The organism is Ruminococcus sp. RTP21358st1_G6_RTP21358_211008 (genome assembly GCF_040908885.1).
Lineage (GTDB): Bacteria > Bacillota > Clostridia > Lachnospirales > Lachnospiraceae > Blautia_A > Blautia_A faecis.
Genome location: NZ_JBDGDM010000005.1, coordinates 1 through 57,671, shown reverse-complemented (window position 1 = coordinate 57,671; position 57,671 = coordinate 1). Strand labels below are relative to the sequence as shown.

Here is a 57,671-nt window from a genome sequence, read left to right as displayed (position 1 = left end):
GGCTGCAAGGGAAAATGAACTCCGTGCATTCCAGGGAGCTATGGAAAATAACTATGCGCAGGGAATCATGACAGGCTTCAACCGTCTTGGAACTGTATATTCAGGAGCTTCCGAAGCTTCACAGGTGCAGGTTGCACGTAACGAGTGGGGCTTTGAAGGCTGGATCGTAACAGATATGATCAACGGTGCTGATTACATGAACTGGAGAGATATTGTATTTGGCGGCGGTGGCGGATGTCTTACAACTTCCGCATATGAAAGCGCTAATATTGGTTCCATGACTTCAACCGAGAACCTGAAGCTGATTGCAAAGGACTCTGCTTTCCAGAAAAAGATGAAAGAAACAATTAAATATTTCGTATATAATACAGTTGCAAGTAATGATATGAATACAATTACAACCTCCACTAAATATATTCACGTTCTTACATGGTGGCAGATTGCCTTTATGGCAGCAGAGGTGGTATTTGGACTTCTGACACTTTTGTTTGCAGTTATGTACCTTCGAAATTCACTTCGCAAAAAGACAGTTTACGTGAAGGAGGACAAGTAATATGGGATATCTGAAAAATAAAACATTTGGTTTTTACTTAAGCTTTGTGGCTGCAATCCTTGCGCTGATCGGCTTTGTAATGTACCGCCAGTCAGGACATACAGAATCTTATATTGAGGTTCTGCTGCTTGTAACAGTGGTTCTGCAGATTCTTGCGATGATCGTTTTGAAGGTGGCACCTGATTTTAAGTGGACAAGCCTTCTGCTTACTGCAAATGCAATTCTGACTGCAGCAGCACTTGTTAACAGTTTTTATACACAAGTTGATTTTATTGGATATGTGGTATCAGGACTTTATGAGTTTGCAACCATAAAAAAATTCATAATTTCAGCCGTACTTATGGCACTTTCCATGATTGCATATATTGTTTCCTCTTATTCTGGATTTCAGAAATGCACTTGTAAGGATGAGACAAAAGCTTGATTTATCTGCTGTAAAATATGGCACAAATTAATATTTACATGGTATAATGAAAAAGCCGGAATGCCCAAAAGGACTCCGGCTTTTTCATTATACCATGGAGGATAACTATGATTACCATTGCTATTGTGGAAGATGATAAGAAAAGTGCAAAAATTCTTCAAGACTATATATTACGCTATTCAGAAGAAAAACAGGAACCGTTAGCTGTAGAATGCTTTGAAAACGGATTAAATTTTATCAGCGATTATAAAGCCAGCTGCGACATTGCTCTTATGGATATTGAAATGCCTCATATGAATGGTCTTGACACCGCCAGAAAACTGCGGGAATTTGATAGCCAGATTCCTCTTATTTTTATTACCAATATGGCGCAATATGCCATTAACGGATATGAAGTGCAGGCTCTTGATTTTATGGTAAAGCCTATTGAATATTTCAACTTTTCGCTGAAACTGGACAAAGCGATCCGAATCTGTAAAAAGCTTCATGGTTATCAGATATATGTTCCTTCTGAACAGGGAACTGTTAAAATTGATATTGCAGATCTGATTTATATTGAAAGTGCAAAGCATTATCTTTATCTTCATACTTCGAAAGAGACCTTTCGCCTGCGAAGCACAATGGGAGATTTTATAGCACAGCTTCCGACAGGTCGCTTCTCCTGTTGCAGCAAATCCTTTTGTGTAAATCTGGAATGGATTTCCCGCTATCAGGGAAACAGCGTGTTTGTAAATGGAAAGGAATTATCGATTTCCCGTTCTTATAAAAAAACTTTTATAGATCAAATGACAATGTACATTAACCGGGGAGGAAACTGACGTGGCAATTTATGAAATATTAGCTTCATCTACAAGTGAAATACAGGGAATTACCTGTTTTATCATCCAACTTTTTATAGCGGAAGCTATGTTCTTTTTCCATCTAAAAAAAAGGAAACGCTTCTGGTTACGCCTGCTTGTAGGGGGAACTGCCTGTCTGCTTTTGGGAGTTACCCTTCCAATTATAATTGGTCAATATATAAGCGGAATTCGAACCTTTATTGTGCTTGTTTTTATGCAGCTTTACATGTGGTTTTGCTTCAGGCGTTCTTTTTTGGATATTTTATTTTGTATAATTGGAGCTTTTACTGTACAGAATCTTGGAAGCAATATTCAGGTGCTGATTTGTATCGTGACCAAAACTTCTTTCAAGATGCTTTCCACGGAAATGGTCATTGGATTTACCATTGTATATATTATTTGCTATCTCACTTGTGCAGCAAAAATAAAAAATTTTCCGAATATCAGCCAGAACAGAGTCCGTGTACTTTGGGTAGCCATTATTTCCTTATGTGTCTGCTGGCTCCTTCAAAGCTGGCTGATCAGTGAAAAGTTGGATATGGTTATGGCGTGCCGTGTTCCATTTGTATTCTGCTGTATTTTATCTCTTTTTATGCAGTTTGGGCTTCTGGAGCAGTCCCGGCTCAATGAAGAAAATCTGGCTCTTGAGCAGTTAATAAAGGAAAATGCAAAACAGTATGAGTTGTCAAAGAAAACAGTTGAAATCATTAACATGAAATGTCATGATCTTAAGCACCGGATTCTGGAATTGGAACAAGCCGGAAATGCAGATCATGGCTAGCTGGAAGAAATACGTAAAGCAGTAGATATTTATGACGGGCTTGCGAAAACAGGCTGCCAGCCATTGGATATTATTCTTTCAGAAAAGAATCTTCTTTGTGAAAAATATCAAATTAAGTTTTCATATATGATTGATGGAGAGAAGCTTACTGGTATTAAATCGGGAGATATCGCTGCCATATTTGGAAATGCTTTAGATAACGCTATTGAATGTGCAGCGGAGCTGCCAGTTGAAAAGAGAATTATCAGCCTCATCGGATATGCGAGACAGGATGTGATGGGGATTCATATTGAGAATTATTGCGAGGATGAACTGGAATTTCGTAATGGGCTTCCGGTGAGTACCAAAGGAGATGATAATTATCATGGCTTTGGCATGAAAAGTATTCAATATGTGGTGGAAAAATATGGCGGAAATCTTGTGGCGAATTTGGAAGAAAAGATTTTTAGTGTAGATATTATTTTTCCAGTTCTAGATTAGAGCCTTTTTCAAACTGGGGAGGTGCCTTTTTTTGAACGCAGATATGCATTCCCCCGCTTCAAGTGCGCGGAGCACTAAGCGGCAGGTGAGGGGGAATGCTTCTGTCAGTGGGAGCCTTCAGCTCCCACTGACAGATCGCGAAGCGACTGCGTTCATGAGCAAGTAGCGAAGCGGACCTGAAATGTCCGCTTTAATAATATACGACAGCAATAAGTTAACTGGTAGTATTCCGGCGAATCAGCACCGGAGTGATCTGTTTGTGAATTGGCTTTTCCAGTGGCTTAGGCGCTCGCTTTTTTTGCTCTTCCATCTGCTGCACCAGAAGCTCCATGGCAGTCTGTGCAATAACATCAATTTGCTGACCGACAGTTGTGATCGGAAGGATTGATTCACTGGCAATTGGAGAATTATCAAAACCTATAATTTCGTAAGTAGGTGGTAATTTACCATATTTCTGGAAAATTAAATTGAGAAACATATTGGCATAGGTATCATTCGCAAGAAAGATACCTTTTTTTTGATTCGGATACTTTTCTTCAATTCTTGTAAAGATACGTCTTATCACATTTAAAATCTCTTGATAAGAATTGCCGCTTACGCTTAGATCAATGTCATAAGGAACCTGATATTCTTTACATGTTTCCTCAAATGCACGTATACGATCATAAGCCGGGACTGTTTTTTCAACATTGACATTGATATGAATCAATATATCACATTTATCACGAATTAACAGGGAGGTAGCCTGAAGGGAACCCATATAATTGTCAGTGGTAATGCTGCTGATATATTCTGCCTCTCGCTCAATGGCAATGACAGGAATCTGATAGGAAGCCAGTTTTTGGGATGACAGTGTATGGCTTAAAACAATAAGCCCCTCAATCTGATAGGAAAGAAGCTCTTCAATATACTGTTGTTCCTCTTCGGCACCGTGTTCACTGGAAAAAACAAGAAATTTGTAATGGTAGTTACTATAGCTTGAAAGAAGCTGTGTCAGCATTTCAGAGTAGTAATGCAAGTAGAGATTTGGAACAATAATTCCGATAAACTCACTTTTACCATTTGCCAGAACTTTTGCAAGTTTATTTTTTTTATAGCCAAGGGTATCAAGGGCCTGTGAAATCTTTTCCTGATTTTCAAGCGTAAGAGAATCGGGATGATTGAAATACCGTGATATTGTAGTTTTTGAAAAATGAGTATATTCTGCAATATCTGCAAATGTCACCTGTTTTTTTGCCATAAAAATTTAATCTCCTTATAAATAAATGAGAATAATATTGGGGAATCTTTTAATTACTGGGATTATATTATTTTTTTAGTATAGCAATTATTTAAAAAAAAGGCAATGCTAAAATAACCGATTACGTAACCGGTTATTTTAGCTTGAAAAAGTGTTGACATATGAACTTGGATGTAGTAACATCGAGCTATAAAGTAACCGGTTACTTAACCGGTTCCGAGAACGAAAAGAGAAAGGAATGGAGGAGAAGTGCATGAAAAGAATGCAGAACCAAACAATGCCCGTGAAAAAGCAAACGTGGAGAGATAAGGCTACATATGTGAAGAAAAACTGGCAGTTATATCTTTTTTTCTTAATGCCAGGACTTTTACTGACAATCATTTTTAAGTATCTTCCTATGGGGGGACTTCTGATTGCATTTGAGGATTACAACGTAATCAAGGGAGTGCTTGGAAGTCCATGGGTCGGACTTGAATATTTCAGGCGGTTTTTATCTTCACCGGATTTTATGAACTACCTGTTGAATACGTTAAAACTGAGTATTTATGGACTGTTGTGGGGCTTTCCGGTTCCGATCATTCTGGCATTGCTTTTAAATCGTATCCGCAGAACCGGAGTTAAGAAGAAAGTACAGCTTTTGGTCTATATGCCGAACTTTATATCTGTAATTGTACTTTGCGGTATGGTACGAATGCTGCTTTCTCCAGTCGGACCTCTGAATAAACTGTTAGGAATCAGTACAAACTGGATGACAATGCCATCTGCTTTCCGCACCATTTACATAGCAAGTGGAATCTGGCAGACAGCAGGCTGGGCCTCTATTATGTACACGGCTGCTTTATCCAATGCAAGCAAAGAACTGGAAGAAGCAGCTATTATGGATGGCGCAAATCTTCTGCAGCAGATCTGGTATGTGGAGCTTCCTGCAATCAAGAATATTATTGTAATTCAGTTTATTCTGCAGGCTGGAAATATTATGAGTATTGGATTCGAGAAAGCCTATGCATTACAGACAGATATGAACCTGCCGGCATCAGAAATTTTATCAACATATGTATACCGTATTGGTCTTTTGAACGGCGATTATGGTTATTCGACGGCTGTTGGTCTGTTTAATTCAGTAGTAAATGTAATTCTGTTAGTTTTTGTAAACTGGGTGGTAAAGAAGCTGAACGACGGAGAAGGATTATAGGAGGAAGCGAAGATGGAGAAAATAAAGAAAAAATATTCGAAGACAGACTGTCTTATCCTTGGAATTGGATTCCTGATTCTTGGACTGTTTGTACTTTCTATTGCAATTCCAATCGTGTATGTAGTGCTTGCCTCTTTTATGGATCCTACAGTTTTGAATAATCAGGGACTGAGTTTTCATATTAAGGACTGGACTTTGGATGCATATCGCAGAGTACTGGAAAATGAGATGATCTGGCGTGGATTCCTGAATTCTTTTCTGTATTCACTTGCATTTACAGCTATTTCTGTTTTTATAACATTGCTGGCAGCGTATCCATTGTCCAAGAAGGAATTTGTGGGAAGAAAACTTTTTAATCTTATTTTTCTGATCACAATGTTCTTTGGCGGTGGAATGATCCCGACTTTTATTTTAATCAATCAGCTGCATATGGTAAATACAGTCTGGGCAGTTTTAATTCCTGGAGCATTTAATGTCTGGAATATGATCCTTGCAAGAACATACTACCAGTCGATCCCGGCAGAATTAAGAGAAGCCTCTGCAATTGATGGAGCCAATGAGATCCAGCATTTCTTCAAAATCATGATGCCGGTATGTAAGCCGATCATTGCAGTACTTGCACTGTGGTCATTTGTAGGAATGTGGAACAGCTATTTTGATGCAATGATTTATCTGAATGATGCAAATCTTCAGCCTCTGCAGTTAGTACTTCGTTCCATTCTGGTACAGAATACTCCGCAGCCAGGTATGATTGCAGATATTCAGAGTACTGCTGAAATGGCAAAGGTAGCGGAACAGCTGAAATATGCAACCATTGTGGTATCAAGCTTACCGCTTTTAGTAATGTACCCATTCTTCCAGAAGTATTTTGATCAGGGAATTATGGTCGGATCAGTAAAAGGCTGATAAGAAAGGAACGATACAGATATGAAGAAAAACAGAGTAAAAGGTTTACTTGCACTTGGACTTTCTTTGACGATGATGATAAGTACGGCAGGGTGTGGAAAAGAGCAGCAGCTTAATGCGGAGATCAACCCGGACACACCAGTATCTGAGGTACAGTTTCCATTAAAGGAAACAGAGGAGCTTTCTTTTATTACAAGTGCACCGGCTACTTCCACACAGGATCCCAATGAAAGAGTGATTTTCCAGCGACTGGAAGAACAGACAAATGTTCATATTGACTGGACCTGTTTTGTATCCGATCAGTTTTCAGATAAAAAGAATCTGGCTCTGGCTCAGTTTGGAAATCTGCCGGATGGATTGTTTAATGCAGGAATGAGTGATTATGATCTGCTGCGATATGCGAAGCAGGGAATTATCATTCCACTGGAAAATCTGATTGACAAATATATGCCGAATCTTCAGGCTGTGTTTGAAAAATACCCAGAGTACAGGACTATGTGCACAGCACCGGATGGCATATCTATTCTTTCCCGTGGATTGAACAGCTTGGTGCAGGAAAAGAAGCAATTCAGGCGATTGGAGATATTCCATATATTAATAAAAAATGGCTTGACTACCTTGGACTTGAGATTCCTACAACAACAGACGAACTGGAACAGGTACTGATTCAGTTCCGCGATCATGCAGAAGAACTGGAGAAAGAATTTTCCATTGAAGGTGATGTAATTCCAATGTCCTTTATTATCAATAACGGAGATCAGGATCCGGCGATTTTAATAAATGGATTTGGTGAGGGTTACGGAGACACAGGAGATCATTTCGCGGTAACAGATGAAGGAAAAGTAATTTATACAACTGTTCAGGAAGGCTACAAGGAAGGAATTGAATGGCTTCATAAACTGGTGACAGAAGATCTTGTAGATCCGGAAGCCTTTACACAGGAGTGGTCTACTTATGTTGCAAAAGGAAAGAATCACCGTTACGGACTCTGCTTCACATGGGATATTGCGAATATAGATAACAATACAGATTATGTGATGCTTCCGGCACTGACCGGGCCGGATGGCATGAGAAATATTACCAGACAGAACAACAGTGAAACCAGTGGATTTGACCGTGGAAGATGTGTTCTTACATCCAGCTGTCGTAATACAGCACTTGCTGCTGCATGGATTGATCAGATGTATGCACCCCTCCAGTCTCCGCAGAATAACTGGGGTACTTATGGCGAAGAGGATTCCTTTAACATTTTTGAACTGTCTACAAACAAAGACGGCGGCGAAATGTTAAAACATATGGATCTGGGAGAGCAGTCTCCAGTGGAAGTGCGTGAGGCGCAATCTGTAAATGGCCCTCTGGCCGTGCTGAATGAATATTATGATGTATATGTGACACAGCCGGAAGATGCAAAATGGCGTCTGGATAATATGCATGAGACCTATGTACAGGATATGAATAGCAAATATGTTTATCCAAATGTATTTATGAGTATTGATGATACAAACAAAGTATCACAGTATGATACCGATATTAAAAAATATGCAGAACAGAAGAAAGCTGACTGGATCCTGAATGGAGGAATAGAGGAAGAATGGGATTCCTACCTGGAAAAAATGGAGAAATACGGACTTTCAGATTATCTTTCAATCAAACAGAAATATTTTGATCAGTATCAGGAATCCTTAAGCGCGGAAAAGTAACAAAAGATGTAAGAACTGAACAACGACTTTGACAGGAGATTTTTCATGAGCGAAATGTTAGAAAAGGCAAGAAAATATGAATTTACACAGGGACAGCAGATTAAAGCGGAAGACAGACCGGCTTTTCATATAACTCCTTATGTTGGATGGATGAATGATCCCAATGGATTTTCCTGCTATAAGGGAGAATACCATTTGTTTTATCAGTACAATCCATATAACACACATTGGGACAGCATGCACTGGGGGCATGTGGTAAGTAAGGATCTGCTGCATTGGGACTATCTCCCGGCAGCATTGGCACCAGACCAGGATTACGATAAAGTGGGCTGCTTTTCCGGAAGTGCCATAGAGCTGGAGGACGGCAGACAGCTGCTTATGTATACAGCTGTGGACCGGGAAATACTGGAGGACGGAACCGCAAGGGATGTTCAGACACAGGCGGTGGCTGTGGGAGATGGAAAAGATTACGTGAAGTATGACAAAAATCCGGTCCTGACCTTTAAAAATCTGCCGGAAGGTGCAAGCAGAGTAGATTTCCGTGACCCAAAAATCTGGAAAGAAAAAGATGGAAACTTTTATTGTGTCATAGGCAGCCGTCCGGCAGATGGAAGTGGACAGATTCTTCTTTACAGAAGTAAAAATGGTTTTGAATGGGAATTTGTAAGTACTTTGGCAGAGAATAAAAACCGCTATGGAAAGATGTGGGAATGTCCGGATTTCTTTGAACTGGACGGCAAATATGTGCTTCTGACAAGCCCACAGGACATGATTCCGGAAGGAATGGAATATCATAATGGAAATGGAACATTATGTATCATAGGAGATCTGGATTCTGAGACACATACTTTGAAGGAACAGTCTTATCAGAGTGTGGATTATGGAATTGACTGTTATGCAATGCAGACATTGCTTGCTCCAGATGGAAGAAGAATTATGATTGCCTGGATGCAGAACTGGGATACTCTTGCTTATCGCAGAAATGAATCTAAATGGTTTGCACAAATGAGCCTTCCGAGAGAAGTGTCTGTGAAAAACGGAAGATTGTATCAGGTTCCGGTCAGAGAACTGGATTCCATGCGTGCAAATAAAGTCGAGTACAGGGATGTTGTGATTAAAGACACCAGAATTACACTTGACCAGATTGAAGGACGTACCGTAGATCTGGAGCTTGTAATACAACCGGTAGATAAAGATAAGCTTTATAAAAAATTCGAACTCTGTTTTGCAGAGAATGAAAAATATCATTCCACTTTACGATTCCGTCCAGATGAATCAGTTTTGAAAATCGACAGAAGCTTCTCCGGAAGCGAACGTGCAGTGGTTCATCAGAGAGAATGTCTGGTAAATGGTGACTGTAATGAATTGAAATTACGAGTAATTCTGGACAGATTCAGCGCGGAAATATTTATCAATGACGGAGAACAGGTTATGTCTGCTGTGATTCTTACAGAACAGAATGCAAAGGGAATTTCTTTCTTTGTTGACGGTGCGGCTAAGATCGATGTAGTGAAATATGATTTGGTATGAAAGTTCCAGAAGCTTGTCATGAATGAGTAAGGTAAAAATACAAGAATTGGGAGCAACGTATGAAGAAATATGATGTAACGGCACTGGGAGAATTATTGATTGATTTTACTGAAAACGGAAAAAGCAATCAGGGAAATCCACTTTTTGAAGCAAATCCCGGAGGAGCACCTTGTAATGTGCTTGCAATGTTAGCAAAGTTAGGGCATAACACGGCATTTATCGGAAAGGTAGGAAATGATTTCTTCGGAGAACAGTTGAGGGCTGCAATAAAAGAAGTTGGAATTGATGACACTGGATTATGTACAGACGAAAAGATACATACAACCCTTGCTATGGTACATACATATCCCGATGGAGACAGGGATTTCTCTTTTTACCGTAATCCGGGTGCAGACATGATGCTGAATAAAGCTGAAATTTGTGAAGATATTCTCAAAAATACGAAAATTTTTCATTTTGGTACATTGTCTATGACACATGAAGGGGTGCGGGAGGCAACGAAAGAAGCAATTCATATTGCAGAAGAAGCTGGCGCTATTATTTCATTTGATCCCAACTTACGTCCACCGCTCTGGGAGTCTATGGAAGAGGCGAGAAAGCAGGTATTATATGGTCTTGGTCATTGTCAGATACTGAAAATTTCAGATAATGAAATTCAGTGGCTGACAGGAGAAGAAGATTATAGTGATGGCGTAAACTGGATTAGAGAACGTTATCAGATTCCGCTGATTCTTGTGTCTATGGGAAGAGAAGGAAGTCGTGCTTATTATAATGAAATGATGGTGGAAGTAAAGCCGTTTTTACAGGATAATACCATCGAGACAACCGGAGCAGGAGATACATTCTGCGGCTGTGTATTGCACTATGTCTGTGAACATGGAATTAATGGACTAAAAGAGGAAAATCTGGCTGAAATGTTAACGTTTGCCAATGCAGCTGCCTCAATTATCACAACAAGAAAAGGCGCACTGAGAGTAATGCCGGAAGAAAAAGAAATAAAGCTATTAATATAAAATATTCAAAAGAATAGGAATACAACAAAGGGACTTCTTCGGAGGTCCCTTTTAAAATGGGAAAATGTTAATAAAACTTTTTCTTGCTAAATTGTAAAAGTTTGCTAGAATAGTTGTAACAAACACAGTCAGAAAGAACGTTCACAAACGAGGTGACCGCTATGATTACACTGAATGATTATTTATATTCCGGAGATACGGTTTTAAAAATTTTACAGAAATATACAGAGGATCTGCGTAAGGAAGCGAAGAAGAACCATAACGAAGTCGATTTGGTGCACAGCAACTTTCTGCTCCAGATCACGGAACTTCTGGAGCATAATGATTTCCTTACGGCCCAGTCCCAGAAGATCCGGGAATTTTACAAATATATGGCCCATGAATATCCATTTCTTGCTTTTACATTTAAAGGCAGGATTAAGTCATTGATCCGGGCAGAAGAGAAATTTAATGGATATGTAGTGGAATATATTTACGATTATTACCGGGAAAATGGTACCTATCCGTCGGTTGCAGAGCTGAAAAATAAGCTGAGCTGCTTTCGTGATTTTATTGCTTACCGGATTGTGGTCTGTATGCCAAGATGTCACCTGAAGCCTGGAGAAGACCAGGAACAGGCATCTATCCGTTACCTTTATGAGATTGCAAATGTGCTGCCCGGATTTCTGGAAGAGAGAGGCTTTACAGCAGAATCGGCTCAGGGAGTGAAATTGAGTACTTCTGATCAACTAAATGATGATGTAAAGCCTTATTACAGAGATTATATTTGTGGTACCAGTGAATATGGGTATCAGTCTTTACATATTACATTTTATGATAACAGCTCCAGATCCTACATGGAGGTACAGCTCCGTACCCAGAAAATGGATGACATTGCAGAAATCGGTCCGGCCAATCACCTGGGCTATGAGAAACGCCAGCAGGACGAGCGAGCCAGAAGAGATGTGATCCCGGAAGGGGAATGTGTTTACTTTGATGAGGCTTATGAGCGGGGGATGAAGCTGCTTTCCCTGGAATTAGCAGATCTTGACGTGAATATGTTTTCTGCGGTAAATAACAGTCTGATCAACGATGGCTGTGGATTGTTCCGAGGCAGATTGATTCTGCCTTATGAGCATTTGTCCAGATTTCAGAATGATGTGATTGATTGAGAAAAAAGTAAGTGGAGCAATAAAGATGTTAAAGAAAAAGATGTTAATTGCTTTAGGGGTGGCAGCAGTATTGAGTGTGAGCTGTGTAAGTGTGACTGTCTGGGCTGAGGAAAACGCAGAAGAGCAGACAGAGGAAGCAGAGGACAGTTCTAATTCTGAAGGAGAGGAAGATGCTGATTTAGAAGAGTCTGACAATCCGGAGATTGAAGAGGGATACACTACAGAACTAGAAGGCTGCACAAAGGTGGTTTCCTGGTGCAAAAATGGAGACAATAATATTTACGGACAGTTCTATTATCCGGAAGATTTTGACGAAACAAAGACTTATCCAGTAATCATTATGAGCCACGGAATCGGTTCTACTTCCCAGATGGTAGAGCGTGCAAAATGGCCGGAAAAGGCGGCTCAGGATGGATATGTGGTTTATACATTTGACTTCTGCGGCGGTTCCCTTAACGGAAACAGTGACGTAGATTTCATGGATATGACAGTGATGACTGAGAAAGAAGATTTAAGTGCTGTTATGGACTTTGTGAAAACAAAGGATTATGTGGATCAGGATCATCTTTTCCTTCTGGGACAGAGCCAGGGAGGACTTGTAAGTGCTCTGACTGCTGCAGACAGAAAAGATGATGTGGCTGCTATGATCCTGATTTATCCGGCGTTTTGTATTGCGGATAATGCCCGGGAAATGTATGATTCCGCATATGATATTCCGGAAGACAGAGCTGAGATGCCGGTAGGAACTGTGGGTTCTGAGTATGTGAAAACAGTTTATGATCTGGATGTTTATGGCACTATCAGCGCATATGATGGAGACGTGATGATCATTCACGGAATCAATGACAGCCTGGTGCCATACAGCTATTCTGAAAAGGCAATTGAGGAAGCGTATACAGGGGAAGGTTCTGTTCTGATTCCCATTTATGGAAAAAAATCTACCCATGGTTTCGAGATGAACTTTGAAGAGGGAAGAGACTATGCGGAGACAGTTGGATTGGAATTTTTGGATGTGCATTTGAAAGAGGAAGAATAAAGGTTTAGGAAACCAAAAAGTGAAAAAAACATGTAGGGCGTATTTATAGATCGTTATGAATTAAAGGCATTGCAAGGATATTATACCGCGTACTAAAAGTTAGATTTTAATGTCTGACTTTTGGGCGGTATGTTCTACAATGCCTTTTTTTATTTAAGTATATATTTTATAAAAATAATATTGTATAAAATAAATACAAATGGTATAATATTAACGAGGAATGATTCTTAAAAAAATATAAACTCCTTGCAGTACATTATATTTTATGTTACGCTGAATTCACATCTCAGGAACTCTATGTACTATTCGTAGGCGGTTCAGCTCATGAACAGCAGTCTATTCATTGCCATTCGGTGAAGTATTCCTGTGAAATAAGCGTAATAAAGAAGGTGGTGAAACTTGGGTGTAAAAGACCAGGGACTACAGGAGTATCTGAAAGATAACGAACGCTTTGCAGATTTTGTGAATGGTACCTTATTTGCAGGAAAGCAGATTGTGGATCCATGTTATCTTAAGGAAGTACAAAGGAAGAAGAGAGTATCATATAAACAGTCGATTATGGCAAAAAATATACAAAAGAAAAACAGTTCTGAAAAATACGGCGAAGAGGAAATTGCCAGGGAAAAAGGTGTTTTTGAAGAGGGAGAATTCGGGGATGACAGCGCGAAGCTCATGTATCTGGAAAGAGAGCGCGATTTCCTTCGTCTCCACGATAAGCCAGGCTGTAGATTTTTGTTGGCATGTGAAGTTGAATCTGGGGCAAATTATGAGATGCCTGTGAGATGTTTTACATATGACAGCATAGAATATACAGATCAGCTAAAAGAGTGGAAAAGAAAATCCCAGCAAATGTTTTGGGGAAGAGGAAAACGTGGGAAAAAACGGCGCCGAATCCGTCGTCCATTGCTTCCGGTATTTCATCAGGTATTATACCTGGGAGAGAAAAGGTGGAAGAGTAAGTTAAAATTACAGGAAATGATGGACATCCCGGAAAATGTGATGAGTTTTTCAGACAGGCTTCCTGATTATGATATTTGTATGATAGATATTCATGAACAGAATCCTGAGTTGTTTCACACGGAATGGAAAGATATTTTCCAGCTTATGAAGCACAGCCGTAAAAAAGACGAATTGAGAAAATACGTAGAAGAGAGTACCGAAGAAATACGAAAGCTAAGTCAAGAAACCAGATGGCTTCTGGCGATATTACTGGAGCAATATGAATTTGTTGATGAAGAGGTTGTGGAGGTGAAGGATATGTGTAAGGCATGGGATGGCGCAATGCAAATGTATGCAGATGAAGCGAGAGCAGCAACGCGGAAAGAAATGAAGAAAGAGATGAAAAAAGAAATGAGAAGACAGGCCAGAGAAAAAGATCGCAGGACCGTTTTTAACATGTTTTCTCGGGGGTATTCACAGAAAGAAATTGCGGCAATTTCCGAGCTGCCGCTTAAAAAAGTACAGAAAATGTGTGAAGGGTTTATCGAGAATACAACAATGGCAGTACATACTTCTTGATTTGGATTAGAAATTACAGAATAGTAGCTGAGAAAGTTTAACGAGAAAAGGCATTGCAAGGAATTATATGGCGTCTGTAAACGATTTGATTTTGGAGTCAAACGTTAGGGAGAGGCTATATCCTGCAATGCCTTTTAAAATCCTTCAAATTTATATGAAAACTGCTAACAGGTACGCTTATGCATCTTGTTTCTCCGGAAACATTTTCCTGAAGAGAAAACGGATCAGCGGTCCACAGTACATAAGCTGCCAGAAGAAGGCTACCGGGAAGTTCATGAAAGTGGTCTGGAGCCATACGGCAACGAACTGGGAACCCGCATTTTTAAACAAGATTGTGGCAATTAAGCTCATGATCGGGCACATAATGCAGATGATCATAACAGAAATTGCAACTGTGATAGCGAAAGGTCTGTCTTTAGGTGTGACAATACGAAAAGCAAGCTTATGGGCAAGGTTATCAACAATAAAGAACTCCAGTACAAATGCAACCGGCCACATAATCTTCATTTCGCCGAAAGCCATGAGAAATACCTGGTTGCTCATTCCACCGATGTTCAGGGAAATGTTGTAGCAGATCATGGCGTAGACCATAAGGAAAGCCATCATCAGAGTGAAAATAACATTTTGAAACTTAGTTTTTGGCATAAAATTGTTCTCCTTTTTCTAAAAATGGGTACAAAAAAGACACATGTGTTGTTCGTTATCAAGTGTACACTTGTGTCGTTTCCAATTTTATACCAGAGCTAATTTGTTATTGAATTGTTTACCGAATGATTATTATACCAGATAAATGGGAAAATGCAATAAAAAAATCGATATATAAGATGGACTAAGAAATGATAATGGGGATTTTTTATAAGTCAGAATGCAGTTTTACTTAAGTTCCTTGGTTATATTAAACTAGTGGTTTATTGCAGAATATATAGTTCTTCTGGTAATATAAAACATGTAAGAAATCATATCGGTCATTATCCCGCTAAGGAGGCGGAGCGGACTGTAAATCCGCTGTTATCATAACACGAGTGGGTTCGATTCCCTCATGACCGAGTATACTCCTGTAGCTCAGCTGGATAGAGCACGCGTCTACGAAGCGCGGTGTCGAGAGTTCGAATCTCTCCAGGAGTGCTTCCAATGGCAGATGCCTTGGAGTAAAGTGAATCAGGTAAGGAAATGGTGTAAAGGAAGAAAGCTGTCTGTGACTGGACAGTTTTTTTATTGAGCTTCAACCTCTGGACTTTAAAGATGTGCTATTTGCGATAAATTTGTTACAATTTACGTTAAAAACAGGTACAGAAATTGCAGGGTGTTATAATAAATCCATGATATGAAACATGTAAAATAATCAATGGAGGATAAATGGTATGAAAACAAAGCAGGCTGTAAATCCGTACCTGCCAAGCTGGGAATACGTGCCGGATGCGGAGCCGCATATTGTGGATGGACGTGTATACATATATGGTTCTCATGATCTTTTTAACGGCTTGAATTTCTGTCTGGGAGATTATGTATGCTGGTCAGCGCCGGTAGACGATCTGGGCAACTGGCGTTATGAGGGTGTTATTTTCAAAAGAGAGCAGGATCCGGCAGCACCGAAGATCCGTCTTACAAATGGTCTGGCAGCACCGGATATGATCCAGGGACCGGACGGAAGATTTTATCTTTATTATTTCATGGGCGGCACCAAGATGATTTCTGTGGCTGTCTGTGATAAGCCGGCAGGCAAATATGAATTCTATGGTTATGTAAAATATGCAGATGGTACTCCTATTGGAAAGAAAGAGGAGCCGCTGCAGTTTGACCCGGGTATTTTTATGGACGATGATGGAAGACTGTATCTTTACACAGGCTTTGCCCTTCAGGGAAATCCCCTTCTGCTTGATGGCTCCAAGCCTACTGAGCACGGTGCGATGTGCTTCGAGCTGGACCCGGCAGACATGCTTACTGTAAAAATGGGACCGAAATACATCGGAATTGCCAGTGAGAAAGAAGCACCAGGAAGCTCTTATGAGGGACATCCCTTCCTGGAGGCAAGCTCCATGCGTAAATTCAATGGAACCTATTACTTCATCTACAGTTCCCTGAACAGTCATGAGCTCTGCTATGCAACCAGCAATAATCCTACTGGTGGATTTGAATTTGGCGGTGTTCTGGTCAGCAACGGAGATATTGGCCTTCCAGGAATCACAGATGTGAAAAACGCAAGAAACTGTACTGGAAACACTCACGGAAGCCTGATCGAGATTAATGGAAGCTATTATGTTTTTTATCACAGACACAGTAACCGTAAGCAGTCTTCCCGTCAGGCCTGTGCAGAGCGCATCCGCTTCGAGAATGGTAAATTCTATCAGGCAGAGATGACCTCCTGTGGTCTGAATGACGGACCGCTTAAGGGAAAAGGAAACTATCCTTCCTACATTGCCTGCAACGTATATGGCAAAAAAGGAACCCGTTTCTTAAGTATGATCAAACATCCAAAGTCCGGTCATCCATATCTGACTCAGGAAGGAAAGGATCGTGAGCAGGGGTCAGATCAGTATATTGCCAATATGTGTGACGGAGCAGTTGCAGGCTTCAAATATTTTGACCTGCGTGAGACCTCTAAGGTTCGTATTAATATTAAGGGAAAAGCAACTGGAATTGTTTATGTATCCACAGAGGAAGGCGGCAAGCCAGTGGCAAAGATTCAGGTAAAACCTTGCAAGGAACAGCACGGTTTTGCAGCTGATGTAAACGGACTCGGTGAGAAAGAGGCACTGTACTTCAGTTACAAGGGAACTGGCGCATTTAATTTTATGTCTTTTGATCTGAAGTAAGATTCCATTAAATGTGCAGGAAATATTCTGCCTGTAAATGGAAGACAGAGCTTAAATAAAGGGAAAAAGAGTTTATCTTAAGAGTCAAATAAACCCAGGAGGCGAAATATTTGAACATTACTAATTTTGCAAAAAAACTTGCAGAAAAGCCGGTTTTTAAAACAAGAATCAAATCCGATCAGGTGAAGCTTCCGGAGATAGCCATTGGATATTTTCTGGCACCTTTTTGCGCCATGTTTGCCAATGCCATTTTCGGTGCTTATCTGAATCGTTATTATGTGGATGTACTTGGCTGGACGAAATTCGGAGCATTTGCCACACTTCTGCCAATCGTATCTGTGATTTTCGTAGTTCTCGGAAATCTGATGATCGGGCAGTGGATCGACAACACCAGAAGTACACAGGGAAAAGCAAGACCTTACCTGATCATTGCAGCACCAATGCTGATCATAGCCATTATTCTTATGTTTATGACACCAACTAAGGGCAATAATGCAGTGCAGATGATCTGGATCGCAGTGTCCTATAACCTGTACTATGCACTTGCATATCCATGTTTTTACTGTGCACATAGCTCCATGGTTTCTCTTTCTACCAGAAATTCTGAGAGCCGCGGGCTTCTTGCAACACTGTCAAATGCAGCAATGGTTGCCTCCGCAGGAGTGGGAGCCAGCATCGTAGTGCCAATTCTTCTGCAGAGCTTTCTGTTTGTGACAAAGGACGGCGGAATTGATGTGGATGCAAGCTATTCACACTGGAGGATTATTTCCATAGTTCTTTGCCTTGTAAGTGCATTTGGCTGTATGCTGGAATATTATTTTACCAGAGAGCGTATTACAGAGGAAACCATCAATCTGAATGTGAAGGAAGAGAAGCTTCCTCTGAAAAAACAGCTGGAAGGCTGTATCCACAACAAATACTGGTGGATCATCATTCTCTATTTCCTGATTTTCCAGTTTGGCCAGCTGATCAAAAACAGTTCCATGAGCTTCTATGTAAGATGGATGTTTGACAGTGTAATTAATTCTGCAAATCCGGAGCAGACTTCCGGTGCATTAATGTCAACACTTGGTTTGGTTGGTGGAATTCCTACTGCCGTTGGTATGGTAGTGGCATGGCCAATTGCCCGTAAGCTGGGCAAAAAGAGAGCTGTTGTTACAGGACTTTGCTTCTCCGTTGTAGGCGGCCTTGTCTGTTTCCTGAATGTACACAGCTTCGGAATGGTTGCTGCAAGTATGGTACTGAAAGGAATCGGAAGTATTCCGGCAATGTATGTGACGATGGCGCTTCTTTCTGATGTGCTGGATCACCTGGAAGCGAAGAATGGTTTCCGAAGCGATGGATTTACAATGTCTGTTTATAGCTCCATTATGGTAGGTCTTAGCGGACTCTGTATCGGTGTGCTGAACAGTCTTCTTACCTTTGCTGGTTACAGCAATACCGGTATTGCATGTAATCCGCAGACCTTGGAAATTGTTGAAAATGTGGCAAATTATACAGGTCAGGTGGTATATCGCCAAATGGGCGGCGTGGAGCAGGTGCTTTCATTCGCATTCCTGGCGGCAGATGTGATCACATATGCAGTTGTTATCATTCTTATGAGCCGTCTGGATGTAGAAAAACACATTGAAGAGGACCAGAAAAAGATCAAAGAAAATCAGAAGAAAGCAGCTAATATCTAATTGTTTCAGAACCTGTTTCCTGTTATACTATTCTTAGTTAACACAAGTGATTCCGGCTCCCTGGTGCAGTGTCACTGTGCCAGGGAGCCGTTTTAGCCGAATAAGCTGCGAAGAAGCTATTCGATTATGAGAAGGCAGCAAAGCGGATTGGGGTATCCGTTTGATTGAATAGGATAGGTGAGAAATAATTATGATAAGAATTGCAATTGTAGAGGATGACAGGCATGACCGGGAGGCGTTGAAGAAATGCCTGAATCGTTATGAAAAAGAGAACCAGATGAAATTTTCCGTAACAGAATTTCAGGACGGAGAGGATATTGTGACCGATTACACTGCTAGCTATGACCTTATTATTCTGGATATTGAGATGGCGTTTCTCAATGGAATGAAAGCAGCAGAAAAAATCCGCGAGCTTGATACAAATGTAATTATTATTTTTATTACAAACATGCCTCAGTATGCCATTCAGGGATATAAGGTAAATGCGCTGGATTATATTTTGAAGCCAATTTCCTATTTTTCATTTTCAGAGAGTATGGTAAGGGCTCTGGCAAAGGTGAAGACACCGGAGAAGGAGTACATTACCATTGTTCTGAAGGGAGGTAAAAAGAAGCTGGATGTGGCGCGGATTTGTTACGTGGAGGTTCAGGACCATGTGCTGATCTACCACACTCTGGATGGGGATTTTGAGACAAAGGGCACTATGAGGGATACAGATAATCAGTTTGATCCGAAGAAATATTTTCGGTGTAACCGCTGTTATCTGGTAAATCTGGAATTTGTAGAGACTTATCAGGGCAGTGATATTATGGTAAACGGCGATACGATCCAGGTGAGCAGAAGCAGGCGGAAGCCCTTCCTGGATGCCCTGAATGAATATATGAATGAGGTGGAAAAATGAGAGGCACAGTAGTCAACACTCCCGGATATTATTATGCCATTTCCTACTGGCTTTCTGCACTGGTAATGATTCTTGTGCATGGATGCGGGAAAAAAGATGTGTGGAAATATGTGTATGGGGTGTTGAGCTTTATCAGTATTTTTACCGTTATGTTTTTTACAGATGGAATAAAGCAGATGTTTTTCATGCCTCTTATGGTTTGTGTGTTTTTGCTGATGCTTTTGTACATCAGGATGGCAGGAGAGCTTCCATGGCGTGAAACCGGATTTTTCTGTGCGAAGGCATTTATCAACGCAGAATTTGCAGCCTCTTTGTGCTGGCAGATTCATTATTTTTATACAGGTGATTTCAGCGGTCAGGAGAAGGGGACACCAGAGCAGATGTTATGGCGTGTACTGCATATGGTAGTTATTTATGCAGTACTGTACATTCTGATTTATTTGATCGAACGTTATCTGAAGAAGGATATTGAAGAACTGCAGATCACACGCAGAGAACTTCTGGTTGTATATTTTGTAATGGCTGCGGTATATTGTATCAGCAATGTAAGCTATGTGGATGTAAAAAGCATTTTCAGCGCGGGAACAGCTATGGATGTGTTTATTATCCGCACACTGGCGGATCTTAGCGGTATGGCGGTGCTTTATGCTTATCATATCCAGGTAAAAGAGATCCAGATGCGTTTTGAGAAGGATACGCTTCGGAATATTATGGATATGCAGTACAAAAATTACAAGCTTTCCAAGGAGAGTATCGACATTGTAAATCAGAAATACCATGATCTGAAGCATCAGATCAATCTTTTAAAAAGCGGCGCAGATTCTGAAAAAGCAGGGGAATACCTGGAACAGATGGAGCGTGAGATCAAGATTTATGAGACACAGAATAAAACGGGAAATAAGGTCCTTGATACCATTCTTACCAGTAAAAGCATGCATTGTCAGAGACATGGTATTGAGCTGAAATTTATGGGTGAGGGACAGCTGCTGAATTTTATGGAGGATATGGATATCAGTGCTCTTTTCGGAAATATGCTGGATAATGCCATTGAAAGTGTGGTGAAGATCAAAGACCGTCAGAAACGTCTGATTTCCCTGCACGTGATTCAGGATAAACAGTTTATCCGTATCCGCACAGAGAATTACTGTGAGGAGAACGTTCAGTTCCAGGATGGAATCCCGATCACCACCAAGAAAGATAAACGGTTCCATGGATATGGAATGAAGAGTATGAAAAAAATTGTAGAGAAGTACGGCGGTTCCGTTATGGCGGGCAAGGCAGACAACTGGTTTGAGCTGAAGATACTGATTCCGATGAAACATTAGGCGATTTTTAGGAGGAAAGATAATGCCATCATATAGTATAATTGAGAATTTCGAAGTACATAAAAATAATCGTTTTCTGGAAATTGCAGAGGCCCTGAAGCCGGAGCTTTTGCATAAAGAAATTAAGGCTGAAAAGGAAATTATGGTGGGAAAAGACCGCCAGATGAGAACGGTTATTACAGAAGAGCACCCGATTGAAAATCTGTATGCAAAATCTTTAAAAAGAGATGATACAGTATTTGTGGATTTCGGGGATCATGCTGTAGGTTATGTGACTTTGGAGCTTAGTAAAACAGGAAGCCATCAGGATGCACCGGTTTATTTTTACCTGAAATTCGGTGAGCGTCTGGAGGAAATGACGGACAAAACTGCTGATTATGACGGCTGGCTCAGCCGTGGCTGGATTCAGGAGGAGTATATTCATGTGGACGTACTTCCGGCGAAGGTGAAGCTGCCAAGAAGATATTCTTTCCGTTATATGGAGCTTCGTGTAATTGATACTTCTGCCAAGTTCCAGCTGAAAATCGATGGTATTTCCTGTGATACGGTTTCTGCTGTAGACATGGAGTCTGTAAAGCCGGTGGATTTCGGAGATCCGCTTCTGAATCAGATTGATCTGGTAAGCCGAAAAACCCTGAAAGAATGCATGCAGGATGTTTTTGAGGATGGACCGAAGCGTGACCGCAGAATGTGGCTGGGAGATCTGAGACTTCAGGCGAGAGCCAATTATTACACCTTTAAGAATTATGATCTTGCCAAACGCTGTATGTATATTTTTGCAGGACTGCTTTTTAATGAGGGAAAGCTAAGCGCCTGTGTATTCACAGAACCGGAGATGGAGCCAGATGATACTTACCTTCTGGACTATGCATTGTTTTTCTCATCTGTGCTTCTGGATTATTATGAGGCAACCGGTGATCTGGAAACACTCAGGGATCTTTATGATGTGGCAATTGATCAGATCCGCATTGCTATGACGCAGTTAAATGAGAAAAATGTTGTGGAGGATTTAGGTGATGCATTCTGGTGCTTCCTGGACTGGGGAGATGGTCTGAATAAGCAGGCCGGAGCTACAGCAGTTCTGATTTACTGTATCCGTTATGGAATCCGTCTTGCGAAGATTCTGGATAAACAGGAGGATATCAGCTGGCTGGAAGAGAAGCAGGCCATGTTGAAAGAGGCAGCGGTGAAAGAGTTCTGGGATGAAGAGCTTGGAATGTTCGTAAGCGGTCCGGATCGTCAGGCTTCCTGGGCAACCCAGATCTGGATGATCCTGGCCCGTGTCTTTGACAAAGAGACAAACTGTAAATTGATTCATCATGTAATGGAGGTGAATCCGAGGATCCGCATGGTAACTCCATATATGTATCACCATTATATTGATGCGCTTATCCGCTGTGATGAGAAAGAGCTTGCTCTGGAAGAGATGAAACGCTATTGGGGCGAAATGATCCACGACGGTGCGGATACCTTCTGGGAACTTTATAATCCTTATAACAGGGAAGAATCTCCATATGGTTCCAGTATGGTTAACAGCTACTGTCATGCATGGAGCTGTACACCAACGTATTTCCTTAGAAAATTTTATATGAAAACCAGGTAGAAATGTATATTTCTAAAATGATTGAACGTAGATAAGCATTCCCCCGCTTCAAGTGCGCGGAGCACTAAGCGGCGCGTGAGAGGGGATGCTTATGTCAGTGGGAGCCTTCAGCTCCCACTGACAGATCGCGAAACGGCTGCGTTCATGAGCAAGTAGCGAAGCGGACCTAGAATGTCCGCTTTACGCTCATATAGAACAAAAAACTATCCTGAGCAGACTGCAAAGCCAAAATGCCTTGCACCTGTTAGGATAGTTTTTTAGAAATTAAAAATTATTTTTTATTTTTCTTGGATTTCTTAGTCTCATTCTGGGCTGCCTGAGCTTCCTCAGCAGATTTCTTAAAACGTGCGAAAAATCCTTTTTTCTTCTTAACCGGAGCGTCCAGGTTACCGCGGATGCCTTTTACACCTACTATGTAAAGTCCACTTACTTCAGCTTTGATCTCTTTCTTCACAGGGATAAGGTCGAATACCTTCTCGTCTGCGATAAGAATGGAAATCTTCGGTCCGACTTTAGCCTTAACGATCGGCATCTTGGAGCGGCGGAGAAGCTTCGGTGTCTGGTCGATGACCATCTGTGGGAGACCTGATTCCTTAAGTGGCATTCTCTTCTTATCAATAACGAGCATGGAAACGGTCTGTTTACTTGCCTCGATCTGTGCCTGCTGTTCTTCCTGCTTCTTCTGGGTCTTCTTGCCAAAGAAATATAAACCAACCAGTAATCCGATGAGGATTACAAGAATCACCAGAAGGACGATTGTTACTGGATGCATACTTATCCTCCTACTATATTATAAAGTTTCTTAATAACTATTCAGCCTGTACGGTTCCGCAAAACGTGTGACCGTGAAGAAACTGAACAGTTACATTCTTGTTTCACATAAACTACATTTTAACATCATTTTTTGGAAAAGGCAATTGTTTTGTTATCTCCTTTAAAAAGCTTATAAGCTGTGAAAGCATATAAAACCGGTACCGCAAATGCTGCAAGATTCATAAGAACCAGTATAATACTTCCCTTAATATGAAAGAAGTGGGCAATCTGGGGAATAAAGGCCAGAATTCCAAAGATAACGGTGCTCATTCTTCCTTTTTCTGCATTCATCACGCCTATAATTCCAATTGCAATCTGAAGAAGTGTAAATGCATAAGTAAGTGCAAAAGCCTCTGTAGTATCACCATGGGTTACATGTCTGCCCACAATATTAGTGGTTCCGATCCAGAAGCGGGCTGCGATCAAAGAAGCAGAACCCAGGGCTATTTCAAATAGTGCGCTTATGCGCATAATATCTGATCTGTTCATATTTTCCTCCTTTAGAGTGAATGATATAGAGCTTAATATTTTTGATATTTGAGGTTAAAACATATTTTATCATGTGTTTTTTATTTTAACAATATATGGCAATAGAATGCAAGGATATTTACTGAGAAGAGGTGGTAATTATTTTGAATATCATGTATAATAGAAATCTACTGGTTACAGAATGGATAGATTTATCTGGTATGGTTATAATAAATGCCAGATTACAGATTCCGTTCAGGATTAATAGGAAGCTTTGTAGGTTTTCTTTATTAACTGGTCTTGCGGGAAGAAGGTGTTTTGAGGGGGGCTTACAGTATAGTTAGGAGTTATACATTATGAAGAAATCGGATACAGAACAGGAACAGCCTGGTCTGGAAGAGAATAAAGTTCCCGACAGCCAGTCCAAGCGGGAGCTTGACAGAGAATTACAGGAACTGGCAGAGAAGGAACACCAGGAAGAGATATATTACGAAGAACGACGGCGCGAGCGACACGAGCGCAATCTGAAGAGAAAGAAGAGGCAGATACGGAATCGTAATCTGGCTCTTATTATTACTGCTCTGGCAGTGTTGGGCGGTGTGGGATACTTTTATAGAGAGCAGACAGGGTTAAAAGACGGCATGGAAACGCTGGTAGCCAAGGTAAGGGATTTGGTTCCTGATAAGAATTCCGGTAAAGAGAGCAAGGCAGCAGAAGAACTGGCAAAGGCTGACCAAAGCACCGAAAGCATCGAAAACCCCGAAAGCACCGAAAACCCCGATATTAATACAGAGGAAGCTGCTGACAGCTCAGACAGTACAGATATACAACCGGAATCTGGTGAAGGCACTGCAGATGACAGTGATGAGACAACTGGAAATACAGGTGACAATTCAGAGAATACTGTACAGGATGAATCCGGGAATATGTCCGATGAAGAGAAAACAGAAGATAATTCTTCAGATTCTGCAAATCAGCCAGAGCAGGAAGCAGCCCAGGCAGCAGCCATAAATTTAAATGGGATTATGCCACAAGCAGCAGCAGCCGGCACAGGTATCATCAGGAGGCAGATCCGTCACGAGAAGAAGGTGCTGGTCACAGCCAAGGAGAAAGCAGCCCAGTATGATTATGACGGTGCAATCAGCCTTTTGCAGAAGGACAATGCATATGTGAGAAATGTCCATTTTCAGAATGCTGCAGAGAAATTCCAGAAGAAAAAGGATAAATGTGTAGCCTGGTCTCCAGAACAGGTAACTCACATTTTTTACCATTCCCTGATCGTGGATACTTCCAAGGCGTTTGATGGAGATTACAAGACAGATGGTTATAATCAGGTTATGACCACTATGGATGAGTTTAATAAGATAACCCAGATCATGTATGACGAGGGATATGTAATGGTAAACCTTTATGATCTGGCAGACGTTGATGAAAATGGGAAAATGCAGGCAAAGCAGATTTATCTTCCTAAGGGAAAAACACCGTTTGTCCTTTCGCAGGACGATGTATGTTATTATCACTCCCAGGATGGAGATGGAATTGCCACTAAGCTTGTTATAGACGAAGAGGGGAAGGTTCGCAACGAATATGTACAGGATGATGGAAGCACAGTTGTAGGTGACTATGATGTTGTACCGCTGATCGACCGGTTTGTGGAGGAACATCCTGATTTTGCATATCATGGACATAAGGGAATTGTAGCGCTTACAGGCTATAATGGAATCCTGGGTTACCGCACAGATATCAGCTATCAGACAAGACCAGATGATCTGAATGATGATAAAAAGGCGTGGCTTGACGCGCATCCTGATTTTGACCTGGATACAGAGCGGGCAGAAGCGAAAAAGGTCGCAGATGCCATGAAGGCGGAGGGCTGGACTTTTGCCAGCCATACATGGGGACATAAAAACATGTTTACAGTTTCCATGGAACGCCTTGAAACAGATACACAGAACTTCAAAGAGAACATTGACCCGCTTATTGGCGGAACAGATATTATTATCTTTGCTTTCGGAGCAGATATTAATAACGGCGGAGAGTACACTGGCAATGAGAAATTTGAATATCTGAAATCCCAGGGCTATGATTATTATTGCAATGTGGACTCTAACAAATATTTTGTACAGATGACGGATGAATATTTCCGAATGGGAAGAAGAAATGTGGATGGATACCGAATGTATTACAATCCGGACATGCTGGCAGATCTGTTTGATGTAAGCCAGGTATTTGACCCATCCAGACCTACTCCTGTACCGCCTATGAATGGTGGCTGATAAGACCAGCTGCAAAGAAGGCATGGATTCGTATGATTTTGCGCTGAGACAAAATAAAAATGATTGCCTCAGTGGGCTTTCTTTTTAATAGAAAATGTGATAATTTTATAAAAGAGTAACTGAAGGGAGTATGAAATGAAAAGAAAACTATATTTGGCAGCGTTAGTAATGTGTATGGCACTTGCTGTAAATGGCTGCGGAAGTGATAAAGAAACTACCAGTACAGAGAGTGAGAGCACTGCCACAGAGCAGCAGGCAGAGGATTCGGCAGAGGAAGAAGAGGTACAGGAACCTTATACAGATTCTACCGGTGCGACACGCCTGGTTTCAGTGGATAATGTGGAGAAATATGTTACAATTGCAGACTATAAGGGGATAACTCTTGATAATTCTGTACCAGAAGTGACAGATGAGGATATTGAGAATCGTATCGCAGAGAATTTGAAAGACAATTCAGTGGAAGTGACAGATGAGAACGCTGTCATCCAGAATGGTGATACCGCTACTATTAATTTCGTAGGTACAAAAGACGGGGAAGCTTTTGAAGGTGGAACTGGTAATAATTATGACCTTGTGATCGGAAGCGGCACAATGATTCCCGGATTTGAAGAAGGAATCGTGGGAATGAAGAAGGGGGAGACAAAAGACGTACCGGTAACCTTCCCGGAGAGCTACCGCAACAGTGAACTGGCTGGACAGGATGCAGTATTCCAGATTACCGTGCAGAGCTTTAAGAGACCACCGGAATTGACCGATGACTGGGTTGCAGCGAATACCGATTACAAGACAATTGATGAATATAAGGCTTCTGTTCGCGCACAGCTGGAGCAGGAGGCACAGGATCAGGCCGACAGCAGTCTGCGCAGCACTGCATGGAATACTGTTTACACCAATTCTGAGGTTGTGGAATATCCGGAGAAAGACGTAGAAGAGGCAGTGAAGACATTTAAGAAACAGGCAGAAGCATACGCGAAGCAGGGAAATATGGAGCTTGAAGACTTCGTGGAGTCTCAGGGCGTTTCCATGGATGATTTCGAAGCCCAGTGCCAGCAGTATGCCCAGGCCAAGGTAAAACAGAATCTGCTTATTCAGGGAATCATGGACGCAGAGGGAATGACTCTGGAGGATGAGGAAAGCCTTGCAATCCAGAATCAGCTGGTAGAGCAGTATGCTTCTGGCGATCTTGCAGTTCTTATCGATACTTACGGTCAGGTTGCAGTGGATGAGAGTATCGGACTTATGAGAGTTCAGGATTTCATTATTGCAAATGCAAATTATGATCAGACAGCAGCGGATACATCTGCTGAAGGTGAGGACGCACAGGCTGCTGAGGGAACAGAAGCAGCAGATCATGCAGATGGCAGTACAACTGACGGACAGAGCACGGATGGCGGGGATACAGCAGAAGAGCAGGAAACTGGTGCAACCGCAGATACAGGCACAGCAGCGGATGCTTCAACAGATACACAGGATGACAGTACAGAGAATTGACGGTTGCTGTTTATAATAGAAACAGCAGCCAATGAATCTCAGGAGGGAATGGAGTTATGATTATTAAAAACGGAGAAGTTTTTCAGGAGGATGGAAGCTTCAGATTACAGGATCTGTATGTGGAGAATCATAGAATCGTGGCTTCTGAGGATGAGGTTACGGACAAGACGATTGTAGACGCGGCTGGGCTCAGGGTGCTTCCGGGGCTGGTGGATATTCACAGTCACGGTGCATTTGGACATGATTTTTCTGATGCTGATCCGGAAGGACTTAAGATTATTCTGAAATACGAAAAGAGTCACGGAATTACTTCCTATTGTCCTACTTCCATGACATTGCCGGCAGAAGAACTGAAGGAAATTTTTGCTACTATTAAGACTGTAGGAGAAATGAAAGACGGAGCTGCTGTCCGGGGAATCAATATGGAAGGCCCATTTCTGGATGCGAAGAAAAAAGGCGCCCATGTGGAGGGCTATATCCGCAAACCAGATGCCGGATTTTTCCGTGAACTGAATGAATATTCCGGAAATATGGTGAAGCTGGTAACTCTGGCACCGAATGTGGATGGTGCTATGGAATTCATTGATGAGGTACATAATGAGGTGTGCATTTCCCTTGGTCATACAGCAGCTGATTACGATACAGCAGCGGAGGCCATGAGAAGAGGTGCACACCATGTGACACATCTTTATAATGCCATGCAGCCACTGGCGCACAGAGAACCAGGACTGATCGGAGCTGCCTGTGATGATGGGCAGTGTATGGCAGAGATGATCTGTGATGGCATTCACATTCATCCCGCTGTGATCCGCGCTACATTTAAGATGTTTGGACCAGAGAGGATTGTACTGATCAGTGACTCTATGATGGCTACTGGAATGGAGAACGGAACCTACCAGCTGGGTGGACAGGAAGTAACGATGAAGGACTGTAAGGCAACTTTGAAGGACGGTACGATTGCCGGTTCTGCTACGAACCTGTATGATTGTATGCGCAAGGCTGTTTCTTTTGGTGTTCCCCTTGAAGAAGCGATTTTTGCAGCAACACGAAATCCGGCAAAGAGTATTGGTATTTATGATGAAGTTGGTTCCCTTTCTGTTGGAAAGAAAGCGGATATTCTTCTTGTAACAGATGATCTGGAGCTGAGAGAAGTGCTATGACAGAACTTTTTTGCGGAAAATTTTTTCCACTATGTAACGAGAGATAAAGAGGGAATATGAATGGATAGAAGGGTTTTGCGCGAAAGAATGCGCAGGAAACAGCGCCAGATAAGACGAAGGAAGATCATTAAGCTGGTTACCTATGTTGTGGCAATGGTGCTGGCTGTGATTTTTGTAATAAGAGGAGTGATTTTTCCAATCGTAAGTCGTGTGGGAGGAAAGAGTACTGGAAAATCACAGAGCGTGCAGGCGGATGCAGGTGACGGAGCTGCTTCGAATGCGGATTCCAATTCTACAGATGCTCTGAGACAGCCTCTGAAAGGACAGAGCGATGTGACCAAGGTTTCTTCACTGACTCCAGGCTGGCATGAGGATTCCAGCGGACGCTGGTATCAGAATGCAGATGGTACATATTATACCAATGGTTTTGCAGAGATTGACGGAGTGAAATATGCATTTGATTCCAATGGATACATGCAGACCGGCTGGGTGACCAAGGGGGTAAACGATTATTATTTTAATGAGGATGGTTCTTACAATGCTGAGAAGAAACGCCCTTTGATCGCACTTACCTTTGATGATGGTCCGGGACAGTATACAGACAAGCTTCTGGACTGTCTGGAGGAGAACAATGCACATGCTACCTTCTTTATGTTGGGACAGCTGGTTGGACAGTATCCGGACGAAGTGAAGAGAATGGTGGAACTTGGCTGTGAGATCGGAAACCATTCCTGGGATCATCAGGATATGCTGAATCTGAGTATTGATGATGTTATAAAGGAATTCGGCGATACCGATCAGGCATTGATTGATGCCTGTGGACAGGAGTCCACGGTAATTCGTCCGCCTTATGGAGACTGCAATGATGAAATTATTTCGGCAGTTGGGAAACCTTTTATTTTGTGGTCTATTGACAGTCTGGACTGGAAATATCTGGATGCAGATCTGGATTACAATGGCATTATGAATGACAGCAATCTGGGAGACGGAGCCGTTATTCTGATGCATGATATTCATGGTCCTTCAGTTGATGCGGCACTCAGACTGATTCCAGATCTTATTGCACAGGGATATAAACTGGTAACGGTAAGTGAGATGGCAGCGGCGAAGAATGTTACCCTTCAGCCAGCAAAATATGCAGAGTTCTGGCAGAGCGCCCTTGATGCAGGTTATGTGCCTGGATATAATGGAAATGGCTCTTCTGAGGACTCTTCCACAGATGGAACTTCTGATGGCAGTTCAGATGACCGCAGTAATGGAGATGAGAGCGACTTCAGTGATGGTTCCGGTGATGGAAGCGACGGCAGTGAAAGTGACGGATACACAGACGGCAGTGAGAATAGCGAAGGGGATTTTAGCAGCGACTCAGGCGAATAACGGAGAAAATAAGAGGCTCTAGAGCCTGTCTGGCATATGTGTTAAGCTTCGGGACTTCCGGAAATCGCAGATGCTGTATAGTGTGAATGATAGTATACGCTTGTACTTATGAGAAAAATGTCAAAGTACAGGCGTATTTTTTTACAGTAAAAATGAATTTTGATGTAGATTTTTTATGAATAATAGACAAGTTTTTGGTGGCATGGAGGAAAAGAGTATGCTATAATGTGCATAAGAATTTGAAAGTTTAGGGAGGTAACTTTCTGATGGGAGAGAAATTACAGTTTACAGAGCTTGACCAGTATCTCTTTGGTCAGGGAACCCATTATGATATTTACAGAAAGCTTGGCGCACATCCTGTGAAACAAGGGAAAAAAGAAGGTGTTTATTTTGCAGTATGGGCACCTAATGCGCAAGCTGTTTCTGTAATTGGAGAGTTTAATAACTGGAATGAACAGGCTGCTCCAATGAAAAAGGCAGGTCCGATCGGTGTATTTGAGACATTTGTCCCTGGAGCGAAGATTGGACAGCTGTATAAGTTTTTTATTGTAGGAATGAACGGGGAGCATATTTATAAAGCTGACCCTTATGCAAATGAGGCAGAATTAAGACCGGGAACGGCATCCAGAATCACGGATATCGGGGATTACAAATGGAAAGATACCACCTGGATGAAGAATCGTCAGAAATTTGACGAGACTAAGGATGCCATGGCGATCTATGAGGTACATCCTGGCTCCTGGATGAAGCATCCGGCTACAGAGGAGAATGAGAAAGGCTTTTTCAATTACAGGGAACTGGCGGTGAAGCTTGCCCAGTATGTGAAGGATATGGGCTATACACATGTGGAGCTGATGGGGATTGCAGAGCATCCCTTTGACGGTTCCTGGGGATATCAGGTCACCGGTTATTATGCGCCTACTTCCCGCTATGGAACACCCCAGGATTTCAAATATCTGGTAGATTATCTTCACAGACAGAAAATCGGGGTTATTCTGGACTGGGTGCCGGCACATTTTCCCAAGGATGCCCATGGACTGGCGAATTTTGACGGAACTGCAGTTTATGAGCATGCAGATCCCAGACAGGGAGAGCATCCGGACTGGGGAACCAAGATCTACAATTATGGCAGACCGGAGGTAAAGAACTTCCTGATCGCAAATGCTCTGTTCTGGATCGAGGAGTGTCATGTGGACGGTCTTCGTGTGGATGCCGTTGCATCCATGCTGTATCTGGATTATGGAAAGAATGATGGTCAGTGGGTAGCCAATAAATATGGCGGAAATCAGAATCTGGAAGCAATTGAGTTTTTTAAGCATCTGAATACAGTGGTTCTTGGAAGAAACCATGGTACTGTGATGATTGCAGAGGAGTCTACCGCATGGCCGAAGGTTACAGGTAAGGCAGAGGATGACGGCCTTGGATTTTCCCTGAAATGGAACATGGGCTGGATGAATGACTTCCTGGAATATATGAAGCTGGACCCCTATTTCCGTAAGTTTAACCATAATAAGATGACTTTCTCCATGACATATGCTTACAGTGAGAAATATGTGTTAGTAATCTCCCATGATGAGGTGGTTCATCTGAAGAAGTCTATGCTGGAGAAAATGCCAGGTGAGCTAGATGATAAGTTTAAGAATCTGAAGGCTGCTTATACATTTATGTTCTGCCATCCGGGCAAGAAGCTTTTATTTATGGGGCAGGAATTCGGTCAACTTCGAGAGTGGAGCGAGGAGAGAGAACTTGACTGGTTCCTTCTTGGGGAAGAGAAGCATCGGGATTTGAAGGATTTTGTGCAGACATTGCTGAGGATGTATCGCAAATATCCTGCGCTCTATGGAACGGATACGGATCCGTCTGGCTTTGAGTGGATCAATGCAGATGACGGGGACAGAAGTATTTACAGCTTTGTAAGGAAATCCCCTACAAAAAGAAATAACCTTCTGGTAGTATGCAATTTCACTCCTGTAGAACGTCCGGATTACCGTGTTGGTGTGCCGAAGAAGAAACAATACACACTGGTTCTGGATGAAAACGGACAGACTGCGAAAAAGGTATTTAAGGCAGAAAAGCAGGATTGTGACAATCGTCCGTTCTCCTTTGCTTATCCGCTGCCAGCTTACGGGGTTGCTGTGTTCCAGTATTAGAAGCTGCCAAATTCCGCAAGGAACAATTCTCACAGACAATTTTCAGATTGCTGTGATAATTTAGTATTAAAAATACCCAAAGAATGGGGCAAATTCGGGTTTTGTTTGTGACTGTTGGGGATTTTTTTCCAGAAGGTGAAAAACCTGTTGCTATTTGGAAAAAGTTGAGATATAATGAGCCCGAACAAAAAGAAATGGAAAAAGTTGTACATGTTGAAAGGAGAATATTGACATGAAGGTATCTAATATTAAAGACATTCAGAAATTTTTTGATGTAGTAGACAGCTGCGCTGGTAAAGTAGAGCTTGTAACTGGCGAAGGTGACAGACTGAACCTGAAATCTAAATTATCACAGTATGTATCTCTTGCAAACATCTTCTCTAACGGTGAGATTCCGGAGCTTGAGATCGTTGCATATGAGAAAGAAGACATTGATAAGCTTATGCACTTCATGATCAACGGCTGATTTGCATAAAACTGTGAAATTGGGATAAATATATTAGGGGATGTGACTTGGTCATGTCCCCTTTTTCTGGCATAATAGAAAGGGGAATACAAAATGGTAAAGATTGACATTATCTCCGGTTTCCTTGGAGCTGGTAAGACAACTCTTATTAAGAAACTGCTGAAAGAAGCATTTGAAGGTGAGCAGGTAGTTTTGATCGAGAATGAGTTCGGTGAGATTGGTATTGACGGGGGATTCCTGAAAGATGCCGGAATCGAGATCCGTGAGATGAACTCCGGATGTATCTGCTGTTCTCTGGTTGGAGATTTTGGTGCTTCCCTGAAGGAAGTTGTAGAGAAGTATCATCCGGACCGTATCCTGATCGAGCCATCAGGTGTTGGTAAGCTTTCCGACGTTATCAAGGCTGTACAGGGTGTGGAAGAGGATGTTGATATTCAGCTGAACAGCTACACTACAGTTGTTGATGCCAAGAAATGCAAAATGTATATGAGAAACTTCGGCGAGTTCTTTGACAATCAGGTTCAGTATGCAGGCGCGATTATCATGAGCCGTACCGATATTGTAGACGAGAAGAAAGCAATGGAGTCTATGGAGCTTCTTCGTTCTATCAATGAGAAGGCAGCTATTATTACCACTCCGATTGAGAAGCTGGATGGAAAGAAAATCCTGGAGGTTATGGAGCATCCGGTATCTCTGGCGGATGAGCTGCTGAAAGAGGAGCATGAGCATCATCATCATGCCCATGATGATGAGTGCGGTTGCGGACATGACCATGATCACGAGCATCATCATCACGACCATGATGATGAGTGCGGCTGCGGACATGACCACGATCACGAGCATCATCACGACCATGATGATGAGTGCGGCTGCGGACATGACCACGATCATGAGCATCATCACCATCATGACCATGATGATGAATGTGGCTGCGGACATGACCACGATCACGAGCATCATCATCACGACCATGACGAGTGCGGCTGCGGACATGACCACGATCATGAGCATCATCATCACGACCATGATGACGAATGTGGCTGCGGACATCATCATGATCATCACCATCATCACGCAGACGAAGTATTTACCAGCTGGGGACGTGAGACTATTAAGAAGTTTACAAGAGAAGGGCTTGAGAAAATGCTGGAGAGCCTTTCCGCTTCTGAAGAGTATGGCGTGATCCTTCGTGCTAAGGGAATGCTTCCGGCAGAGGACGGAACATGGATCTACTTCGATATGGTTCCGGAAGAAACTGAGATCCGTGAAGGTTCACCGGAGTACACCGGACGTCTTTGCGTAATTGGTTCCAAGTTAAATGAAGAGAAACTGGCCAAGCTGTTCGGCGTAGCTTAATGCTTGACATATAAACGGATAAAAGGCTTTTTGTAAGCTTGTTTGTTGCTGTTTATAAGCGATATATGCGAACGTACTGCTTTTAATTAAGAAAAATACAGGGAGGTTTCTGTAAATGGATGAAATTACAGTACCGATTTATCTCATAACCGGCTTCCTGGAAAGCGGCAAGACCTCTTTCCTTAGCTTTACCCTCCAGCAGGATTACTTCCGTACAGAGGGAAAGACACTTCTCATTCTCTGCGAAGAGGGAGAGGAAGAGTACGATGAAGAGGCTCTTGCAAAAGATAATGTTGTAGTTGAGGTTATTGAGAAAGAAGAAGATTTTACACCGGAGCGCCTTCAGGCACTGGATATTATCCATCAGCCGGAGCGTGTGGTTATGGAATATAATGGAATGTGGCTGGTAAGCAAATTTGAGGAGATGAAGCTCCCGGCAGGCTGGGGAATTGAACAGCACATTACCTGTGTAGATGCAAGCACATTCCAGGTATATATGCAGAATATGAAATCCATTTTTATGGATATGGTTCGTAATGCGGATATGGTTGTGTTTAACCGCAGCAAGAAAGAATATCCTCTTGCAAACTTCCGCAGAAGCATTAAGGTTGTAAACCCAAGTGCAGAGGTTATTTTTGAGGACGAAGAAGGCGAGATGACGGATATTTTCGCAGATCAGATGCCATTTGACCTGGATGCAGAGATTGTAGATATTCCGCCTGAAGATTACGGAATCTGGTTTGTAGATGCTATGGATCATCCGGATCGCTATGTGGGAAAAACTCTTCGCTTTAAGGCTCGTGCAAGACGTCCGAGAGGTATGGGCAGCAAGTTCTTCATTCCGGGACGTACTGCCATGACCTGCTGTGCAGATGATACTTCATTTCTGGGATATATCTGTAAGAGTGCATATGCACCGAAGCTGAAGCCCGGCGAGTGGGTTGAGGTGACTGCCAAGGTTGCCTTTGAAAACCGTTCTGAGTACCAGGGCGAGGGAATTGTTCTTTATGCAGAGAATGTGACCCCGTGCGAACCTCTGGCTGATGAGATGGTTTATTTCAACTAATTTGATGATACCAATGTCAAAAGGTCAAAAAGCTGTTCGTGCTTGCACGATAAGGCTTTTGAACTTGGGACACGCCAAATATGAGAAAGTAGCGATTTACGCAGTAAATCAGCGGATTTCGAATATTTGGAGGATTGCGGGAGCAGCGTAGCTGCGTAGCAATCCGGGTATCAAATGAGTGTCAAAAGACCTTTTGACACTCATATCATTCGATAATAAATGAAAGTCATCTGTTTTATGCTATTGGCTAAGCAGGTTGCGGCAGTGATTACGGGGCTGTGGCTGACCAGAGCTTTGGAATTGCTGTGGAGGACTTTCGTAGTAGAATAAGGAAAATAAGATTATGTATTTAGTTGTTGGACTGGGAAACCCCGGGAAGCAGTATGAGGCGACCCGCCACAATATGGGTTTTGATACGATCGATGTGCTTGTGGAACGTCATAAGATTCCGCAGGGCGGCGTAAAATTTAATGCTATGTACGGTTCCGGATTCATCGGAGGAGAGAAGGTAATCTTTATGAAACCTTTGTCCTTTATGAATTTAAGCGGTGGTCCGGTACAGGAGATGGCTGCTTATTTCAAAATCGATCCGGAGAGTGAGTTGATCATTATTCAGGACGATATTGATCTGGAGCCGGGACAGCTTCGTATCCGGAAGCAGGGCAGTGCAGGCGGCCATAATGGTCTGAAGGACATTATTGGCAGACTTGGCACACAGAAATTCATGCGTGTAAAAATTGGTGTAGGAGCCAAACCAAAAGGATGGGATCTGGCAGACCATGTGCTTGGCCGTTTTTCATCCGGGGACCGCAAGCTCGTGGATGAAGCAATTGAGTTTGCAGCAGACGCTGTAGAAAAAATAATAACAGATGGTCCGGATGCGGCGATGAATGAATACAACCGAAAGAGGGTTACTGAGTAACAAAGGAAGTCCAGCAACAAGCTGGGCTTCTTTTGCCCCTGGAGCGTCCCCCAAAAGCTTTGTGAAAATTATGACGTGCAGATAGCTTGCAGGAATGGTTTCATGTTTTGGGTGGGCTCTGAGGTGCGGCTTTTGAGAAAAGGAGGAAAGCCATGCTTTCATTTACCCAGCCCCTGAAGGGGATGGCAGAATTTGAAGAAATAGAGAAAAGCCTTGAGAAAAATCAGGGCATTGTGCAGATCACAGGCTGCCTGGAATCCCAGAAGGCACATCTGATCCATGGGCTTTCCGGCAAAACACCTATGCGCCTTGTGATCGCAGGAGATGAGCGCCAGGCTAAGGAAATCTTCGAGGACGTGCGCTTTTATGACAAAAATACCATGTTTTACCCGGCGAAGGATCTTCTCTTTTTCCAGGCAGATATTCAGGGAAATCTGTTGATCCGCCAGAGAATGTGTGTGATAAAGGCACTTCTGGAGCAGAAGGAACTGACTGTGGTTACCAGCATTGACGGCTGTATGGACTATCTGATGCCCCTGGAAGAAATTGGGAAAAAGGTGCTTCATTTCTATTCTGACAGCGTGATCAACATGGATGTGCTGAAAAATACCCTTGTGCAGCTTGGATATGAACGCGTAGGACAGGTGGAAATGCCGGGACAGTTTTCTGTGCGCGGTGGTATAGTAGATATTTATTCCCTTACAGAAGAGAATCCATGGAGAATTGAGCTGTGGGGAGATGAAGTGGATTCTATCCGAAGCTTTGACGCAGAGAGTCAGCGCTCTCTGGAAAATCTGGATGAGATTGCTATTTATCCGGCTGTGGAGTGGAATGATGGCAAAAAGATGGTATCTTTTGTGGATTATTTTCCCAGGGAAAAAATGCTTCTGTTTCTGGACGAACCCAACCGTATTCTGGAAAACGGACTGGGCGTAGAGGAAGAGTATGCCGCCAGCCGCACACATCGTGAAGAAAAAGGGGAAAAGAACCTTCCGGTTCAGTGGCTTTGTGAATTTTCCAAGGTTCAGAAAGAACTGAATAAGCTTCGTGCAGTGTCGTTGTCGGCATTGGAGCCAAGAGGCGTGGAGTGGAATTTTTCCTCGGAGAAATACAATCTGACGGTGCAGAGTGTAACTTCTTATAACAGCAGCTTTGAGCTTCTGGCGGAGGATCTGAAAAAGTATAAGAAAAAAGGCTATCAGATTGCCTTGCTTTCCGGTTCCAGGACAAGGGCGGAGCGTCTGGCGAAGGATTTGCAGGAGCATGAGCTGAATGCTTTTTACGGTTCAGATTATGACCGTGTGATCAATCCAGGGGAAATTATGGTCCTCTATGGACACGCCCGGAAAGGCTTTGAGTATCCACTGATCAAATTTGCGGTGATCACAGAGTCCGATATTTTCGGTCAGGAGCAGAAAAAAAAGAAAAAGAAAAAAATCTACAACGGCAAGCGAATCCAGGATTTTGCAGAGCTGTCTATCGGGGATTATGTGGTCCATGAAAAGCATGGACTGGGAATTTACCGTGGAATTGAAAAAGTTGAAGTAGATAAGGTCTTAAAAGACTATATCAAGATTGAATACCGTGACGGAAGCAATCTGTATATTCTGGCGACGCAGCTGGATGCGCTGCAGAAATATTCCGGCGCAGATACAGCCAGGGCACCGAAGCTGAACAAGCTGGGAACCCAGGAGTGGAATCGCACGAAGTCCAAGGTAAAGGGCGCTGTCAAAAATATCGCCAAAGAGCTGGTGGAGCTTTACGCTGTGCGTCAGGAAAAAGAGGGGTATGTGTGTGGCCCGGATACAGTGTGGCAAAAGGAATTTGAGGAAATGTTCCCATATGAGGAGACAGAGGATCAGCTGAACGCCATTGAGGATACCAAGCGGGATATGGAGAGCACCAAGATCATGGATCGTCTGGTGTGCGGAGATGTTGGATATGGTAAGACGGAGGTTGCTCTTCGCGCAGCGTTTAAAGAGGTGCAAGAGAGCCGGCAGGTTGTTTACCTTGCACCAACTACCATTTTGGCGCAGCAGGTGTACAACACCTTTGTCCAGAGAATGAAGGAGTTTCCGGTGCGCGTGGATCTGCTTTGCCGATTCCGTACACCTGCCCAGCAGAAAAAGACTTTGCAGGATCTGAAAAAAGGACAGGTAGACGTTGTGATCGGTACCCACAGAGTTCTTTCCAAGGATGTGGAGTATAAGAATCTGGGGCTTCTGATCGTTGACGAGGAACAGCGTTTCGGCGTTACTCACAAGGAGAAAATCAAGCAGCTGAAAAAGGATATTGATGTTCTGACTCTGACTGCGACACCCATTCCACGAACCCTTCATATGAGTATGATCGGAATCCGTGACATGAGTGTGCTGGAGGAGCCGCCTATGGATCGTATGCCGATCCAGACTTATGTGATGGAGTATGATGAGGAGACTGTCAGGGAAGCTATCGGAAGAGAACTGCGAAGAGGCGGCCAGGTTTATTATGTTTATAACCGGGTTACAGATATTGATGAGGTTGCCCTGCGGATTTCCAAGCTGGTGCCGGACGCAAGGGTGGATTTTGCCCATGGACAGATGAGCGAGAGAGAACTGGAACGGGTTATGTATGACTTTATCAATGGGGACATTGATGTGCTGGTTTCCACTACTATTATCGAGACAGGACTGGATATTTCCAATGTAAATACCATGATCATCCATGATTCTGACAAGTATGGGCTTTCCCAGCTTTATCAGCTGCGAGGCAGGATCGGACGTTCCAACAGGACAGCGTATGCGTTTCTGATGTACCGAAGGAACACCATGCTTCGGGAAGTGGCGGAAAAACGACTTTCTGCTATCCGTGAGTTTACAGATCTGGGAAGCGGATTTAAGATCGCCATGCGTGATCTGGAGCTTCGAGGGGCTGGAAATCTGCTGGGAGCACAGCAGCATGGGCATATGAACGCAGTGGGCTATGATCTTTACTGTAAAATGCTTAGCGAGGCGGTCAAGGAGGCAAAGGGTATTCATACCATGGAAGACTTCGAGACTACCATTGACCTGAATATGGATGCTTTTATCCCGGACACCTACATCAGCAATGAATTCCAGAAACTGGATATTTATAAGCGCATTGCAGGGATTGAGTCCCAGCAGGAGTATGATGATATGCTGGAAGAGCTGATCGACCGGTTTGGGGAGCCGCCGAAAGCAGTGCTGAATCTGCTGGCTATTGCAAGACTGAAAGCACTGGCACATCAGGGCTACATTACGGAAATCAAGCAGATGCAGCGTGAGATCAGGATCACCCTTTACGAAAATGCACATCTGAACCCGGAAGGAATTCCGCCGCTGGTTGCCAAGTACCGCAGACAGCTGCAGTTTAAACCGGATAAAGAACCGAAGTTCCTGTTTGCACCGGTGGGGGATATTGTGCAGGCGCTGACGGTGTTTGCAAAGGAACTGATGGAATTGGTGGAAGAGGAAGGAAAGAGCGAAAAGTAGTAGACGGCTGGGCTGTTGAATGCTTTCGGATATTTTGATTTAAAGTAGGTTTTGGGTGGGGAAGATCCGATGGAAATTCGCGAAAATTGTGTGAATTCTATCAGATTTTCCCCTTTCTACTTGCCCTCATGGGAAAAAAGTTTTATACTCTTATTAGCGTGTCCGCATTGGGAAATCATGCCGGCTGTGCGTGGTGACTAAGCGGCACATCAGTGAAAGGGTAATTGGTGATCAATATGAAGAAAATCGTGAAGAACACAACCGTAGTGGCATTAAGTGGCGTAATGGCAATTGGAATGCTTTCCGGATGTGGAAGTAAGTCTATAGATGGAGAGAAAACCGTTGCGACTGTAGATGGCACAGACATTCCTATGGGTGTTGTAAGTCTGTATGCACGTGAGTCACAGGCACAGACCGTTGCCATGTATAAGAGCTTTATGGGAAGTGCAGGAAATATCTGGAGCCAGGTAGTAGATGAGGATGCTGGTACTACGTACGGTGAGCAGGCTGTAGGACAGTTCCTGGAGCAGGTTGAGCTGATGTACATCATGAAGGAGAAGGCAGCAGACTATGGCGTTGAGGTTACTTCTGATGATGAGACTGCTATTGCAGATGCAGCAGCACAGTTTATGCAGGACAATGACGAGGACACTCTGAAGGAGCTTGCTGTTTCCGAAGATCAGGTTAAGACTCTTCTGGAGCTTGAGACTTATCGTCAGAGAATTTACGATCCGATCCGCAACGAGGCTGAGGTTAACATAACGGATGAGGAGGCACAGCAGTCTTCTTTCAGCTATGTAAGTATTTCCATCAGTGGAGATGACCTTACCGATGATGATATTGCTACCCGCAAGGAGCAGGCACAGGAGATCCTGGATAAGATGAAAGAGGATCCGACAGCAGACATGGGCGAGACAGCCAAGGCTGTTGATGATACTTACAGCGGACTGACCGGAACTATTTTCACAAATGACAGTGATGATGAGGATATTTCCAATTCTTATGATGACGCTGTTGTAGAAGCGCTGAGAACTCTGAAGGATGGAGAGGTTTACGACGAGCTGGTTGAGACTGATAGCAGCGTATATGTACTTCGGATGGACAAAGTAAAAGACGAGGATGCAACCGCTTCCAAGAAAGAGTCCCTTGAGAACACCAAGCGCAGCGAATACTATTCCGAGACAACTCAGAAATGGCTGGATGATGCTGATATTACTGTAAATGATAAGGTGCTTTCTACTTTGACAATTACAGATGAGCACAGCTTTACAATTAAGGAGACTACAGCGGATACAAGTGAAGATGCAGCAGCTGATACAACAGATGCTACCGAGGATACTACTTCTGAGGATGCCGAGGCAGCAGATGAGGACGAGGATGCTGATACTGTTGAGACAGATGCTGCAAAGAGCGACAGCGCAGAGGAAGCTGATACCACAGACAGCGCTGACAGTACAGACGAGACTGCAGAAGAGGACAGTGCAGACAGCAAGGCCGAGGACAGCAGCGAGAGCGCTGATTCTGAGGAGAACGCAGAGGATACTGCAGAAGAGACAACTGAGGAGAACTAAAAGTGAGATAAAGATCGAAACTTGTTGTATCGTATGTATTGCAAAATGTTTTCTGAAAGAATTGAGATTATATAAAGTGGAGAAAATGATAAAAGAGCCTGCCTGGGGTGATTCGGGCGGGCCCTTTGTCTATACAAAGTAAAATACTTATGAAAAAAGCTTTTCGCTACAAAGTAAGGTTTCAGAAAATGCAGGTACAGCAGATTGAACATGTGGATAACAATTACACAGGGGGACAACATGAAAAAGATACTTCTTATTGCAACCGGGGGAACCATTGCTTCCAAATATACAGCAGAGGGGCTGGCACCGCAGATTTCCGCAGATGAGCTGTTGGAATATATTCCTGAAGCCCGGGAATTCTGCACCATTGATACCGTTCAGCCTTTTGCCCTGGACAGTACCAATGTGTGTGCAGACCATTGGCTGAAGCTGGCCAGACTGATCGAATCCAAATATGAATTTTATGATGGCTTTGTGCTTTGCCATGGAACGGACACTATGGCATATACAGCTGCTGCTTTGTCTTATCTGATCCAGAATAACCGCAGACCTATCGTGATTACCGGTGCCCAGAAACCTATTGACCTGGCAATTACAGATGCACGTTCCAATCTTCTGGACAGTCTCCGCTTTGCCTCTCACGACCGCGTTCATGGAATTTCCATTGTGTTTGGGGGAAAAGTGATCGCAGGAACCAGAGCAAAGAAGGAATTTTCCAAAAGTTACAATGCCTTTTCCAGTATTAATTATCCGGATATTGCATCCATTCACGATCAGAAGATTATTTTTTATATTGATGACAAAGACCAGTCCACCAAGCCACTGGTGTTTTATCATGAGATGAATCAGAAGATTTTTCTGCTCAAATTGATTCCGGGGATTGACGGGAAAGTATTGGATGCTCTTTTTCCCTCTTATTCCGGACTGATCATTGAATCCTTCGGCGTAGGCGGTCTGCCTCATTACGAAAATGATAATTTTATAGATGCGATCGCGCATTGGATTGAAGCTGGCAAGCCTGTGTGCATGGCGACCCAGGTTACCCATGAGGGAAGCGACATGGAAGTTTATCAGGTTGGAAAGGTCATCAAGGAACGGTTCCCGGTGCTGGAGTCGTATGATATGACGCTGGAGGCGTCTGTGACGAAAATGATGTGGGCGCTGGGACAGACACGGGATATGGAGAAGTTTAAGGAGTTATTTTATACGACCATTAATCATGATTTATTGTTTCTGTAAGTAAGTCTTGAAATTTTCTGGAGTGTTAAGCTAAAATAAAAAAGCTGAAATTATGGAGCTGATAATACTTTCAGAGAATCTTTATGGATGGAGCGCAAGGCAACAGACTCAATTCATATCAGAGATGGGATATCGGTTTTGAAAACATATTTTCTGGAATACTGGAGGACATATATAAATGAACAAAAAAGAAATTTCTGAAATCAAGAAACAGCTGACACCAGCCAATTGCAACATTACCAGAATTTGTGGATGCTATGTGGATGCTGAAAAGAATAAAAAAACAGAACTGAAAGAAGCGTTCCTTTCCCTCTCCGAGGAAGAAATGTTCAAATATTTTGAAATATTCAAGAAAACCCTTTCTGGTACTCTTGGAAAGAACCTGATGAATATGGAATTCCCTCTGGCAGAGGAAAAAGAGGGTGGCAAACACGAATTCCTCATGAAGCTCCGCGCCAGTAAACTGAAGGATGACGCTTTAATTGAGAGCTTTTATGACAAAATTATCGAAAATTACGATTATCCGGAAAATTACTACATAATCCTGGTACACGCTGTGTACGATATCCCGGGAAGAACTTCAGATGGAATCGATATGGATGATGCTTCTGAAGAGATTTATGAGCACCTTCTTTGCAGTATCTGTCCGGTGAAGCTGTCTAAGGCAGGTCTTTGCTACAATGCGGAGGCAAATCTGATCCAGGACCGTATCCGTGACTGGATCGTGGAAATGCCAGAGAACGGCTTCCTTTTCCCGTTATTTAATGACAGAAGCACAGACATCCACGGCATGCTCTACTATTCTAAGAATGCAGAGCAGCTTCACGATATTTTTGTGGATGAAGTGTTTGGCTGTACTGCTCCGCTTTCCGCAGGCGGACAGCGTGATTCCTTCAATATGCTTGTAGAGGAAACCCTTGGGGACGACTGTCAGTATGACACCGTTATAGGAATCCATGAGAAGTTGAATGAGATCATCGAAGCCCAGAAAGATTCTCCAGACCCGGTTGTGCTCACCCAGTCTGAGGTGAAACGTCTCTTTGAGGACTGTGGTGTAGAAGACGAAAAACTGGAAACCTTTGATAACCAGTATGAGGCTGTTGCTGGGGAAAAAGCCACCATGGTAGCGTCCAACATCACCAACACTCGTAAGTTCGAGATCAAAACGCCGGATGTAGTGATCCATGTAGAACCAGATAAAGTGGAACTGGTGGAGACCAGGATCATTGACGGCCGCAAGTGTCTGGTGATTCCTATGGAAGACGTAGAGATCAACGGAATCCGTGTGCGGATGGGTGGGGAGAACGGTGAGGAATCCGAGGAAGAGTTTGAGTAATATTCTTGGTTGTGATAAAATTTTTTTGCCGGATATGAAGTATAAAAGGCTTGTTGTAAAAGAAATAGTTGTAAAACAAATAGTTTTAAAACAGGAAGGATGCAATTCTTGGCGAGTTGCATCCTTCCTGTTTTTGCCTGGATGAGGGTTTCACAATTTGGGAATGTAAATTGTGGGAATGATTTTGGGGCGTAGTCTGGAATTAAGAATATCAGAAGTAAAACCTAAACAATTCTACAATTGTAGAAAAAAGTGATTGACATTTAACTTCTACAGATGTAGTATATAACCAACTTCTACAAAAGTAGAAAATGAAAGGGGATTTTACCATGAAAATAAAAATGGTTAAAATGATAGCACTTATGGCGGCGGTGACATTAAGTGGTTGTTCAGCTGGAACTTTAGAAAATACCGGAAATTCCGCCTCTAATTCTGCTGCAAATATGGTATCTTCAAATAAAAAGGCTTCTTCATCCACGAAGGGATCAAATACTGCAAGTTCCACTGGTACGGCAAGTAATACTACAAGTGGTGCAGCAGGTAATACCGCAAATAGCACAGCAAGTAATACCACAGCTGGCACAGCAGGTAATGCCACAGCTGGCGCAGCAGGTAATACCACAGCTGGCACAGCAGGTAATACCACAGCTAGTACAGCAGGTAATGCCACAGGTGGTGCAGCAGGGAATACCACAGCCAGTACAGCAGGGAATGCCACAGCTGGTACGACAAGTAATACCACAACTGCCACAACAGATGCTACATCCGATATTCTTTCCACCACAACAATCACCCTGTATGATAGTGATGGAAATACAGTTTCTGTGGAAAGAACAATTTACAAAAATTATGACTGCGAATATGTAGATGCTGATGGTATGGAATACAGCACCGATGATGATGTCTATTTTACAGATGAAAATGGAAAGACCTATCAGTCCTTAAATGACAGTACCCATTATTTTGGTGCCGAGTTAGAGCAGCATGTATTACAGGATGCCAATGGAAACAGTGTGACAGTTACAGAAACAACTAATGGAGATTATTACTATATGGATGATAATGGCACTGGTTATATTGACAACGGCGACGGAAGCTGGAGTGATGAGAACGGCAATAGTTATACAGAATAAGAGGAGGGATGCGGCTGAAAGCTTTTTTCAAAAAGGTGTCAGGCTGTATACCATTCTCGGACTGTAGAAATGTGGTGTTTGGCTTTTTTAGTCAGACACCTTTTTTCGTATTAAAGACTGGCAAAAATCCTCAGTGGAATAAATCGCAGTGCTGTGTTAATATAGAAGAAAATTGTTATTGTTCATTGGTAACGCAAAATCGCAGAAAGGACGGCTGGCTTATGGGAATCTACCTGAATCCGGGGAATAATAAATTCAAAAGAGCGGTGAATTCGGATATTTACGTGGATAAAACAGGATTAATAAAATATACAAATAGTATTGTCGATACGCTGCAGTCCTGTGTATGTGTCAGCAGACCAAGGCGTTTTGGAAAGTCTATGGCAGCAGATATGCTTACGGCTTATTACAGTAAGGGCTGTGATTCCAGAGAACTCTTTTCCAGTTTGGAAATTGCCAAGGATGAAAACTTTGAGGAACATTTGAATAAATACGATACCATTTTTCTGAATATGCAGGAATTTTTGAGCAGAAGTTCAAATGTGAAGGAATTGTTGGAGAGAGTAGAAGGCAAAGTAATCCGCGAATTGAAGAAACAGTACCCTGATGTGGAATTATATGACGAAAATGATCTGGCGGAAACTATGCAGGATATTTTTGCAGAAAGTGAGTGCCCTTTTATAGTTATCATTGACGAGTGGGATTGTATTTTCCGGGAGTTCAAACATGATAAGGCTGCGCAGGAGATTTACCTTGATTTTCTGCGTGATCTGCTTAAGGATAAAGAATACATTTATCTTGCCTATATGACGGGAATTTTGCCAATAAAGAAATACGGAACCCACAGTGCACTGAATATGTTCGATGAATTTTCCATGATTGATCCAGGCCCATTGGCTGAATATGTAGGTTTTACAGAAAAAGAAGTAGAAGCACTTTGCCAGAAGTATCAGATGGATATTAATGAGATCAAAAACTGGTATGATGGTTATTCTTTTGAAGAAGTGGAATCTGTATACAGCCCGAAGTCGGTTGTGAGCTGCATGCGCCTAGGAAAACTGGGAAATTATTGGAATCAGACAGAGACTTTTGAGGCATTGCAGATTTATATTGATATGAATTTTGAAGGACTCCGGGATGATGTTCTGAGAATGATTGCAGGAGAAGCAGTACCAGTAAATACAGGAATTTTTACCAACGATATGATAACTTTCAGAATTAAAGATGATGTGTTGACATTGTTGATTCATTTGGGGTATCTGGGGTATCATTATGCAGAAAAGACTGTTTTCATTCCAAATAATGATATTCGCTTAAAATTTATCTGTGCATTTTTAGATATATATGTAAAAGCTAGTTTGAAAATACAATACAGAAAAGAGGAATCCATATGACTCTGGCACAACTTCGTTACGCGATTACGGTGGCAAATTCCAATTCCATGAATGAAGCTGCCCGGAATCTTTTTATATCACAGCCCAGTTTATCCTCAGCAATCCGTGAACTGGAGGAGGAAATCGGAGTAGAGCTTTTTCGCAGGACCAACCGTGGAATTTCCGTCACCCCAGAGGGAGAGGAATTCCTGGGCTACGCCCGCCAGGTGGTAGAGCAATACGAACTGATCGAATCCAAATACGTTTCCAAAGAACATACCAAGAAGAAATTCAGTGTTTCCATGCAGCACTACACCTTCGCAGTAAATGCCTTCGTGGAAATGGTGAAGCAGTTCGGAATGGACGAATACGAATTCGCTGTCCACGAAACCCGCACCTACGACATCATCACCGACGTAAAAGATTTCAAAAGCGAGATCGGCATCCTTTACCTGAACGACTTCAACCACAAAGTCCTGGAGAAACTTTTCCATGAGTTCAATCTGGAATTCCACCCAATCCTGGAATGCAGCATCTATGTCTACATGTGGAAAGGCCATCCCCTTGCTGACCGCGACCTGATCACCCTGGAAGACCTCCGCGAATACCCTTGCCTCTCCTTCGAGCAAGGCACCTACAACTCCTTCTACTTCGCCGAAGAAGTCCTGAGCACCTACGAATACAAACGCCTCATCAAAGCCAATGACCGAGCCACTCTCCTGAACCTGATGGTGGGTCTCAACGGCTACACTCTCTGCTCCGGAATCATCTGCGAAGAACTAAACGGCTCCGACTACTGCGCCGTGAAGCTAGACTCCGACGAGGTCATGACCATCGGCTACCTTGCAAGAAAAGGAACCACGATTAGCAAGTTAGGACAGAAGTACCTGGAAGAAATTGCCAAATACAAAGACAAAGCATTACGATAATCCACACACTTACATAAACTTCCATTTGGAACTAAAGCTGAACCTACCCCCCCACTACACCCACCCCCCCACTTTCAGTTTGGGCGGAAACAGCGCAGCGCCTTCCCGCCCAAACGTCCGCTTCGCTCAACTGTTCACCAACCAGTACACAGCCAGTGGGGGAGGGATAAATCTAAGCGAGCCATTTAAGGAGCGCCCTTAGTGGCGGTGAGATCCATGACTTACGGAGACTTATGCGAGAGGGCTCTCCCGAGCGCATTAGTCGCAGTTAGTCATTAGCTCACCAGAACGTTGCGACGGCGAGCGTGATTTATCCCTCCCCCGCTGGCGTCCACTTTAGCTATAGCCTTACCCTATAACTAGCCCAAACTTTTAAGAATTAACACTTTTACTCCAATTGTGTTATAGTAACCATATCGACGATGAAACACCACTTAAAGGAAAGAGGAAAGACATGTCTTCAATATTAATCCAAGATGTGAGCAAAACCTTCGAAACCAAAGACGGTTCCGTACAAGCCCTGAAACACGTAAGCCTCTCCATTGAAACCGGAGACATCTACGGAATCATCGGAATGTCCGGTGCAGGAAAAAGTACCCTGGTACGATGTATGAACTTTCTGGAAGTACCATCCGAAGGAAAAGTATTAATAGACGGAAAATCCCTCAGCGAATTTTCCCCAAAAGAACTCCGCAAAGAGCGAGAGAAAATAGGAATGATTTTCCAGCATTTTAACCTGCTCATGCAGAAAAACGTACTGGAAAACGTCTGCTTCCCACTGTACATCCAGGGGAAGAAAAAAGCCGAAGCAAGAGCAAAAGCCCTGGAGCTTCTGGAAATCGTAGGACTGGCAGACAGAGCGAAAGCATATCCCGCACAGCTCTCCGGTGGACAGAAACAAAGAGTGGCAATCGCCAGAGCCCTGGCCTCCGATCCACAGATACTGCTCTGTGACGAAGCCACAAGCGCTCTGGATCCCCAGACCACATCCTCCATACTTGAACTTTTGCAGGACATCAATCAGAAATTCGGAATCACCATTGTGATCATTACCCACCAGATGTCAGTTGTCCGTGAGATTTGTACTCATGTGGCAATTATGAAAGACGGTGAAGTAAAAGAACAAGGCCTTGTAGAAGAAATCTTCAGCCACCCAAAATCACAGGTTGCCAAAGAACTGATCAGCAAGGACTCTGGAAACGACGTAGAAAGCAAAAAGCTTACCCAGTCCGAAATCCAGGACGGCGAAATCGTTCGAATCGTATTCTCTGAGAACTCCGCATTCGAACCAGTAATCGCAAACCTTATATTAACCTTCCACGAACCTGTAAACATTCTGAAGGCAAACACCAAAAACGTAGGCGGTGTAGCCAAAGGAGAAATGATCCTCCAGTTCATGAGTGACAGTACCAATGTACCGGAGATGAAGAAATTCCTTACAGAACGTGGACTTGAGATAGGGGAGGCGAACTGATTATGTGGACGAAACAAGTAACCGATATGATAATCGCAGGTGTAGGGGAAACATTATATATGACCCTGTTTTCCACCTTCTTCGGATATGTATTTGGAATGCCCCTTGGAATCCTGCTGAAAGTATCCGACAAAGAGGGTCTGCGGCCAAACGCAGTACTATATAAGATCCTAGATGTGATCGCAAATATTTTCCGAAGCATCCCATTCCTGATCCTGTTGATCCTGCTCATTCCATTCACCAGATTTCTGGTAGGAAAAAGCTATGGAACCACAGCCACTATCGTACCCCTTACCATTGCGGCAATCCCTTTTATCGGACGAATGGTAGAGTCTTCCTTAAATGAGGTAGACCCGGGAGTTATCGAGGCTGCAAGATCCATGGGAGCAAGCAACCTTCAGATCGTATTTAGGGTAATGCTGGTAGAAGCAAGAACATCCCTGATCTCAGGAGCTACCATTGTAACAGGAACTATCCTTGGTTACTCCGCAATGGCAGGAACCGTAGGAGGAGGCGGACTTGGAGACATTGCAGTCCGTTACGGATACAACCGCTGGCAGACGGACATCATGCTGGTGACAGTTATCCTTCTGGTAGTACTGGTACAGATTTTCCAGACAATTGGTATGTTCATAGCCAACAAGCTGGATAAAAGAAAATAAGCCACAGATTATTTTATAAGAAATGGTATCTGTGAGCAGTAACCAAAATCGATAATTGACAGGAGTTTTTAGTAGCCCCTGTTTATTATAAAAAATGATTGTAATGTAGAAACTAAATATATTTTTCAAAAAATAAGGAGGAACTTTATTATGAAAAAATTAATCGCAGCAGCACTCACAGGAGCATTAGTACTTGGAACCGTTGGAACATCCGTTGTTTTCGCAGCAGATGATGACAAAACCATTACAGTAGCAGCATCCGAGACACCACATTCCGAGATCCTTGAAGCAGCAAAACCGATCCTTGAGGAAGAGGGATACGACCTTGAGGTAACGGTATTTGATGATTATGTACAGCCAAACGAAGTTGTAGAGAGCGGCGATTTCGATGCAAACTACTTCCAGCACATTCCATATCTGAACAGCTTCAACGAGGAAAAAGGAACTCACCTTGTAAATGCAGGCGGAATCCACTACGAGCCCTTTGGAATTTATCCTGGAACAAAATCCAGCCTTGATGATATCGCAGATGGCGACACAATCGCAGTACCGAACGATACCACAAACGAGGCAAGAGCACTTCTTCTTCTCCAGGACAACGGAATTATCAAACTGAAAGACGGTGCTGGCCTTGAGGCAACTGTAAACGATATTGAGGAGAACCCATACAACGTAGAAATCGTTGAGCTTGCAGCTGAGCAGGTAGCACGTGTTGCAGAAGAGACTTCTTACATTGTCCTTAACGGAAACTATGCACTTCAGGCTGGTTATTCTGTATCCAAAGATGCACTTGCATATGAGACCTCTGATTCCGAAGCTGCCAAAACATATGTAAACGTAATCGCAGTAAAAGAAGGAAACGAGAACAGCGACAAGATCAAAGCTCTTGTAGATGTATTAAAATCTGACGAGATCAAAGACTTCATCAACGAGAAATATGACGGAGCCGTTATCCCATTCGAGGATAGCGATGACGCAGAGGCTGAGGACACAGAAGCAGCAGATGCAGAAGCTGACACAGCAGACGAGGCAGCTGAGGAGACAGACGCTGAATAATCTGTAAAAATTAAACAGGATTTTATTAAGAGAGTGATTATAAATCGGATTGAAATGCATTGGAAAAGATACATTTCAGTCCGATTTTTGCCTGTAAAAAAAGAAGTGTCCAATATATAGAACAGCACATAATTATGGAAAAGGGTGACCTGCAGCCCTCTGCAAAAACAGTTGAAAAACCTTATAAAATCTGCTATTATAAAAACGAATTTTTGTAGGTATCGAGGTGAGGCCAAGTGAAAAAAAACGAATGTGCGAACCGGCTTGTCTGCCTGTTTTTCAGTGTGGCAGTTGCGGTTTTGTGTGTGCTTTTTGCAGGCATGGAAGCGAAGAGCATTATGCATGTTTACGATCTGAAACCGGCCTCAGCTTCTTTGATTTCACCAGAGCTTTCCAGAAGCACCCAGACAAGTGCAGAAGAATTGACAGGACTTCGGCAGGTGTCTGTAAGGCTGGAGGCGGACCAGCGCCTTCGCCACAGGTCAGGCGTGGAAATTGTGGTGCTCATCATGCTGGCAGTTCTGCTGGCGAATACCGTATTTTATAAAGCAAAGAAACATCTGCTGACCAGAAATGATGCTGACGGCAGACGGTTTATCATCTGTTACATCCATCATCAGGACGGACAGAAGCACTGAAGATCATATACCATTGTTTCATATTGCTGATTGCTGCAATTGTTTTCATTATGAGTAAAGCATTGCAGTGGAGAGCAATTATTTTCCATGTAAACAAACGTATATGATTGGAGGTATGGCACTATATGTTACTTAATATTTTTATAGGAGTAATGATTGTTGCAGCCATTGCTGTCGGTATCTGGATGGCATGGTTTGACAGTCATGGAGGAAAGAAATGATAGCACAGATTTTTGCAGTAGTAATTTTCCTGGCGATGTTCATTCTGATCATCACAGAAGTATGGGAAAGACATATTGTTACGCTGGGATGTGCGCTCCTTACATTGATTCTTGTATTTGGAATCTGTATGCACAGCCCCTCAGCAATTATTGAAACACTGAACATACATAGTATTTTTTCACCGGGATTCTGGCACACAGCAGGTGAAGCAAGCGAAGCTTCTGCTGGAATCAACTGGGAAACTATCGTGTTCATCGCTGGTATGATGATCATGGTAGAAGGCATGGCAAACTCCGGATTTTTCCGCTGGTTATGCATGAAGATCGCGAAATTGGTTAAATACCAGATCATCCCGATCTTTATCACATTTATGCTCCTGTCCTTTGTACTTGCTATGTTTATCGATAGTATCACCGTAATCCTGTTCCTTGCAGCGGTTACCGTAGAATTGTCACAGCTGCTGAAATTTAATCCGGTACCAATGATCCTTGCAGAGATTTTCTGCGCCAACCTTGGTGGATCCGCAACCATGTGCGGAGATCCGCCGAACATTATCATTGGAACATCACTTGGATTTTCCTTTGCAGATTTCGTGACAAACACAGGTCTTATCGCGGTGATCGCACTGGTACTGGTTGTAATCTATTTTTACTTTATTTTCCGCAAAGAGCTTACCGAAAATGCGGGAAAAATTGATCCGTCTACGTTACCGGATCCGGAAGAAGCGATTGTAAGCAAGAAGGGCTTCACCATCAGCTGTGTGATCTTCCTCTGCGCTGTTGTCCTTCTGGTAACACATTCCCAGACAGGGCTTACCGTATCCTGTATCGGTGTATTTATCGCAGCAGTGACACTGATCACTTCCGGAAAAGATGCTTTGGACCTTCTGAAAAAGGTTGATTACAAGACACTGCTGTTCTTCGTAGGACTTTTCGTAGTTGTTGGCGGTCTGGAGCAGACCGGTATCCTTACGATCCTGGCTGGATTTATTGGAAAAGTCAGCGGCGGAAACCTGATGGTAATGATCGCCATCATTATCTGGGTATCTGCTATCGCAAGTGCATTTATTGATAACATTCCGTTTGCAGCTACCATGATCCCGGTTATTGACAGTCTAGCAGCCGCACAGGGAGTTGATATTTCCATTCTGGCATGGGCTCTTGCAATGGGTACTGACATCGGCGGAAGTGCAACCCCGATCGGAGCTTCTGCAAACGTAGTCGGTATCGCAACAGCAGCCAAGAGCGGTCACATGATCAAATGGGGAAAATACTGCAAGGCAATGGCACCTGCCACGATCCTGGTTGTCCTCGTTTCCATGCTGATGATTTATGCTAGATATTTATAATGCCATAAGGGGGAAGTGTAGAACTGTCAATTATCAGAGAAAAAGCAGTGCCAAAGATCTGGCATGCCATGAATAACTGACAGTTGGTCTTGCCCGCTTTTAACGGCATTTTATCCGGAAAAATCCGTGAAACAAGAGCGGATTTCTCTGGTTAGAAGGGAGGATACCATGAAAACACAAAAACAGGTGATCATTTCCATCGGACGAGAGTTCGGAAGCGCAGGCCATGAAATTGCAGAGCGAATCGCCAAGCGCTATGGACTTTCTTTATACGATCACAATCTTTTACGCGAGGTGGCAGACAGCCATAACGTAAATCCAGAAGAGCTGGAAATCTTTGACGAGATGAAGCACAACAAATTTCTTTACCGCACAGTGAAAGGAATGAGCAGTTCTCCGGCAGACAACGTTGCTATGATGCAGTTCAATTTTCTTCGGGAAAAGGCTGAAAAAGGAGAATCCTTTGTAGTTGTAGGACGTTGCTCTGAGACAATCCTGAAGGATTATGAGGGCCTGATTTCCATCTTCATTATTGGAGACATGGATCAGAAAATTGCCCGTGTAGCCCGTCTTTATGGAAAAACCGATAAAGAAGCTGAGCGCTTTATCAAAGAGAAAGACAGAAAGAGAAAGAAATACCACGACAGTCATTGCAATTCCAAATGGTCAGATTCCCATACCTATGATCTGAGTCTGAACAGCAGCACTCTTGGCGTGGAGGGAAGCGTTGAATTTCTTTCATCTTATATTGACAAAAGGATATCAAAAATGAAATAATAAGCTTAATGACAAAGGTTCTGCCAGGACGCATACAAGTGTCAGGGCGGAACCTTTGTGGTTTTTGTGGCCGCAGTCAGTAAGAGTAGTCAGAAATAGTTCTGATGTTGGGAAGGTGCTACCCTAAAGCCACGAACTCTCATTTATCCAGGAGGAAAATTTATGTTCACTGATGACGAAAAAGACTACATTATGCGTATGATCAAAGAGATTGCCCGTGTCCTTGCCAGCGTCATGCTTGGGAAAAAATATGTTCAGGTGGAATTGCCGGTAGAATCCAAATATCAGATTTCCGGAGACAAGCTTCACCATATGAAAACCATGGTGGACAGAGGCGAGATCAACGAGGCAGAGAACGAACTTCTTGACCGGATCGATTACGCTGACAAAGAAGCTCTGGCAGAAGCTATGTTTTTCTACGAATATGCTGCATCCAAAGGGGATGAATTTCTGGAAGCGCACAACTATTCCCTGGAGGAAATAAGGGATGGGATCCAGCAGCTGGCAGAAGATGCTGGATATGGAAATATTATAAATATGCTTGATATAAAATAGAATCTCTTGTGATATATGAAATACTGCGATTTTATTAAGTCTGCGCCCAAAAGTATTTTTGCCAAGTGGGAGCGCCATAGGCGTGGAACAGCTGACTTTCCTATATGGAGATGTCGCCGACAGGCGGCATGTCCGTTTAGAGTGAAATTGTGATCACGCTTAAAATGATGAGGAGATTATAAGATGTTTCTTGAAAAAAACAGAGACCGGATAGAAAAAGACTTTGAAGATTTTTCCAGGGAACTGCCAGGAAAAGCGGAAGAGATAAAGAAGAGAATGGAAGCACTAAGTCCTGATATTGTGATCGGAATGAAATATCTGTACAGCAATATGCCCTACAGCGATGTGGGAAACTATACCTTTGACACTTATCTGGATTATGTGCAGCAGGGAATCTATCTCTGGGAAAATTCCCCTTATGTAAAGAATTATCCAGAGCTTTATTTCCTAAATTACGTGCTTTTTCATCGGACAAATGATGAAGAAATCAAACCATGCCGTACCTATTTCTGGAAAAAAATAAAGGATAAGGTCCAGGGGAAGGCCATGGTGGAAGCTGCACTGGAAATCAATCACTGGTGTGCGGGAGAAGTGATGTACCAGGGAACGGACATGCGTACCGGCTCCGCACTGGAAATTTACAGAAGCGGTGTAGGCCGCTGTGGTGAGGAAGCCGTCTTTGTGGTAAATGTAATGCGAAGTGCCGGAATCCCTGCAAGACCAGTGTATGTGCCGAGATGGTCCCACTGTGATGACAACCACGCCTGGGTAGAGGTCTGGTGCGATGGCGACTGGCATTATCTGGGAGCTTGCGAGCCAGAAGCTGTTCTGGACAAGGGCTGGTTTACCAATGCAGCATCCAGGGCCATGATGATCGGCTCCAGATGGTATGACCGCGCTATGCCAGACGAAAAAGTGATCGGAAAAGACGGAATGAACCGGATCATCAATCTTCTTGGTAAATATGCCAAAACCAGGTGGATCACTATTACAGTGGAAGATCTGGATGGAACTCCGGCTGCTGGGGCAAAAGTACGGGCTGAGGTAATGAACTATGGGGAATTTTCCCCGATTGCAATAATGGAAGCAGACAAAAATGGCTGTATTTCCTTTGAAACCGGTTTTGGAAGCCTGCTGATCTGTGCTGTTTATGATGGTGCTTACGGGGAAAAGGTAATCGACACAAGAGAGGACGACCATTTTACCTGTACTCTTGGTGAGGAATATGAGGATGAGCTTTGGGTGGATTTTGACATGAATGCACCGGAGGATACCGGCAGAATAAGATGGAATATTACCCAAGAACAGGAAGAAGAGAATAATCACCGGATTGCCGCTGAGGCAGAACACTGCCGCCGTAAGATTGAGAAATTCCAGCCGCTGTGGAAGCGCTGCCTTTTTGGACATACCATGAAGGAAGTGGAGCCTATGATGGCTGTTTTGTCTGAGAAAGACAGAAGGGATGCTTTTCCAGAAGTGCTGGAGGGCCATTATCAGGAGGCCTCGGTTTATCGCGAATTTAATCCAGATGAGATTTACATTCCATATGTATGGAATCCCCGCGTGGAAAATGAGGTCCTTACCAGGTGGAGGAAGAAGATCCTGGGCTATTTTGACAAGGGGCAGAGGGATGCTTTTGAAGCGGATCCCAAGAGCATCTGGACCTGGATCGAAGAGAACATTTCAGTCCGCAATGACAAAGAGCGCCTGACTGCATACACCACTCCTGGTGCAGCACTGGAGCTTGGAATTGCCGGAGAGAAATCCCACAAGGTGCTTTTCGTGGCAATCGCCAGAACCCTGGGAATCCCGGCACGTCTGAATCCTGCTGATGGAGCTATTGAATATTGGGATGGAATGAGGTTTGTAGCAGTATTGGAAGAGAGCCGGAAGGAATCCCATCTTACAGTCTTCGCCGGGGAAAAAGGGGACTGGAATTATTTCCAGAACTGGACCATTGCGGTGACAGACGGAAGAGGATACCTTACCCTGGATTTCAGCGACCGCAAGTGGGAAGCTGGAAAACTGGAATTGGATATCATGCCGGGAGATTACCGGATTCTGACTGGAAACCGTCTGCCAAACGGAAACATTCTGGGAAAAAGATACGATTTTCATATTGAAAAAGATGAGACGAAGCGGGTAGAACTGGAGCTTCGAGAGTATAGTCTGAAGGAAATGTTCAACCGTCATTCCATTCCGGATTCCAAGCTGACCGATCGGGCTGGAAATCAGGTGCTGGTGTCTGAATTGACGGGAAGAAGGCGCTGCGAACTGTCTGATGCAGAGCACATAGATGTTCCTTGCAAGGCAGACGAAGGGCTGGATGCGGCTGTAGCCTTTGGAGACGCTGCCAAACGGGAGAATAGTCTGGTTGCGCGCAATATTCTCTTCTGGTTAGAAGAGGGCCGCGAGCCTACCGAGCACATCCTCAATGAAATGATGGATTTGAAAGAAAAATATGAAAAAATCCAAAAGCAGGTTATATTTATCCTTCGCAGTAAAGATTCTTTAAAGAATGCTACTATGGTGAAATGTCTGGAACTGTTCCCTGAAATTCAGGTGTACTTCCACGATTTCGGCAAGGACAAGGAAATGACCGCCCGCCGCATGTACGTAGATTCCGGGAAGCTGCCGCTTATGGTCATTACCGAAGGCCCTTGCCAGGGCATTTTTGCAGCAGCTGGATACTCTGTGGGTATGGCGGATATGCTGATGAGGATTTTTGAGGCATGAACCGGGACCAGATTAAATATGCAGCCATGTTTACCATGCTATTAAACCATATTGCAAACATTTTCCTGGAACCAGGTACCTTCCTTTTTGAGGTGATGGTGGACGTGGGTTATTTTACCGCTATCACCATGTGCTACTTTCTGGTAGAAGGCTACGGCTACACCCGCTCCAAAGAGAAATACGGCAAACGGCTTCTGCTGTTTGCCCTGATCTCCGAAATTCCCTTCTGTCTTGCATTTACAGAAGAAGGAACCATCAGTTTCGTAAACATGAACATGCTATTCACCCTTTTTCTATGCTTTTTGATTCTTTATGCAATGGAAAAGATCCCTTCAGGAACCCGGCGGATACTCTGCATCTTGGGCCTGGTATTTGCCTCCGCCTACAGTGACTGGGCCCTTCTTGCCCCCATCTTCACCTACTGGTTCGCAAGCGGTGGCCTCCGGGATGCACAGGGGAAAATGCTGCCAGCCGGCGGCCGGAATGCTGATCAGAAAAGCCATCTGGCTGGCGGCCAGAATCCTGAACGAAAAAAACTTTTATGGAAGGTTTTCGGAAAGGCAATGCTGTTCTTTGGTCTGTTAAACCTTGTAGAAAACATGGAGCAGACCACTCCTGCCAGGGCTGTTATCCAGTCCCTCGGCGCCACCGCCGGAATTCTGCTCTCAGCACTTTGCATCATCTATCTCTACAACGGAAAGCGCTCCGAAAAACATCGAACCTTTTCTAAGTGGTTCTTCTACATTTTTTATCCGGCACATTTGCTAATATTAGGTATATTGAGAATTGCTATTTAGTTGATTAAAAGTTCTTTAATGCGGACGCATTTGGACAATGTGTATTACTCACTCGCCGGCGCAACGCTCCAGCGAACTAATCGCTAACTGCGACTAATG

At 43.2% G+C, this 57,671-nt stretch carries 46 protein-coding genes, 2 tRNA genes and 1 pseudogene (1 of these 49 running past the window's edge); 45 read left to right on the top strand and 4 right to left on the bottom strand.

Annotated features, from left to right (window positions below):
* The 5 genes from AB5Z12_RS03110 to AB5Z12_RS03090 form a co-directional block, all read left to right on the top strand.
* On the top strand, nucleotides 1-553 hold the end of the coding sequence (locus AB5Z12_RS03110) for a glycoside hydrolase family 3 C-terminal domain-containing protein (protein WP_368356882.1). It extends 2,576 nt beyond the left edge of the window; only the last 553 of its 3,129 coding nucleotides appear in the window; its start codon lies beyond the left edge, outside the window; it ends in the stop codon at nucleotides 551-553.
* A 1-nt stretch (nucleotide 554) separates the two neighbouring features.
* Nucleotides 555-977: a hypothetical protein gene (locus AB5Z12_RS03105; protein ID WP_173715761.1), complete on the top strand. Its 423-nt coding sequence runs from the start codon at nucleotides 555-557 to the stop codon at nucleotides 975-977.
* Nucleotides 978-1,084: 107 nt separating this feature from the next.
* Entirely contained in the window at nucleotides 1,085-1,795 is a 711-nt protein-coding gene (locus AB5Z12_RS03100) for a LytTR family DNA-binding domain-containing protein (RefSeq protein WP_118577566.1), read from the top strand.
* A 1-nt stretch (nucleotide 1,796) separates the two neighbouring features.
* Nucleotides 1,797-2,597, top strand: a complete 801-nt coding sequence (locus AB5Z12_RS03095; RefSeq protein WP_368356881.1) for a hypothetical protein — start codon at nucleotides 1,797-1,799, stop codon at nucleotides 2,595-2,597.
* A 126-nt stretch (nucleotides 2,598-2,723) separates the two neighbouring features.
* Nucleotides 2,724-3,077: an ATP-binding protein gene (locus AB5Z12_RS03090; protein ID WP_233456004.1), complete on the top strand. Its 354-nt coding sequence runs from the start codon at nucleotides 2,724-2,726 to the stop codon at nucleotides 3,075-3,077.
* 214 nt (nucleotides 3,078-3,291) lie between these two features.
* Here AB5Z12_RS03090 and AB5Z12_RS03085 read toward each other — a convergent pair whose 3' ends face one another.
* On the bottom strand, nucleotides 3,292-4,317 hold the full coding sequence (locus tag AB5Z12_RS03085; protein ID WP_118577564.1) for a LacI family DNA-binding transcriptional regulator: 1,026 nt from the start codon (nucleotides 4,315-4,317) through the stop codon (nucleotides 3,292-3,294).
* Between the two features lie 253 nt (nucleotides 4,318-4,570).
* Here AB5Z12_RS03085 and AB5Z12_RS03080 point away from each other — a divergent pair, with 253 nt between their 5' ends.
* The 8 genes and pseudogenes from AB5Z12_RS03080 (at nucleotide 4,571) to AB5Z12_RS03045 (ending at nucleotide 14,363) form a co-directional block, all read left to right on the top strand.
* Entirely contained in the window at nucleotides 4,571-5,509 is a 939-nt protein-coding gene (locus AB5Z12_RS03080) for a sugar ABC transporter permease (protein ID WP_118577563.1), read from the top strand.
* A gap of 12 nt (nucleotides 5,510-5,521) precedes the next feature.
* Entirely contained in the window at nucleotides 5,522-6,415 is an 894-nt protein-coding gene (locus AB5Z12_RS03075) for a carbohydrate ABC transporter permease (protein ID WP_148461557.1), read from the top strand.
* Between the two features lie 21 nt (nucleotides 6,416-6,436).
* A pseudogene (locus AB5Z12_RS03070) lies at nucleotides 6,437-8,115 on the top strand (ABC transporter substrate-binding protein).
* A 45-nt stretch (nucleotides 8,116-8,160) separates the two neighbouring features.
* Nucleotides 8,161-9,645 (top strand): glycoside hydrolase family 32 protein, encoded by a 1,485-nt coding sequence (locus AB5Z12_RS03065; protein WP_195982731.1) that lies wholly within the window; start codon nucleotides 8,161-8,163, stop codon nucleotides 9,643-9,645.
* 59 nt (nucleotides 9,646-9,704) lie between these two features.
* The gene (locus tag AB5Z12_RS03060) at nucleotides 9,705-10,658 is read left to right on the top strand and encodes a carbohydrate kinase (RefSeq protein WP_118577559.1); all 954 of its coding nucleotides are present in this window, start codon (nucleotides 9,705-9,707) and stop codon (nucleotides 10,656-10,658) included.
* 161 nt (nucleotides 10,659-10,819) lie between these two features.
* Nucleotides 10,820-11,809 (top strand): guanosine polyphosphate pyrophosphohydrolase, encoded by a 990-nt coding sequence (locus AB5Z12_RS03055; RefSeq protein ID WP_237925435.1) that lies wholly within the window; start codon nucleotides 10,820-10,822, stop codon nucleotides 11,807-11,809.
* Nucleotides 11,810-11,849: 40 nt separating this feature from the next.
* On the top strand, nucleotides 11,850-12,845 hold the full coding sequence (locus tag AB5Z12_RS03050) for an alpha/beta hydrolase family protein (protein WP_368368555.1): 996 nt from the start codon (nucleotides 11,850-11,852) through the stop codon (nucleotides 12,843-12,845).
* Between the two features lie 399 nt (nucleotides 12,846-13,244).
* Complete coding sequence (locus AB5Z12_RS03045; protein WP_118577556.1) at nucleotides 13,245-14,363, top strand: hypothetical protein; 1,119 nt, start codon at nucleotides 13,245-13,247, stop codon at nucleotides 14,361-14,363.
* A gap of 177 nt (nucleotides 14,364-14,540) precedes the next feature.
* Here the strand turns inward: AB5Z12_RS03045 and AB5Z12_RS03040 are convergent, their stop codons facing one another.
* A complete protein-coding gene (locus AB5Z12_RS03040; RefSeq protein ID WP_173773191.1) occupies nucleotides 14,541-15,008 on the bottom strand; it encodes a DUF2798 domain-containing protein in 468 nt (155 codons plus the stop codon).
* A gap of 317 nt (nucleotides 15,009-15,325) precedes the next feature.
* Here AB5Z12_RS03040 and AB5Z12_RS03035 point away from each other — a divergent pair.
* The 7 genes from AB5Z12_RS03035 (at nucleotide 15,326) to AB5Z12_RS03005 (ending at nucleotide 22,687) form a co-directional block, all read left to right on the top strand.
* Nucleotides 15,326-15,410 (top strand) — tRNA-Tyr (locus AB5Z12_RS03035).
* A gap of 4 nt (nucleotides 15,411-15,414) precedes the next feature.
* Nucleotides 15,415-15,488: transfer RNA gene (locus AB5Z12_RS03030), tRNA-Arg, on the top strand.
* A 236-nt stretch (nucleotides 15,489-15,724) separates the two neighbouring features.
* Nucleotides 15,725-17,176, top strand: coding sequence for a family 43 glycosylhydrolase (locus AB5Z12_RS03025; protein ID WP_368368554.1), 1,452 nt, complete (start codon nucleotides 15,725-15,727; stop codon nucleotides 17,174-17,176).
* A 110-nt stretch (nucleotides 17,177-17,286) separates the two neighbouring features.
* Nucleotides 17,287-18,858 carry an MFS transporter gene (locus AB5Z12_RS03020; RefSeq protein WP_368368553.1) on the top strand — a complete coding sequence of 524 codons (1,572 nt, stop codon included), beginning with the start codon at nucleotides 17,287-17,289 and terminating at the stop codon, nucleotides 18,856-18,858.
* A 190-nt stretch (nucleotides 18,859-19,048) separates the two neighbouring features.
* Complete coding sequence (locus tag AB5Z12_RS03015) at nucleotides 19,049-19,759, top strand: LytTR family DNA-binding domain-containing protein (RefSeq protein WP_173769723.1); 711 nt, start codon at nucleotides 19,049-19,051, stop codon at nucleotides 19,757-19,759.
* Complete coding sequence (locus AB5Z12_RS03010; RefSeq protein WP_368368552.1) at nucleotides 19,756-21,084, top strand: GHKL domain-containing protein; 1,329 nt, start codon at nucleotides 19,756-19,758, stop codon at nucleotides 21,082-21,084. The genes AB5Z12_RS03015 and AB5Z12_RS03010 overlap by 4 nt, the downstream gene beginning before the upstream one ends.
* 22 nt (nucleotides 21,085-21,106) lie before the next feature.
* A complete protein-coding gene (locus AB5Z12_RS03005) occupies nucleotides 21,107-22,687 on the top strand; it encodes a sugar hydrolase (protein WP_368368551.1) in 1,581 nt (526 codons plus the stop codon).
* Nucleotides 22,688-22,958: 271 nt separating this feature from the next.
* Here the strand turns inward: AB5Z12_RS03005 and AB5Z12_RS03000 are convergent, their stop codons facing one another.
* On the bottom strand, nucleotides 22,959-23,459 hold the full coding sequence (locus AB5Z12_RS03000) for a hypothetical protein (protein ID WP_227198710.1): 501 nt from the start codon (nucleotides 23,457-23,459) through the stop codon (nucleotides 22,959-22,961).
* A 125-nt stretch (nucleotides 23,460-23,584) separates the two neighbouring features.
* Nucleotides 23,585-23,989: a hypothetical protein gene (locus AB5Z12_RS02995; protein WP_118577550.1), complete on the bottom strand. Its 405-nt coding sequence runs from the start codon at nucleotides 23,987-23,989 to the stop codon at nucleotides 23,585-23,587.
* 335 nt (nucleotides 23,990-24,324) lie between these two features.
* Between AB5Z12_RS02995 and AB5Z12_RS02990 the strand changes: the two genes are divergently transcribed.
* From AB5Z12_RS02990 to AB5Z12_RS02870, 25 genes are all read left to right on the top strand, one after another.
* Complete coding sequence (locus AB5Z12_RS02990) at nucleotides 24,325-26,244, top strand: polysaccharide deacetylase family protein (RefSeq protein ID WP_319017247.1); 1,920 nt, start codon at nucleotides 24,325-24,327, stop codon at nucleotides 26,242-26,244.
* 135 nt (nucleotides 26,245-26,379) lie between these two features.
* Complete coding sequence (gene tig / locus AB5Z12_RS02985; RefSeq protein WP_368368550.1) at nucleotides 26,380-27,735, top strand: trigger factor; 1,356 nt, start codon at nucleotides 26,380-26,382, stop codon at nucleotides 27,733-27,735.
* Between the two features lie 56 nt (nucleotides 27,736-27,791).
* A complete protein-coding gene (gene nagA / locus AB5Z12_RS02980; RefSeq protein ID WP_118577548.1) occupies nucleotides 27,792-28,895 on the top strand; it encodes an N-acetylglucosamine-6-phosphate deacetylase in 1,104 nt (367 codons plus the stop codon).
* A 60-nt stretch (nucleotides 28,896-28,955) separates the two neighbouring features.
* Complete coding sequence (locus AB5Z12_RS02975; protein ID WP_368368549.1) at nucleotides 28,956-30,272, top strand: polysaccharide deacetylase family protein; 1,317 nt, start codon at nucleotides 28,956-28,958, stop codon at nucleotides 30,270-30,272.
* 266 nt (nucleotides 30,273-30,538) lie between these two features.
* Complete coding sequence (gene glgB / locus AB5Z12_RS02970) at nucleotides 30,539-32,422, top strand: 1,4-alpha-glucan branching protein GlgB (RefSeq protein WP_368368548.1); 1,884 nt, start codon at nucleotides 30,539-30,541, stop codon at nucleotides 32,420-32,422.
* Nucleotides 32,423-32,654: 232 nt separating this feature from the next.
* Nucleotides 32,655-32,888, top strand: a complete 234-nt coding sequence (locus tag AB5Z12_RS02965; RefSeq protein ID WP_118577545.1) for a polya polymerase — start codon at nucleotides 32,655-32,657, stop codon at nucleotides 32,886-32,888.
* A gap of 93 nt (nucleotides 32,889-32,981) precedes the next feature.
* Nucleotides 32,982-34,244 (top strand): CobW family GTP-binding protein, encoded by a 1,263-nt coding sequence (locus tag AB5Z12_RS02960; protein WP_368368547.1) that lies wholly within the window; start codon nucleotides 32,982-32,984, stop codon nucleotides 34,242-34,244.
* 115 nt (nucleotides 34,245-34,359) lie between these two features.
* Entirely contained in the window at nucleotides 34,360-35,310 is a 951-nt protein-coding gene (locus AB5Z12_RS02955; protein ID WP_148461569.1) for a GTP-binding protein, read from the top strand.
* Between the two features lie 343 nt (nucleotides 35,311-35,653).
* Nucleotides 35,654-36,232: an aminoacyl-tRNA hydrolase gene (pth, locus tag AB5Z12_RS02950; RefSeq protein ID WP_118583700.1), complete on the top strand. Its 579-nt coding sequence runs from the start codon at nucleotides 35,654-35,656 to the stop codon at nucleotides 36,230-36,232.
* A 152-nt stretch (nucleotides 36,233-36,384) separates the two neighbouring features.
* Complete coding sequence (mfd, locus tag AB5Z12_RS02945; RefSeq protein ID WP_368368546.1) at nucleotides 36,385-39,723, top strand: transcription-repair coupling factor; 3,339 nt, start codon at nucleotides 36,385-36,387, stop codon at nucleotides 39,721-39,723.
* 248 nt (nucleotides 39,724-39,971) lie between these two features.
* Complete coding sequence (locus AB5Z12_RS02940; RefSeq protein ID WP_368368545.1) at nucleotides 39,972-41,294, top strand: FKBP-type peptidylprolyl isomerase; 1,323 nt, start codon at nucleotides 39,972-39,974, stop codon at nucleotides 41,292-41,294.
* A gap of 240 nt (nucleotides 41,295-41,534) precedes the next feature.
* Entirely contained in the window at nucleotides 41,535-42,536 is a 1,002-nt protein-coding gene (locus tag AB5Z12_RS02935) for an asparaginase (protein WP_226815299.1), read from the top strand.
* Nucleotides 42,537-42,714: 178 nt separating this feature from the next.
* The gene (locus tag AB5Z12_RS02930) at nucleotides 42,715-43,872 is read left to right on the top strand and encodes a DUF4317 domain-containing protein (RefSeq protein WP_173719236.1); all 1,158 of its coding nucleotides are present in this window, start codon (nucleotides 42,715-42,717) and stop codon (nucleotides 43,870-43,872) included.
* Between the two features lie 329 nt (nucleotides 43,873-44,201).
* Complete coding sequence (locus tag AB5Z12_RS02925) at nucleotides 44,202-45,005, top strand: hypothetical protein (protein ID WP_368356874.1); 804 nt, start codon at nucleotides 44,202-44,204, stop codon at nucleotides 45,003-45,005.
* Nucleotides 45,006-45,190: 185 nt separating this feature from the next.
* Nucleotides 45,191-46,399, top strand: a complete 1,209-nt coding sequence (locus AB5Z12_RS02920; RefSeq protein ID WP_368368544.1) for an AAA family ATPase — start codon at nucleotides 45,191-45,193, stop codon at nucleotides 46,397-46,399.
* Nucleotides 46,396-47,307, top strand: coding sequence for a LysR family transcriptional regulator (locus tag AB5Z12_RS02915; RefSeq protein ID WP_118583712.1), 912 nt, complete (start codon nucleotides 46,396-46,398; stop codon nucleotides 47,305-47,307). Before AB5Z12_RS02920 ends, AB5Z12_RS02915 begins: the two co-directional genes overlap by 4 nt.
* A gap of 454 nt (nucleotides 47,308-47,761) precedes the next feature.
* On the top strand, nucleotides 47,762-48,781 hold the full coding sequence (locus AB5Z12_RS02910; protein ID WP_173719240.1) for a methionine ABC transporter ATP-binding protein: 1,020 nt from the start codon (nucleotides 47,762-47,764) through the stop codon (nucleotides 48,779-48,781).
* 2 nt (nucleotides 48,782-48,783) lie between these two features.
* Nucleotides 48,784-49,443: a methionine ABC transporter permease gene (locus AB5Z12_RS02905; protein ID WP_117849363.1), complete on the top strand. Its 660-nt coding sequence runs from the start codon at nucleotides 48,784-48,786 to the stop codon at nucleotides 49,441-49,443.
* A gap of 150 nt (nucleotides 49,444-49,593) precedes the next feature.
* The gene (locus AB5Z12_RS02900) at nucleotides 49,594-50,499 is read left to right on the top strand and encodes a MetQ/NlpA family ABC transporter substrate-binding protein (RefSeq protein WP_173719241.1); all 906 of its coding nucleotides are present in this window, start codon (nucleotides 49,594-49,596) and stop codon (nucleotides 50,497-50,499) included.
* Nucleotides 50,500-50,735: 236 nt separating this feature from the next.
* Nucleotides 50,736-51,137 carry a hypothetical protein gene (locus tag AB5Z12_RS02895; RefSeq protein WP_368356873.1) on the top strand — a complete coding sequence of 134 codons (402 nt, stop codon included), beginning with the start codon at nucleotides 50,736-50,738 and terminating at the stop codon, nucleotides 51,135-51,137.
* A 217-nt stretch (nucleotides 51,138-51,354) separates the two neighbouring features.
* A complete protein-coding gene (locus AB5Z12_RS02890; RefSeq protein WP_148461577.1) occupies nucleotides 51,355-52,707 on the top strand; it encodes an SLC13 family permease in 1,353 nt (450 codons plus the stop codon).
* 168 nt (nucleotides 52,708-52,875) lie between these two features.
* Nucleotides 52,876-53,484, top strand: coding sequence for an AAA family ATPase (locus AB5Z12_RS02885; protein ID WP_148461578.1), 609 nt, complete (start codon nucleotides 52,876-52,878; stop codon nucleotides 53,482-53,484).
* A gap of 162 nt (nucleotides 53,485-53,646) precedes the next feature.
* Nucleotides 53,647-54,039, top strand: coding sequence for a DUF6483 family protein (locus AB5Z12_RS02880; RefSeq protein WP_148461579.1), 393 nt, complete (start codon nucleotides 53,647-53,649; stop codon nucleotides 54,037-54,039).
* Between the two features lie 183 nt (nucleotides 54,040-54,222).
* Nucleotides 54,223-56,775 (top strand): transglutaminase domain-containing protein, encoded by a 2,553-nt coding sequence (locus tag AB5Z12_RS02875; RefSeq protein WP_368356872.1) that lies wholly within the window; start codon nucleotides 54,223-54,225, stop codon nucleotides 56,773-56,775.
* Nucleotides 56,772-57,572, top strand: a complete 801-nt coding sequence (locus AB5Z12_RS02870) for a TraX family protein (RefSeq protein WP_195379919.1) — start codon at nucleotides 56,772-56,774, stop codon at nucleotides 57,570-57,572. The genes AB5Z12_RS02875 and AB5Z12_RS02870 overlap by 4 nt, the downstream gene beginning before the upstream one ends.
* The last annotated feature ends 99 nt before the right edge of the window (nucleotides 57,573-57,671 follow it).

Coding starts and splice junctions, on each gene's coding strand:
- AB5Z12_RS03105 (WP_173715761.1), top strand. CDS start 555: ATGGGATATCTGAAAAATAAAACATTTGGTTTTTACTTAAGCTTTGTG.
- AB5Z12_RS03100 (WP_118577566.1), top strand. CDS start 1,085: ATGATTACCATTGCTATTGTGGAAGATGATAAGAAAAGTGCAAAAATT.
- AB5Z12_RS03090 (WP_233456004.1), top strand. CDS start 2,724: ATGATTGATGGAGAGAAGCTTACTGGTATTAAATCGGGAGATATCGCT.
- AB5Z12_RS03085 (WP_118577564.1), bottom strand. CDS start 4,317: ATGGCAAAAAAACAGGTGACATTTGCAGATATTGCAGAATATACTCAT.
- AB5Z12_RS03080 (WP_118577563.1), top strand. CDS start 4,571: ATGAAAAGAATGCAGAACCAAACAATGCCCGTGAAAAAGCAAACGTGG.
- AB5Z12_RS03075 (WP_148461557.1), top strand. CDS start 5,522: ATGGAGAAAATAAAGAAAAAATATTCGAAGACAGACTGTCTTATCCTT.
- AB5Z12_RS03065 (WP_195982731.1), top strand. CDS start 8,161: ATGAGCGAAATGTTAGAAAAGGCAAGAAAATATGAATTTACACAGGGA.
- AB5Z12_RS03060 (WP_118577559.1), top strand. CDS start 9,705: ATGAAGAAATATGATGTAACGGCACTGGGAGAATTATTGATTGATTTT.
- AB5Z12_RS03055 (WP_237925435.1), top strand. CDS start 10,820: ATGATTACACTGAATGATTATTTATATTCCGGAGATACGGTTTTAAAA.
- AB5Z12_RS03050 (WP_368368555.1), top strand. CDS start 11,850: ATGTTAATTGCTTTAGGGGTGGCAGCAGTATTGAGTGTGAGCTGTGTA.
- AB5Z12_RS03040 (WP_173773191.1), bottom strand. CDS start 15,008: ATGCCAAAAACTAAGTTTCAAAATGTTATTTTCACTCTGATGATGGCT.
- AB5Z12_RS03025 (WP_368368554.1), top strand. CDS start 15,725: ATGAAAACAAAGCAGGCTGTAAATCCGTACCTGCCAAGCTGGGAATAC.
- AB5Z12_RS03015 (WP_173769723.1), top strand. CDS start 19,049: ATGATAAGAATTGCAATTGTAGAGGATGACAGGCATGACCGGGAGGCG.
- AB5Z12_RS03010 (WP_368368552.1), top strand. CDS start 19,756: ATGAGAGGCACAGTAGTCAACACTCCCGGATATTATTATGCCATTTCC.
- AB5Z12_RS03005 (WP_368368551.1), top strand. CDS start 21,107: ATGCCATCATATAGTATAATTGAGAATTTCGAAGTACATAAAAATAAT.
- AB5Z12_RS03000 (WP_227198710.1), bottom strand. CDS start 23,459: ATGCATCCAGTAACAATCGTCCTTCTGGTGATTCTTGTAATCCTCATC.
- AB5Z12_RS02995 (WP_118577550.1), bottom strand. CDS start 23,989: ATGAACAGATCAGATATTATGCGCATAAGCGCACTATTTGAAATAGCC.
- AB5Z12_RS02990 (WP_319017247.1), top strand. CDS start 24,325: ATGAAGAAATCGGATACAGAACAGGAACAGCCTGGTCTGGAAGAGAAT.
- tig (WP_368368550.1), top strand. CDS start 26,380: ATGAAAAGAAAACTATATTTGGCAGCGTTAGTAATGTGTATGGCACTT.
- nagA (WP_118577548.1), top strand. CDS start 27,792: ATGATTATTAAAAACGGAGAAGTTTTTCAGGAGGATGGAAGCTTCAGA.
- AB5Z12_RS02975 (WP_368368549.1), top strand. CDS start 28,956: ATGGATAGAAGGGTTTTGCGCGAAAGAATGCGCAGGAAACAGCGCCAG.
- glgB (WP_368368548.1), top strand. CDS start 30,539: ATGGGAGAGAAATTACAGTTTACAGAGCTTGACCAGTATCTCTTTGGT.
- AB5Z12_RS02965 (WP_118577545.1), top strand. CDS start 32,655: ATGAAGGTATCTAATATTAAAGACATTCAGAAATTTTTTGATGTAGTA.
- AB5Z12_RS02960 (WP_368368547.1), top strand. CDS start 32,982: ATGGTAAAGATTGACATTATCTCCGGTTTCCTTGGAGCTGGTAAGACA.
- AB5Z12_RS02955 (WP_148461569.1), top strand. CDS start 34,360: ATGGATGAAATTACAGTACCGATTTATCTCATAACCGGCTTCCTGGAA.
- pth (WP_118583700.1), top strand. CDS start 35,654: ATGTATTTAGTTGTTGGACTGGGAAACCCCGGGAAGCAGTATGAGGCG.
- mfd (WP_368368546.1), top strand. CDS start 36,385: ATGCTTTCATTTACCCAGCCCCTGAAGGGGATGGCAGAATTTGAAGAA.
- AB5Z12_RS02935 (WP_226815299.1), top strand. CDS start 41,535: ATGAAAAAGATACTTCTTATTGCAACCGGGGGAACCATTGCTTCCAAA.
- AB5Z12_RS02930 (WP_173719236.1), top strand. CDS start 42,715: ATGAACAAAAAAGAAATTTCTGAAATCAAGAAACAGCTGACACCAGCC.
- AB5Z12_RS02925 (WP_368356874.1), top strand. CDS start 44,202: ATGAAAATAAAAATGGTTAAAATGATAGCACTTATGGCGGCGGTGACA.
- AB5Z12_RS02915 (WP_118583712.1), top strand. CDS start 46,396: ATGACTCTGGCACAACTTCGTTACGCGATTACGGTGGCAAATTCCAAT.
- AB5Z12_RS02910 (WP_173719240.1), top strand. CDS start 47,762: ATGTCTTCAATATTAATCCAAGATGTGAGCAAAACCTTCGAAACCAAA.
- AB5Z12_RS02905 (WP_117849363.1), top strand. CDS start 48,784: ATGTGGACGAAACAAGTAACCGATATGATAATCGCAGGTGTAGGGGAA.
- AB5Z12_RS02900 (WP_173719241.1), top strand. CDS start 49,594: ATGAAAAAATTAATCGCAGCAGCACTCACAGGAGCATTAGTACTTGGA.
- AB5Z12_RS02890 (WP_148461577.1), top strand. CDS start 51,355: ATGATAGCACAGATTTTTGCAGTAGTAATTTTCCTGGCGATGTTCATT.
- AB5Z12_RS02885 (WP_148461578.1), top strand. CDS start 52,876: ATGAAAACACAAAAACAGGTGATCATTTCCATCGGACGAGAGTTCGGA.
- AB5Z12_RS02880 (WP_148461579.1), top strand. CDS start 53,647: ATGTTCACTGATGACGAAAAAGACTACATTATGCGTATGATCAAAGAG.
- AB5Z12_RS02875 (WP_368356872.1), top strand. CDS start 54,223: ATGTTTCTTGAAAAAAACAGAGACCGGATAGAAAAAGACTTTGAAGAT.
- AB5Z12_RS02870 (WP_195379919.1), top strand. CDS start 56,772: ATGAACCGGGACCAGATTAAATATGCAGCCATGTTTACCATGCTATTA.